This is a genomic window from Bdellovibrio sp. MYbb2 (assembly GCF_056175685.1).
In genome coordinates this window covers 1-52,612 of record NZ_JBJKJI010000007.1, presented here as the reverse complement: position 1 = coordinate 52,612, position 52,612 = coordinate 1, and the positions used below count along the sequence as shown (strand labels likewise).

Genomic DNA, 52,612 nt, shown 5'->3' with positions numbered 1-52,612 from the left:
TTGGCATGAAGAGCCCAGTCGAGTACAAGGAGTCCGTGAACTTTTAACTGTGTCCAAAAAATCGGGGTTCACTCCACAGTTAAACGACTTAAAACGTTAGGCTGCCTTTTACTTTCATTCTCTTTTCCTCCTCAGCTATCCGCCTCTTAATCTCATCTCTGGCTTTTCTCTCGGACTCTTGTAGGTCTCTTTCCAGCTTAGAAACATAAACACGAGATGTTGTTAGCAGCCACTGCTTAAAGTGATTTATAACTAGTTGGGCTTCATTTTCACTTGCTTGGACCACTGCTTTATTGCCACTAAATCGAAAGGTCTCTGGTCCTCGGCCATAAACAGCAGAATGCCCACCCATGTTGTTCATTGCCCAAATCCAAGTCTTGTTAGGAGCGTGATTTAACTCGATGGTGAGGGTCCCATTTTCCCAGTCAACTCCAATAATACGCATCGGGTCAGCGACAATGGGATCATCTACCTCTCCAACCGGAATAACCTGACCATTCAGCTTGCTAAGTTTTTGTCGAGAAATTTGCTCACCGCGCCGGGCACTAAGATCCAATTTTAATTCGTCGATGCTTGCGTATCTGGAAGATGGCGACTGCTCCAGCATCTTCAAAACAATAGGATCTAGATAGGCATAATCTGGATCAACAGAAGAAATATTTTTGAAGTTCACACCCAGTGCCAATTCTGAAGTAAAAAGCTCATTCAGAATCAACCCTAAAGAATAAATGTCAGCCCTTTTATCAATTTGCTTTCCGCGAGCACGCTGCTCAGGAGCAGCATACTGAAAATTGCCAATATGGGCGCCAACTTTAGTTTCTACCGTGGAGTAAAGGTCATCCTCCTCAAAGTCTGCGATACCAAAGTCGCTTATTACTAATTGCCCTTCTGATGGGCTTACCAAAATATTCTCGGGCTTTAGATCTCTATGGGTAACCCCCTGCTTATGGGCAGCATCAACTCCATCGAGAATTTTGATAAATGCCGCAAAGGCATCTTTCGAAGAAAAAGTTCCTATCAACTTACGGAGTGAGCAAGTATAAAGCGGCATTACAAAAAATGATGCCCCTTCCGGAGTCAGCCCATCATCATGCACGCTCACAATATTAGGATGTTTACTTTGCGCACAGAATCTAAATTCATTCTTGAATCGCTTCATTTTTTCACGAGTAGCTTTAACAGGATTAAGGATTTTGATTGCGACCGCTCGCCCATCTTCATCCTTTGCACTGTAAACCAGCCCTGCCCCACCCTCACCAATAACGTCATTCACCTGATACGTTGAGAATGTTGTTCTCAATTCTTTTGGCTTCTTGAGCGATCGAGTAACTAACTCCGGCTGTGGTGGCGACGGCGCTAATTCGCCTACCTGATCAGTCAATTGTTCTATATAGGCAGAAAGAAGGGCCTTACGCTGTCCTTGTTGCTTCCGGAAATGCTCTTGAAGCTCATGATCGTCCATATTGACGAACAAGCCACCCCCATCAGCATGCTCAAACGCCCACGTATTTTCATGAGGATTACCATTGGGCTTACCAAACACATCATTCAACAAATTGACCGTCGTATTTGTCCAGCCTGTGACCTGGGGGTCATTGAAGGACAACTGTGTCACTTCATCGAGACGTTGAAGCTGCCTGCCAAGCAGTGGAAGTGCCTGTTGTGGGGTTTTTGATGGAGGGATTGTCGCCTTGATAGGGGTTCTGCCTTTTGCCATGTGGGCATCCTACAACAGTCAGGATATTTTGTCCTGCTACAGTCATTTCTGTCGCCACAGCCCAAAACTAGTAACGCCACGCGATATTATACATTGTGGGTTTTTCGTATAAATCGCCAATTTCACTGGTAAAAGCCCCCAGGTGCGCAATAGTTCTCCCCGACCATTTTTCTCTCCAGCCTTTGGCTGGGAAAAATGGCTGTCTGCACTTCGGCTTCACCGAAGTAGGACCTAAAGTTTGAATTTTATTAAAGCCTTTTGATGAACTCAAAAGGCTTTTTTCGTTTCAGGAGTAATTATGCCTCAGTCTCAAGATCCAAAAAATCAAACTGCGCCAACAGAGGCTTCTGAACAGCTGACAGCAGAAGCCGAACTGCTTGAAGAAAACTTTGAATCCGCTGACACGCTTGAGGATTTCACGAAGACGCTGATGGAAAGCCTGACCTCAAAGCTTCACGCCAATATCGACGAGATCTTTAAGCAGAATAAATAGATTCAAAGAACTGGCGGCTTCAGTAAACCTTCCCCACAGCCAGCCCCTTGGCCACGTATTCCCTCTGCAAGAGCGTCAAAAGATCCTGGGGCCACCAGATATGCTTCCAGGTTTTTGTTGAAGAGTTATAAGAACTCCCTCTGGCTTTACCCCGAGCCCACATGTAAAGACCGTCGCCCTTTGCATATGAACTGCGATTGACGTTGATTGTGGGCAATCCATTCATGAAGCCTTTGATCGCCATAGTGACGCAATTGTTATTGATTGGATGAAAAGTCGTGCTGCTAATATGGTACCAATCCGCATCTACAGACCGATGGTAAAGCCTTGTTCCCGCGATACGTTCAAAATACTTCAGCACACCTTGAGCCTGGGTCGATGTTGCCGGGAAGCGAATCGCACGAATAACAGGTCCTCCCTCTTGTTGCGCCTCCAGGTGACTGCGTGCATTTTTCCAGACGCGCAAAATAGCCTCACCCTGCGAATTAAACAGCCCCCACATCCGGCCATAACGACCAAAATCAAAAACCAAGTCTGTTTCCGCATCTTTCACACGCAAGGAAACGTGGCCCCACTTGTGTTCAGGCCACACTTTGCCGACGACGATGAATTCCACGAAAGTTTCTGCATGGGCGAAGGTTGTCGCAAAGAAAATAACAACCGCAATGACAAAAGAACGCATGAGGCAGCTCCTACTATTTAATGCATGTGAAAGCGCAACGTGAACCACAATGCGCCTTCCGACAATACTAAACCTCATATGTTTCACGATCATAATGACTGATGGCTTGGGAATAGGAATTGTCAGGAATCCGTCTTTATCCTCTGCCGCGCCAAGGCATCGAACCTTTCAAGATTGAAACGTTTACACCCCTTTGATACTCGTCTCGTGTCTACAAGGGGGAACTGTGGGCCAATCATTCATTTTGCTATCTGCTGCACTAATTTTAACTTCTATTGCTGCCAAAGCCGACCTTCGCAGCGATCTAAAAAAAGACGTCATTTCCAAGCACGATCCAATTTCTTATGACAAAGCCCAAGTAGAGCTGCTTGGCAACGTAGCTCTGATCCGACTGACCGACGGCTCTTATGCCATCGACGAAGTCTACTGCTCCACACCATATGGTAAAACCCATCTGGGTAACGGCGTGGGCCCAAGAAAAGAACCTTCTTCCATGATCATCAACGTTGAACACACAGTTGCACAATCCTGGTTCAAGGGACGCCACTATTTCAACGTAGGCAAAGCAGACCTGCACCACCTTTACCCGTCTGATTCCAGAGCCAATTCCATGCGCGGCAATTTTGCGTTTGGTGACGTGGGCACCATCAAAAACACGCCAAAATGCTTTGATGAACAAAGACAGGACATTTCCACAGAATCCAAACTGGGCAGCGGCGGTGGCAGCGATCTGGTTTTTGAACCACCTGTAAAACACAAAGGCAATGTTGCCAGAGCGATCTTCTACTTCGCGGTTCGCTATGACTTCCCAATCCCTGCGGCACAGGAAGCGACTCTTCGCCGCTGGAACAAGCTGGATCCTGTCGACCAGTCAGAATTGGAACGCAACAATGCCATTGAAAGAATTCAAGGCAACCGCAATCCATTCATTGATCACCCGGAATACGTTGATCAAATCTCTAAGTTCTAATCCCTTTAGTTTGTGTTAAGCGTGATCTGATTCCGGGACTCTTTTGACCGCGGTGTCGACCTCACGATTTTCGTGTGAGGCGGCACCCGCAACAGCACCCCATTCGCGAACTCATAGCTTACCAGCAGAGTCAGCCCGCTGTAATAAACCCACGCCAGAAAGACCACAATCGACCCTGCCGCGCCGTACGATTTTTCAAGGCCTGCGGTGCCCAGATAAAGTCCAATCAGCGTCTTGCCAATATTAAAAAAGACCGCGCTGGTCACCCCGGCCACCGCACATCTTTTCCAGGACGCCTTGTCCGTCGGGACAAAACGATAGATCGCGGTAAAAAGCAGCGAAAACACCATCAAAGTAATTACGAAAACCAACGACTGCCAGAACCACCCGTCTTGTTCGGGCAGAACCAAGGTCAATGTTGTCGTTAAAATCATTGATGTGATCGTCAGAAAAACAAACCCCAGTAACAGCCCCATGGACAAGAAGCGGTCCTTCACAAACCCCATCATCCCCTGTTCTTTTTCGGTGGCTTTGTGTTCATTGATTTTATCCAGTGCATACCGCAACTGCGAAAAAATGGCAGAGGCCGACACCAACAACACGATGAAACCAATGGCCCCTGAAATACCTGTCCCTTGCGGATTCTTTTCTGCATTTTCAACGATCATCTTAATAGAGCCACTGGCCTGCTGACCCACAACGTCCGAAAAACCGGCAAAGATCTTATCGCGAGTCGCATCCCCAAACAAAGTCGCCAGGGACAACAGGATCAGAACAAAAGGAGCCAGTGCCAAACCTGTGGTGTAGGCTATGGATGATGAAAGAATAAAGACCTCATGCTTGCTGATCTGATCCAGAAAACTTGAAAAACGCTGCTTGAACTTCATGATGCATCCCCCACTCCCACGTTACGATTTACTTCGTATTTGCCAACTCAATATGGAAATCCCGGTGCAATTACAAAATTAAAAGTCCTGATTCTTTCTGCGCAGATATACAAAAACCGTTGGATTTCAACCGCTAGGCGTTAATTTTCCACTCTGGGAAAACACAAAATCGTTTCAACCCTTACAACAAACAGTGCTAGCTTCCTTGCAAGGAGACGATCATGAACTACATCGAAGCCACCGAAAGCCAGATGCTGCAAATGCTGAACACCCCGGATACGGAAATCTCGGGATTTGAGTTTATCAAGATGGACTTCACTGAGGTCAGTCTGAAAAGTGCCCTTTTCACTGACTGTAAATTCGTCGGGTGCCACTTTGCGAATTGTTCCCTGATGAATGTCACTTTCCGCGGGGTCGTGTTTGAAGACTGCAATCTGATGGGCACTAACTGGACAGAAGTGCGCAAGAACGGCAACTATTCATTTAAGGGATGCAAATTGGATTATGCAAGTTTCCAAGGGGTGGATCTGCGGGGCTCGGACTTCGTTAACTGCGTGGTTCGCGAGTCTGACTTTGCTGGCGCCAACCTTTCCAAAGTCAGCTTTAACGGAGCCTCTCTGGCTGGGACATCTTTCACCAATGCCAATATCGAAAAAGCCGACTTCCGCGGCGCCCGGGAATACTTTATTGATCCCAAGTTCACAAAAATCAAAGACGCACAGTTTTCTTTCCCGGAAGTTTTGGTTCTGATCGAAGCGCTGGGTGCGAAAGTGGATCTATAAAAAAAGGCCGGGTTTTCGCCCGGCCTTCTCCAATTCAAAATTTGAATTTAATATTAAAGCATTGAAGCAACAGCGTCGCGTTCTTCAGTCAGCTCTTTCAACGTGTTGTTCATTTTCTCGCGAGAGAAAGCGTCGATCTCAAGACCTTTTACGATCTCGTATTCGCCGTTTTTGCAAGTGACAGGGAAACCGTACATGATGCCTTCTGGGATGTCGTAAGAACCGTCAGAAGGAATACCCATTGTAACCCACTCACCGTTTGTGCCCAACCACCAGTCACGGATGTGATCAACTGCTGCAGAGGCTGCAGAAGCGGCAGAAGACAAACCACGAGCTTCGATGATCGCAGCGCCACGTTTACCCACTGTCGGGATGAACGTGTCTTTATTCCAGGCATCACCTTCAGTGGTACCAAGTTTAAGCAACTCAGGAACTTTTGCACCGTCAGCTGTTGCGAAACGAACATCCGGGTACATCGTTGGGCTGTGGTTACCCCAAACTGCAACCTTTTTGAAGGAAGCAACTGGTTTACCAGTTTTAGTCGCCAACTGAGACAATGCGCGGTTGTGATCCAAACGAAGCATTGCTGTGAAGTTTTTCGCCTGTACGCGACCGTGCTTCATCGCGGATTTCATTGCGATGTAAGCGTTCGTGTTTGCCGGGTTACCAACAACCAAAACTTTTACATTTGGATTTGCGTATTTACCAATCGCTTCACCTTGACCAGTGAAGATCTGGCCGTTTGCAGTCAAAAGGTCTTTACGTTCCATGCCCGGGCCACGGGGACGTGCACCAACAAGCAAAGCAACATCAGCGTCTTTGAAAGCAACTGCCGGATCACCTGTAGCGATCATGGAGTGCAACAAAGGGAACGCGCAGTCATCAAGCTCCATCATCACGCCTTTCAGCGCTTTTTGAGCTTTTTCATCTGGGATTTCTAGAAGTTGAAGGATCACCGGTTGATCTGCACCCAACATCGCACCACTAGCGATACGGAAAAGAAGTGCATAACCGATTTGGCCGGCAGCGCCGGTAACTGCAACACGAACAGGAGCTTTCATAAGCTGGTTCCTTTCAAGGGTTTGGCGAATTAGCTATCCCGAAGAATTTAAACCCGCTGAAAGCCTCTGTCATGGGAAAAGCTGGAAATTATGCCTGTTTTCCGGGCAACAGGACCACTTTTGTGTCCTGCCCCCGCAGCGTCAAACGTGAAACGCCCCAGCATCAGCCAGCTCTTGCAGCAAGCGCTGGTCCAGCTTGTCTCCTTTGGTTTTCAAGTACTGACTGGGAACACAGACTTTCCCGGCATTCAAATCTTTCACCAGCTTCAAAAGTCCGGCGGCAGAGCTCTGAACCAAAACTCCGCCGAAGCTCAAACTGAAACTTTTCTTATTCACCGCACTCTGCTGCCACAACACGGGCGACCGCACACTGCGAAGCTGTAAGCGCGATTTCGCAGTGACCTTCACGGTCGATACAGGCACGGTCTTAAACCCTTGAAGCGAAATGTGCTTCATCCAGGATTTCAAGAAAGCCTCTTCAAGTTCTGCGGCACTCAGGGACTTCAACGCTTTCAAAGAGTCCTGATACATCTTTGGCAGCTCCCCGACTTCACCGGACTTGTCATGCAACGTCTTAAACGGTGTTGTGACTTTCAACCCCGCTGAATCCAGCCTCGCATCAACCAGATTCTTCAATGCCGTCCCGAACATATCCCGATGAGTCTGATCGACCCACACACCCAGACTCCACGTCGCGCTGAAGGAACCGTCAGATTCAGCGATATGCCACTCTGAAGATGGCCAATACGTCATGTCCCCCGGGCCGACTTCGACAAGCTGGGAATGTTTTTTGTGTTTTTCATAATTGAACGTGCGATCCAGTTCGGGATGTTTATCTCCATACGCCGCAGGCCACAGACGGAATCTTTTCACCCCCGCCACCGGGAAGCTGAAGACCCCGCAGGAATCCACATGAACCCCGAACGGAGTCTTGCGATAATTCCCCAGATAAAGTCCGATTTCAGAAAAACGATTTGGAAAACCCACATGGCGGAAAAGATCGTCGGTAAAGTCCTGCAACAGATGCTGCTTTTTCAGATTCACCTGCAAAAGCTCGTCACAGACCAGGCAATAATCCGGGAACTGGGCATTCATACGTTTGTGATATCCCAACAAGGATTTGTCGGACTTTTCCGGAAGCAACTCTAAAACTTCTTCCGGGTCGGCTTTAGCGCCATCAATGAAGAACTTCAAACCTTCGGGGTCATTCATTTCACGGCAACGATCACTATAGCTGACCAAAAGCTCGAAGATCTCGGCATCCGTCATCTCCAGCAGACCGGACTTCACATTGCGGGCAACCAGGGGCTTTTTCTCCCAATGGTTCTTGGCGAAGTTCTGCCAGAACTTCTGATCAAGCACGGTGGATGCAGCCTTGGGGGTGCCGGTTTTTTGCGCCATGGAATACTCCGTTTTAAGAGCGAATTTGAAGGCGCCAGAGTCGTTGAGATTGATCTGGGAGTCAAACAGAAGGTCCGGCCTGTAAATTTGCCACCCCCTTAAGTACCCCCGGCCAAGCCCCTGCTAACACCTTGCGAACAGGGACGATTTAGCATAAAAAGAGCCCTCGCTTTGGAGACCCTGAACTATGACTTCTGCTGCCGTCACATTTGAAAACACCATTGAAACCATCGAGCTAAAACGTGACGTGACCAAGCACTTAAAACAAGGTCACCGCTGGCTTTTCGCCAACTGCTTTGATCCCAGCCGCAACCTGAAATCCGGGATCCACCTGCTGAACTATAAGGGTGAGGCTCTGGCTCTGGGTATCTGGCAGGGCGACACTCAATTACGTTTCAGAGTTCTGGTTTTGGCCGAAGAGCCTATCTTCCGCCGCAACAACATGAAGCGCACGCTTGAATTGTACTTCGACAGCCAGTGGCGCAAAGCCGTTCAGATTCGTAAAACTTTTGATCTATCTGTGACCAACTCGTTCCGCCTGATCAACGGTGAAGGCGACGGCCTGCCGGGCCTGATCGTGGACGTCTATAACGACACGGCCGTGATCAAACACGACCACCCGATCATGGAAAAAACCTGGAATGCCCCGGCCATTGCCGAAAAAATCCAGGAAGCCTTCCCTCAGGTGAAATGCGTCTATCTGAAGCGCCGTAACGACGCGGAAGAAAAAGGCGTAAACATCGTAGGGACCCTGGCCCCGGAAGTTCAGTTCCTGGAAAACGGCGTCCTGTTCGCATCCAATATCCGTGACGCTGCAAAGACAGGCTTCTTCCTGGATCAGCGTGACAACCGAAAGATGATTCAGCACTTTGCCAAAGACAAAACGGTGCTGAACCTGTTCAGCTATACCGGGGGCTTTTCGATCTTTGCCGCCAAAGGTGGCGCCACCGAAGTCACGAGCGTGGATATCGCGAAAGTCGCTATTCAGGCCGTGGCCCGCAATTTTGAAATCAATAACCTTAAGACGGTTCACCATGATGTGGCCACCGATGCCTTTGCCTATCTTGAGCAACTGAACACCGAAAAGAAAAAGTACGACATCGTGATCACCGACCCGCCAAGCTTTGCCCCGAATGAAAAATCGGTCGAACAAGCCAAGGCCGCTTACACCAAAGTATTCTCTAACTCCATCAAACTGGTGAATCCTGAAGGCCTGTTTGCAGCAAGTTCTTGTTCCAGCCATATCTCCACCAAAGAGTTTATGGATATCTGTCAGGAAGCCTTTTCCCGCGCTCGTAAGAAGGCCACGTTGGTTTACATTGGCGGCCAGCCCGTGGATCACCCCTATCCTTTGGCGATGGAAGAACTTCGCTATCTGAAATTTGCCCTTTTCCGCCTGGACTAATTGGAAGGTTATCGACATGGAAACAATCAACAGTCTCCGTCAGGAAATTGATCAGGTTCACAAAGAAATGCATGCTCTATTGCTGCGCCGTCGTGATTTGACGATGGCCGTCTGGAAGATCAAGCAGCAGGAAGGTCAGCCCTTCTTCAATGCTGCCCGTGAAGAACAAATTCTGAAAGACTTCGTCAATATGGACGGAAAACAGGGGCAGGATCCCGCGATGGATGAACTCCTGAAAGGGGTCATGAACTCGGTGTTACGGGAATACGAAAAGTATCTTCGCTCAAAATTTGAATAAAAAAAGGGAGTCTACGGACTCCCTTTTTTTATTACTTCTTACGGCTTTGGTATTCTTTTTCTCTCTGGAAGTGGCTTTCTGACAAACCATAACTTTCCACGTTCCCCAGATCCTTGATCAAAGATTCAAGATCCTTTTTGCCGCTGATGAAATCCAAGTGGCCCTGAATTTTTGTGATCAGCTCTGAGTGACGTTCTTTCAACGCTTCATAGCGGATATAACCCAGACCCAATGATTCCCATTCCTTCACATAGCGGGCCGCTGACTGCGAAGTCCCGTTGTACATGGTATTACGGCATTCCTGGTCCGGCTTAATCTGGTGCCAGTTGCCGAATTGGTCTTTCAGTTTCACCTGGTGCTTTTCACATGGTTTGCCACAATCCTTGAAGCTGGAACCTTTGCTTAGGAACGCGGCGAACACACAGTGCTCCATGTGGAAGCTTGGCATGTACTGATAAGCGGTCACTTCAAATTGTGCGGCTTTACCCGCCTGGATCAGCTCACTGACTTGCACGTTATTCAAATCATAACCCAGGCAAAGGCTGTGAAGGCCCTTATTCAGCAGGTATTGCGCTGTCAGGTGATTGGTCACGTTCAGGCTGAAGTCACCCAGGATCTCGCCCTGATAGTTATTGGCTTGAAGCCACTGAACCGCACCCAAGTTTCTTGCCAGGATCGCATCCGGATTCAAATTGAACAGATGCTTCACATTGCGGTGTTCATTCGGTTTCAAAATACGAGTGGTCGCAATCGCCACCTTGATGCCGTTTTCTTTCAGCAGCTTCAAGCTGGGCTCAAAATCCAAACCGAATTCGAAATCCAGAATAACCAGATTCAAACCAGCCGTCGTCAGCTCGCCGGATTTGATGGCATTAACGAAGTCTTCGACCTGCCCTTTTTCACGCAGCAGCAGATTCAGTTTTGCACCCGGAGCGGCTTTTTCAGCCGTCTTATTGCCTTCAATCCATTCGCCGACAGCCAATGCCGTCTGGATTTCTGGTGCTGCGCCATTTTGAATGCGCAGATCCGTCAATTCTTTGACCAACTGTTGACGCAGTTCCTTCACCTGACGAGCAGGCAGGAACAAAGGCGCAGCCGCGTCCAGTTCGCACGTGAACTCTTCACCGCGGAACGGGCTTCCCATCAAAGCAAAAAGCTCTTCACGCAAATCCAGGGAATTCAGCCCTTTGCTCTTCGCCGGCTCACAGATGTTAGCTGAAGTTGCGGAAACAGAGTAACGACCGTCCGTGTAGGTGACTTTCAAAGGCTGACCCAGCGAAGCCTCTGCACGGATAGACACCGGAAGACGTTTCTTTCTTTCCTTGTCTTCCACACTTAATGCCACGTCACGTTTCAGGTCTTTATCGTGATTATAGAACACACGAGCACCCATAAACATTTCGCTCATGTTAATATCGCGAGAGAATTCCAATTCAAACCGGCGGGTGTTCAGGGATTTTACCGCGAAAACGAATCCACCTTTTTCAGCACTTTGTCCGTTGCGGTCCTGATAAACCCACAACACACCGTCACCGGCCTGGATGAAGTCCGCTTTCAGCCCCTGCTGGATGTTTTCTTCGGTCAGTTCGACTTCCAAAGAGCTATCCTTCACGCGAACAACTTTACCGAACTCAAAACCACGGTGGGCACTGAACGTGCCTTCCACAAGCCTCTGGTGATCCACACCATGGAACCAGCCACTGAAGAAGCCACGGGAAAATGCAGTGGCCATTTGTTTTTTCAAAAGCACCGGATTCATCAGGGCCTGATGATTCTGCGCAGACTCAATCGCCTGATCAAAACTGCGGGCTGCGGTGGCAACATATTCAGGCGTTTTCAGGCGGCCTTCAACCTTGAAGCAGTCAACACCGGCCTCAAGCAGGCTTGGCACTTCGTTGATGCCGCACAGGTCCTGCGGGGACACCAGGAAGGACTTGCCACCCAGGTCACGCTTTTCTTCATCAACATACATTTCGTAATTGAAGCGACAGCTTTGTGCACACTGACCGCGGTTGGCAGAACGGCCACCAATACTTTCGGATGTAAAACACTGACCTGAATAGCTCACACAAAGAGCGCCATGCACAAAGACTTCGATTTCTTTGTCGGTGTTTTGTTTGATCGAGTGAATTTCTTTGATCGAGTTTTCACGCGCCAATACGAAGCGCTGAATGCCCAGATCATCAAGCCAGATGATGGCTTCGGCGTTGCTGATGCTCATTTGTGTGGAACCGTGCACACGCTGATTCGGCGCCATCTGGCGAATCAGACGCACCAAACCCAGATCCTGAACGATGAACGCATCAGGTTTTAGTGGAAGAATTTTTTCCAGCGTCTCGGCTGCCTTGTGCAGTTCGTTTTGGAAGATCAAAATATTGAAGGCCAGGTTCACCTTCACGCCGTACAGGTGGCACGTGTCGATGATTTCTTTAACTTCCTCGATTTGGAAATCATAGCTTCGTCCGCGGGCATTGAAACCCGGTACACCCATGAAAATGGCATCGGCACCGTTATGGATGGCGGCCATAGCCATCTCTTTGGTACCCACGGGAAGTAACAGTTCAGGACGTTTGAAGCTTTGTGTTTGCATGGACGGTAATAAGCCAGTACCCAGCGAATTCCGCAAGCAGAAACCCTGCCCCCTCGCAAAATACGAAATTTTTATTAATTACAGGGGCTTGGAGCCAACAGAAACGACCTCTTTTAAGGCCTGTTCACCCCTGATTAATGGAATATTTTCCAAGGGACAGGTTAATGAACAGCCTGCATCTCGGCGGCGGAAAGCATTTTCAGCAGGTTTTCCAGCATGTGCACTTCTGCCTCCAAGGGGCCGAAGCGCTTTTCCAGATCGATACGGGCTTGTTTTTTCAAAGTCTCATAACTGCGTCGACCGGAAAACTTCCAGGCCGGGTGCTTACGGCAGGTTTTCAGATTTTTCTTCAGCGACTCGTACTCTTCATTCAGCACCAGCGAGCTTTGATATATTTCATCGGTGGTCAGATCATTCAGCTGACCCAGCTCGGCCATGCACAAAAGCTCGATGCGTTTCAAGGCATCATGATCCTGGGACTTGTAAGCGGCCTGCACACGCTGCCACTTGATCGAAGCCCATTCCTGATGTTCTTTTGAAACCCCAATCTGCTTGTCGGGATGAAGCAGACGCGCGAGCTTTCGGTACGTGGTGCGCACCAGGCTTTCCGCCTCGGCCTGTTCTTTTTCCAAAGCTTCCTGGCTGGCGTTTTCAGCAATGATCTGCTGCAGGAAGTCTTTCAGATGCACCGGCATATTGCGCAGATATCTTTGCTGATATGCGGGATCGGCAGCCTTCCACAGACGGCCTAGCAGCTTCCAGTCCCCGCACTTCATCGCGATCTGGAAAGTCTCTTTGAATAACTGGTAGCCAGCCATTGGCACGGACAAGTGACGCGCCATCATGCCGTCATCAATATCATTCAGGTAATGATACACGGAACGCGCGCGACGTCTAAGGCCGCTTAAGGCGGAATCGTCTTTAAAGAAAATCTCGGCAAAGTTGATTGCCGGTTCGTCGTCATCGACAGGCGCCGGCTCTCCGGGAAGTGCTGATGATCTTGTCGCGGTGTCGAAGCGGTTCTTTCTCAGTTTATCGATGACAAACTTCCATACGTCATCACCGGCCTGATACTGGCTTTCCTCCTCTTTCAGCATGCAGTAAGCACGCTCCAAAGGAACGTCCGAGGTGTTGGCAACGTATTTCAAATGCACCTGGAAAGTGGTCAGAACCTTGTGACGTTTTTCAAGCAGCTCGCCCGCTTGCAGTTCATTTCTAAATGTCAGGTTGTACCAATCCTGATAAAGGATCTGATCCCAAAGCAGAAAGTCCGTATGGTCTTTTTCAAGCTGTCGAATTTTCTTCAGCAGATTCGACGACGCAAAGAAAAGATCTTTGCGTATATTTTTATCGTCCGTCACAGAAACATCATGATGCATAAGAGGCAATCCCTTACCATGCCTCCAGATTCCCTGCTAATAAAAACAAGGAACTGCCAAATCTATCGGCAGCACTGCTGAAAAACCAATCAGTCCAAGCGTGGACACAACCAATCTGGATACATCTTAGGAAGAACATCCGAGCTGACAATCTTTGCAGGCTCTTGCATTTCAGTGAATTGGACTGGAGCAATCCCCAGCTTTGCTGTCCACTCGCTGTAGTATTCTTTTTTGGTGGGATGAAACGGAGTAACAGCGTTGATGACTGACGGTGCCGCTTCTGCTTCAGCGACAGCAACGATGATCTGCACCAGATCGTCACGATGAATCAGATTCACGGGAGCATTGCCCGCGCAGGACCGCTGGCTTTGTGACAAACTTTTGGCAGGGTGCCGGTCCCCACCGATCAAACCTCCGGGGCGAATCACCGTCACGTGGTCTTTAAACTTCTTACTTAAAAGCATTTCCACCGCCACCAGCCAGCGCGCACTGTCTGTACTGGGCAGAGTCTTGGCTTGCTCGGTAATGCGACCCGCTTGATGGCCATAGACCGAAATAGAGCTGATAAAAATAATTCGGCGATAGTCGCCTGTCGGAATTTTGGCAACGAAGGCTTCGGGGGCGATTTGCACCAGCGGCGGTGTGTTCAGAAACAGCACATCACAGGATTTGGCCGGAAAATCATCACGTCCCCAGTCAAAGTCCTGACTGCGGGTGCCCCAGTTTTCAACACCTTTTTGACTTAAATTCTCGGACAACTTCTGTCCCAGCCATCCCATGCCGATGATGCCCCACGTTTGCGTCATCAGTTACCTTCCAACAAAATCAAGAATGGCATGACCCAGCAGTTTGGGCTGTTCCAAAGGCACATAGTGCCCGCAATGCTCAATCACGTGAAACTTGGATCGAGTTATCTGGGCATGGCGGTTTTTGAGGGAATCAAAAGGAACCACGCGGTCATTGGCAGCGGCGACAATCAACACCGGGAACGAAAGCTCCTGCAAAGCCGCACCTTGATCGACTCGGTCCACAGTGGCCAGGGTTTGGTTGATATACTGTTCAGAGGAAAAATCCGCACTCATCTGCATGACAGGTCCCACAACCTGGGGATCGTTCAGAAAATCCGGGTGAATATAACGATCCATCTCTTTTTCCGAGATGCCGTTGTATTTTCCGCGCTTTAACAGAACCACCATTTTCAGGCGCGCCGCCCGTGTTTTTTCAGACAGGGCACCCACACTTGCAGCTATAAGGGATAAAGACAGAATTCGTTCAGGAAAGCGGGTCGCAAATGTTTCAGCGATATACCCACCCATGGAAAAGCCGACCAGATGAAATGTCTTGTCGGCTGTCTTGCCAACTTCTTCGATCATGGCATCCAGATTCTGAGGATGCTTCAAATCCACCACTCGAACATTGTAGTGTTCAGAAAAAACCGGCACCAGAGGGGCCCAAAGCCTTTCATCACACAAAAATCCCGGCAGCAATACAATAGTTTCAAGTTGCTTCATGCCCCGATCCTATCACCGGGGCACCCACAAAAGCACTATTTTAACGTCTTGGATAATTCCACCAGTTTCTTTGCCACCGCGTGACCTGACTGGGGATTCTGACCTGTCACCAATCGCTCTGAAACCACAGCCTGTGAATTCCAGTTTTTTACCGGATGCATTGTTGCTCCGCGCTCGCGCAATGTGGACTCCAGCATAAATGGCACCACTTTGCTAAGGCCTACTTCATTTTCTTCCGCATCCGTGAAGGCACTGACATCTTTACCCTTTACCAGATAGTCCCCATTGGAAAGCTTCACATTCACCAACGCCGCCGGGCCGTGGCAGACCGCAGAGACAATGCCACCGTTTTCATAAATCGCCGCAGTCAGTTTGTCCATGTCAGCCGAGCTTGTAAAGTCCCACATGGCCCCGTGCCCACCGGCAAAGTGAATCAACTGGTAATCCTTGGAATTGATCTTGCCGATTGCCAAGGTGTTTTGCATTTGTGACATCAGCTTTTTATCTTCGACGAATTTCTGGTTGCCCGGGTCTTTCAAATCAAGACTGGATTCATCCATCGTTGTGACTCCACCCTTGGGACTGGCAAAGTCGACTTTATAGCCGGCCTTTACCAGAGGATAATAGATATGTGTCACTTCAGACAGATACCAGCCCGTCTGCTGACCTGTGCTGCCTTTGACGTTATGGTTTGTCACAACAATCAGTGCCTTTTTCATAGTTTTACCCGCTTCCTTGGCCTGGGCGCCTACAGACAGTCCCAATACAGCCAGAACAGTTGCCAGAGCTTTCATAGTGATCTCCTTTGTTACAGCCCCAGGATGCCTGCTTCCAGTCGATCTATCAATTTCATAGCTTTCATAATAGCTATCTGAAATAATCATAACGAATTAAGAGGAACCCATGAAGCCAGGCTTGGATTTAAACCTGTTATTTATCATTGAAAGTCTGTATCGGACGTCCAACATCTCAAAAACAGCCGATGAACTGAATATGAGTCAGTCCGCTGCAAGCCATGCCCTGGCCAAACTGCGCGATCATTTTAATGATCCTCTGTTTGTTCGCGTTCCCAAAGGCATGTCAGCCACCCAAACAGCAAAGAACATGCGGGCTGCAGTTGAAGCCTTCACCCAACAAGCACGCGCCCTCGCCCAACAGTCGGAAAAGTTCGATCCCAAGAAAGCCCAAGGGCGCATCAATATCGCGACCACGGACATGGTTGAAGTGATTTTAGCGCCAGCCCTGTTAAAAAGACTGAAAACTGAAGCCCCGGGGTTGCAAATATCTTTCCGCCCCACCGGCGGAGATCTGCCAAAGCCCGAGCTTGAAAGTGGCGTGTATGACCTGGCCATTGCCGGCTTCTATAAAAACATGCCCGAAGGCTTTTATCAGGTGAAGGTCTATGAAGACGGATTTTCCACCGCCTATCGCAGAAATCATCCCATTATCCAAGGGACACTAAAAGCTGCGCAGTTTTACGAGTGCGATCATGCCCTGATCACACTTCAGGGAGATTTTAAAGACGGTCTGCGCAGACGTGTGAACGGAAGGACCCTGGAACGCCATATTGCATTTGGATCCTACAGCTTCACCGGACTGGCGTGGACGGTCGCTTCGACGGACTTGGTACTTACTGCGCCTTCGCTGTTATTGAAAAAGTATGCCGAACATTTCCCGGTGCTGGTGCAAAAGTGCCCGGTCGATATTCCGAAGATCGAGATTCGTATGATCTGGCATTCTTTGACTCACAAAGATCCCCTTAAAGCCTGGTTTCGCGAGGTCTTAAAACAAGAATTCCAAAAGTTGGCGTAAACGACGGCAATTTACTCGAACAAAGGCATATTTAAAGCACGAATCCAGCGCAGCATATTCTCGGACACAGGCACAAAGAATGTCGCCGCTTCCCCGCACGGATGGTTTGAAATGGCGTTTTCCACTCCGACAAACTTCATCTTGCCATCAACGTCAGTCACATAAGCACTGCCCCCGGAATCCCCGTGGCAAGCGCCGGGACTTGGCTTAAACATCTCGCCCACTTCCAGACCGTTATATCCGTTCAAACCACGAATTGGCAGGCTGAACGCCGCCTTTTCACCTTTAGGGCCTTTGCTTTCGGTTTGACCAAATCCGACATGAGTCAGCTCCCGGCCGATCAAAGACTTACCCGCAATCATCAGAGGTGCCGGACGGATCTGATAGTTTTCAAGATTCACTTCCTGTTCCAGCACCAACACCGCAAGGTCGCTGTGACTGGCATCACTTGGGGGATAAATCACGGCCCGCTGAACTTTGAACTGCGGCGTTGCCATGGGTTTGGCTTCAACGGGGGAATCCCCGATATAGATCCACGTGCGCTGGGCGAATTCTTCTTTGGTGACTTTAAAGGCTTTGGCTCCCAAAGAAATACAATGGGCCGCCGTCAACACCAAGCGCGGACCAATCAAGGTGCCGCTGCAATAGACCTCACCCTGGGATTGATTGGGTAATGCTTTATAGGTCAAAGCCACCGTCTGACGGAAAGACCCATCCGTCAGGGTCTTTCCCCCGACGACCGCAGAACTTATCACGGGCATCAACAATAGCAAAACCAACATTGCTTTCATGAAAGCCGTTCTACAGCGGGCCTTCAGGGTTTGCCAATATGTATTTAAAGGGATCTTTAACAGCAAACCAGATGAAAATTTCACAGCGATCCTTAGCCGCTCCCTTCCCCTGTTTGCTGGGATAAGAAGAAGCCTTTAGGAGTCATTATGAAATTGCTTATCGCCGGTCTGATTGCAAGCACACCCATCTTATCCTGGGCGCAGGAAGATACTTGCGAAGCGCTGAAACCAAAGACCACCGTGTTCTTTGATGAAAGCAGCAACTTCGGTCCGGACTTTATGGACTATTGTTATGACGAACTCAGCGATACGCCCGCGCACATGAAGGCCTGCTATATGGAAGCCGAAGTCTGGCAAAAATGGGCCGAGTGCAAGGTCGAAAGTCAGCAGTAACAGAAATCATATCAGGAAAGCGCACAGAACCGTATTCATCGTGATCACCGTGAATCACTAAAACCGGGCAATGCACATTTGGTAAAACATCCTGCAAGACCAATTGGCAAACTCAGGGGACAACCACACCTCGGTCCACGCATCCACCACCCAACGGGCTTTATCGCCATGGTACTTTGCCAGTCGTTCAATTCTTTCCACGCTGGCAAAAGCCTTTTTGGAATCTTCAATCCCTTTGCGGGTACGATCTTCAACAAAGGCCTGCGCCGACATACTGATGACCGCCTTCACTTGCGGCAACAAGGACGCCGCCGTCAAAGCCATACCACCACCCACACTGTGACCCATCAAAACACACTCATCAATCGACAGAGCTTTTAAAAGCGCGGGCAAATAGGTTTCTGCTTCTTCACGTATAAAATGAATGGAGGGAAGCTCTTTCCTTGCGCTGGACTGACCAAAACCCAAACGATCATAAGCCACCACCGTGCGCCCCAGCTTGGCGGCAAGCTTTGCGGGAAAATCTCTCCACGTTGCCACCGTCCCCAAAGAGTCATGCAATAAAATCACCGGTGAAAGGTTTGTACCCTGCACATCCCACGAAGTGACAAATATCTCGCCGCCTGCAACATTCACATAGGATTCGTTCTTTTGGATGACCATCTTTGGATCCTTTCATTTCAGCACGCCGCCCTTAACTCAGGTTACGCAGGCTCTTGGCAATCTGCCGGTACAGTGTACTTTCGGCATTGTTCCTTCGTTGAATCAAAAACACGCTCTGCTTTCGCTCTTTTTGAGGAAGAGGGGACTCCAGCTCTATCAGGCGAAATTCTGGCAGAATTGCTTTATTATGAAGACTTACCACGAACTCGGGCAGATAAGCCACGCACGCCCCCTGGCGGCATAGTTCCAAAGCCGATTCCATCATGGTGACACGGTAAAGAATTTGCCTATTGTATTCATGATCCGGCCAGCCATCCAGGCCCTGCACCTTTGACGGCGTTCCCTGCGTCGGCAACAAGGGTACAACAAAGGGCAACTCACTCCAACTCTGGCTTTTAAATTTCTTCAGGCCAAAGATTCCCATTTTTATTTTAGTAACCTCAGCAAAATCCACACCCGCCTTTGGAATGGGCGCATAGGTAATACCGATATCCACCACGCCATCCGCAATCGCCTGCTCCAGTCGCCCCGGACGATACTCATGCAGTTCCAATGGCCCCAGATCGACTGACTTCATCAAATGGCCAAGGAAATAAGTGGTGAAAACCTCGAAAGAGCCCAGACGATAAGGACTTTTTTCCGCATCGGAACGCAGCAGATTTTCCGGGATTTTGAGCCATTGATCCAGCAGACCAGCCGTTTCATTTTTAAAGCGCTGCCCCGCTGGAGTCAGGCGCAATCCCCGTCCTTCAGGTTCCAGTAGCTTTGCGCCTACCTCCTGTTCCAACAAACGTAAAGCTTTGGACAGGGCCGGTTGCGACACGTGCAACACCTCTGACGCCTTTACCAGCGATCCAGTCTCTGCAAACACCTGAAAGTAACGAACACGTCCTATATCCATAAGTTATGTATATATAACTTTAATGAACTTTTATTCAATAATAAATATGACTATTTTAACGGCAGATCCCAACCACGAAAGGAATGAATAATGAAATACATCTTTGTACTTGGATTGTTATTAATGTCGGGACTGCCAGCCCAGGCGGCCACAGTATGCAACTACACAGAGACCCCTTGCGACGAACAGGGCAACCACTATTATTGCTCTATGGGTCGCGGCTGGGCCGGGGACCGCCATTTCTGCTCAGCGAACGATGTCAGCACACCTCGCCCCAGACAGTTTATAAAAGCCCGGGACTATCTGCGCGATTGCATTAAAGAGTGCGTTGATGCCGGTGGTGCCGCATCCACTTGCCACCACCAATGCTGGTAGGAAGTTACACCACGCCTTCTGACTTGAGGTGTTCTATAAACGCTCTTAGTTTCGGCAGAACCTGAGAGCGTTTTGAGTAGTACAAATAAAATCCCGTACTTGTGGTCGAAAACTGATTCAGCACCAGTTCCAGTTTTCCAGCGGCCAACTGATCACCCACGACTTCTTCTGCCGCATACATAATGCCCAAACCATCAACCGCCGCACGTAAAGCCTGCACAGAATCATTAAAGATCAAAGCGGGCTTCACCTGCACCTGAAACTCTGTGCCTTTTTGTTCAAACTCCCACCGGTCATAAATCCGATCGGTGTTCAAACGGGCCACAATGCAATCATGACTTAACAGATCCTTGGGGTGCTTCGGACGACCGGCTTTATTCAGATACTTCGGGGACGCCACCGGCACAAAACGCACTGGCCCGATCAGCTTCATCGCGACCATGTCCTTTGCCAACACATCCGACAGCCTGATGCCCGCATCAAAACCCTGGCCAATCACATCCGAGGTGGCGTCTTCAAAGAACAGCTCCACTGCGACTTCGGGATACTTTTTTCGGAAGCTCACAATAAGAGGCGCTAAAAACCACGGATATATCATGCGTGGCATATTCAGCCGCAAAAGTCCGGACGGCTTCTGAGCGTAAGTGCCGACATTGGAAAGAGCCGCCAGAATCTGATCCAACGCAGGCCCCGCCTGGGCCAGGAACTGATCCCCAGCCTCTGTCAGACTGGTGCTGCGGGTGGTGCGACTGAGCAGTGCAACCCCCAAGCGACTTTCCAGCTGCTTGATGGCCTGACTGACTGCCGAGGCCGAAATGCCCAACTCTGTGGCAGCGGCGGTGAAGTTTCTTTTCTCCGCCACCAGCTTCAGCGCAATAAGTCCATCCAGCTGATCACTTTGCATAAGGCTCCCTTTTTTTAGTCCGCCTTGGCGTTGCTGTTTTTCTTCCACCAAGTTTGAGTCACGTACTGATCGTTGATCGTCACGACCTCGCCGATCTGTGGCGCAACCAAAGAAATCCCATCACGAGTCGTCGCTGCCGAGATTTTTTCGATAGGCTCGGACCAAGAATGCAACGCCAACGAGAACATACCCCAGTGAATCGGGAAATATCTTTTCGCATTCAGATCCTTAAAGGCCTGAATGGATTCATCCGGCAACAGGTGGACTTCGCGCCACTTTTCGTTGTACTGACCATTTTCAATAAAGGCCAAATCAAAAGGCCCCATCTTTTCACCAATATCCTTGAAGTGAGTGTCATAACCAGAGTCCGCACAGAAATAAATGTTGTGCTTGGTGCTTTTAATCACCCATGAAGCCCACAGGGACTTGTTCTGATTCGTCAAACCCCGTCCAGAGAAATGCTGGGCCGGTGTTGCCGTGAACTTGATACCGGCAATCTCCACACCCTGCCACCAGTCCAATTCCTGGATCCGACTGGCTTCAATGCCCCAGCCCGTCAGGTGTGCGGCAACCCCCAGCGGAACCACGAAACGTGTGGCTTTGTTTTTAAAGAATTTGATTGAGTCCATGTCCAGATGATCCCAGTGATCATGGGACACAATGATCACATCAATTTCAGGCAATTCAGAAAGCTCAATCACCGGCTTTTGGAATCGTTTCATCATAAAACCAAAAGGTCCGGTCGATGTTGAAAGCACCGGATCGATCAGAACATTTTTTCCATCCAGCTTCATCAGTACGCTGGAATGCCCGAACCAAACCACCTTGAAGTCATCACCTGCCTGATTGAAATTGGCAAAATCCGTTTTGACCTCTGGCAAATGCTCTGTCGGAATTCTTTCCGCATCCCCGCCGAACAGGAATTCCTTGGTCGTTGAGAAATTCATCGTGCGCTTGCGCATTTCTTCCACCAGACGTGGACGACGATTCACAAAAACTTTTCTTTCTTTGTCATAGTTCGGAGAATTTTGATAAGCCTCTGCCTGTTCTTTTGAAGGCAAAGATCCAAATGAAGAACAACCCACCATCGCAATTCCTCCTACACCCAATAGACAACCCACCAGCAGTACAATCAGGACCGTTTTAAATAGACGCATAAATCTCCAGCTTGTCTTGAACTTACTAAATCATATGCCGATTTCACTATAAAGGAGAATGAACCCTTTCTTCATGCGTTATTAAGCAAATCTTAACAATACAAATGTCAGGAATTGTTAAGTAATTCTTAAAAGCACATAAAGCCGAAGATGGTTTTTCAATGATAGCCAGTACCGTAGTATTGGTTTTGATCCCGAAACATCCAACAAAGGAACTCTTATGATCCAAGCTAAAGGCATGGCGGCCCACACCTCCAAAGCACCTCTGAAACCCTACTCTTTTGAGCGCCGTGATCCTAAAGATCATGACGTTGTCATCGACATCAAGTACTGCGGCATTTGCCACTCTGACATTCACATGGTTCGCGACGAATGGGGCCCCGGCCAATTCCCCATGGTTCCCGGTCACGAAATCGCCGGCGTTGTTCGCGCCGTAGGTCCCAAAGTTACCAAATATAAAGTCGGCGATCATGTCGGCGTGGGCTGCCTGGTGGATTCTTGTGCCGAATGCGCCCACTGCAAACAGGATCTGGAACAATACTGCATGGAAGGCCAAACTTTGACTTACGGATCCATGGAACGCGACGGTTCCGGTATCACTCAAGGTGGATACTCCGACGTGATTGTCGTCAAAGAAAGCTTCGTCGTGCGCATCCCTGATTCATTGCCATTGGATAAAGCAGCTCCCCTGCTGTGTGCGGGAATCACGCTGTATTCGCCACTGGCACACTGGAAGGCCGGCCCGGGCAAAAAAGTGGCTATCATGGGACTTGGCGGCCTTGGACACATGGGTGTGAAACTGGCCAAAGCCATGGGTGCGGAAGTCACAGTTCTTAGTCACTCTGAAGGCAAACGCGAAGACGCTTTAAGACTGGGAGCCGATCGTTTTGTTCTGACCAAAAATGCCGATGCTTTCAAAGACAATGCTTTACACTTTGATCTGATCATCAATACGGTTTCCTCCGCAGACCTTGAAATGTCGAACTATTTCAGCTTGCTGAAGCTGGATGGCACGCTGGTGTCGGTCGGAGCGCCGGACAAACCGCTGTCTGTAAATGTCTTCCCGTTGATTCTGATGCGTCGAAGTTTTGCAGGATCTGCCATCGGTGGGATCAAAGAAACCCAAGAGATGCTCGATTTCTGCGGCAAACACAACATCACACCGGAAATTGAGCTGATTGCTCCGGAACAAGTGAATGTGGCTTATGAACGAGTGCTGAAAAGCGACGTGCGCTATCGATTCGTTCTGGATATGGGAAAAATCTAAGAAAGCTGAAAAAAAAGAGGCCGGGAAACCGGCCTCTTTACTTTAAACGCTTGCGTGAAACTTGATGTGACTTTCAACGAAAGTCGCAATGAAGTAATAGCTATGGTCGTACTGCTCCCGATAGTTCACTTCGTAAGGCTGCCCCGCAGTTTTGCAGGCACCTTCAAAGTTTTGAGTCAGCAACTGGCCTTTTTGCAGAAACTCATCTTGCGTCCCTTGATCAATCAGGATTTTGGCCGGATGACGGGCCCCACTATTTACCAATTCTGTGGCATCGTACTGCGACCACGTACTGCCGTCGTTCCCCAGATATCCTGCGAAGGCTTTTTGCCCCCACGGACACTGAATCGGATTCACAATCGGTGAAAACGCCGAGACAGAGCGATACTTGCCTGGATTGCGCAGACCCAAAACCAAAGCGCCATGCCCACCCATGGAATGCCCCATGATGGAAATGTGCTCGGCAGAAACTTCAAACTGTTTCTGAATCAGGGAATAAAGCTCTTCATTCACATAACTGTACATCTTGTAGTGGTCTTTATAACCATCCACTGTCGCATCCACGTAAAAGCCCGCGCCGGAACCGAAGTCATAGCTGTCATGTTCTCCGGGAAGCTGCAAGCCACGCGGCGAAGTGTCCGGACAAATCACCATCAACTGGTGCTCTGCCAGATATTTCTGCGCGCCCGCCTTGGTGATGAAATTTTCATCCGTGCAGGTCAGACCGGAAAGCCAGATCACGCAGCCTTTGACTTTACCCTCGGGGATGAAAGTTGAAAACTTCATCTTGGTTTTAGTCACAGCAGAGTCGTGCTCCCAGAACTGAGTCAGTCCCTGGAATGTTTTATGCGTTTTTAAAGGTGTCAGATTCATGGATCCCCCGCCCGTTCTACATTTTGATGACAGAACGGATGCTTTTTCCTTCATGCATATAATCAAAGGCTTTGTTGATATCTTCAAGTGGCATTGTGAACGTCACCATGTCGTCGATGTTGATTTCACCGGACATGTATTGCTCCACATAACCTGGAAGCTCCGTGCGGCCCTTAACCCCACCAAAAGCAGATCCCTTCCACACACGACCCGTCACCAATTGGAACGGACGAGTTGAAATCTCCTGACCAGCACCAGCAACACCAATCACGATGGACTGGCCCCAGCCACGGTGTGCACACTCCAACGCCGCACGCATCAATTGGGTGTTACCCACGCACTCGAAGGAATAGTCCACGCCCCATTCAGTCATTTCAACGATCACCTGCTGAATTGGCTTGTCATGTTTTTTCGGGTTTACAAAGTCCGTAGCACCGAACTTCTGCGCCATTTCCCATTTCGCATCGTTGATATCGATCGCGATGATACGGGAAGCTCCGGCCATTTTTGCACCTTGGATCACAGACAAACCAATGCCGCCCAAACCAAATACTGCCACCGTCGCACCTTTTTCAACTTTTGCCGTGTTCAAAACAGCGCCAATCCCGGTGGTCACACCACAACCCAGCAGGCAGACCTTGTCCAAAGGTGCCGCAGGATTGACTTTGGCCAAAGCGATTTCCGGAACCACAGTGTATTCCGAGAAAGTGGAACAACCCATGTAGTGATGAATCATTTTGCCATCTTTCGAGAATCGGGAGGTTCCATCCGGCATCAGGCCTTTGCCTTGAGTCGCACGGATGCGCACGCACAGATTGGTTTTACCAGACAGACAGAATTTGCACTCTTTGCACTCAGGAGTATAAAGCGGAATCACATGATCGCCTTTTTTCAAAGTCGTCACACCTTCGCCGACTTCTTCGACGATGCCGCCGCCTTCATGACCCAGAATCACCGGGAACAAACCCTCTGGATCCGCGCCGGACAACGTGAAAGCGTCTGTATGGCATACGCCCGTCGCTACAACCTTGATCAGAACTTCGCCCTTTTTAGGTCCTTCCAGATCAATTTCCTCGATGGACAAAGGGGCTCCGGCTTTCCAGGCAACTGCGGCTTTGATTTTCATGTAATTCTCCTTAGTTAATAAGAAGGAATTATAATTTCCCAACCCCCACTTGACTAGGCAACGAAAGGAACAATACTGTTTCTGCATGGAAACAATAAGATCGTTGCAGGGAATCATAGCTTTCGTCAAAATCGCCGACTCCGGAAGCTTTTCCGCCGCGGCTCAGGCTCTGGGTGTTTCCAAGTCCCATATCAGCAAAACCATCAGCCAGTTGGAATCAGACCTGGGGGTGGCCCTGTTTGTCCGCTCCACCCGTAAAGTCCAGCTGACCAGTGTCGGCGAACGTTTTCTGGAAACCTGCCGCCAATCACTGCAAAATCTGGATTCGGCAAAAAAAGAAATCCTGGATCTGTCAGACACTCCCCGCGGCGTTCTGCGCGTCACCCTTGCCGGAATCTTTGGCGAGGACTATATCGCCCCCGTGGTGATTGACATGGCCAAACGCTATCCCGATCTGAAAATCGAACTGGATTTTTCAAGCCGCGTGGTGGATCTGATTGAGGAAAAATTCGATGTGGCCATTCGTATCGGGCACCTGGAAAACTCCTCTTTGCTGGCCACTAAAATTGCTTCACGAGTTGAATACGTAGTCGCCTCCAAAGCTTACCTTAGCGCGTCCCCAGCATTGAAAGATCCTGAGGATCTGGCAAAACACAACTGCATCGGAGAAAGATCATCCTGGAGCTTCCGCAAACGGGGAAAATCTTTTCAAGTTCCGGTAAAAGGAAATTTCAAATGCAACAATCCGCGTGTGTTGCAAAAAGCCGTGCTGTCCGGCCTGGGGGTGGCAAGACTTCCGGGGTCCTACGCATTTGAAGACATCAAAAAAGGCCGTCTGGTTTCACTGTTGGAAAACTTCAGCGAAGGGCGCAAAGACATCTGGGCGGTCACCCCCATTCGTCACCGACAAAACATAAATGTGAAAACTTTTATTCAGGAAGTTAAAAAGCATTTGTCAGATGACTATGCGGACGTCCTTTTTTAGCCTGTTTTTTGAGCAAACCCAGACTTCAGGGTCAATAACACCAAGTTTATCTGTCAGCACCTGATGAGTCCTTGCCAAGTCTCACTTCGTTTTTCATAATTTTTAGGTCTTCGACAATAAAGTCGGGCGTTTTAAAAAGGGGATTACGTGAAATCATTCATCGTAGCACTGGCTGTTTTGGGTTCTGCTGTATCTGTACAAGCTGCTTCCGGTCTTAAAGGCAATGGCGTTTATGGCGTTGCAGGTTGCGGTCTGGGTTCCTTGGTTTTCGGTAACGAAGAAGGCGCGATGCAAGTTATCGCTGCAACTTTGAACGGTACTGGTGTTCAAACTTTCGGTATCACTTCCGGTACTTCCAACTGCGGTAAAGGTCTTTTTGCCAAAGCTGAAGTAAACTCTTTCATCGAATCCAACTCTGTTGCTTTGGAAAACGACATCGCTCGTGGCCAAGGTGAGACTCTGTCCACTTTGAATAACATGTTGGGCTGTGATTCCAAATTCAACGGCACTCTTCAACAGAACTACAAAGAGATCTACGCTCCAGGCGTGAACTCTTCTGAAAAAATCGTTACTTTGGCTCAATCTTGCCAAGGCTAATGACTTTGAGTTTCTGCAACAAAAGCCTCATGAAAATGGGGCTTTTGCTTTTTTCACTGACCATATCTTCACTGGCTCTGGCAACCGGTGATCTGTCCTCTCGCGCCTCCACTGAAAAATGGGGCGACAACATTCAATGGTTGCGACTTCTGCAATACGATAAGAACACTTTCGGCGGCTACACGAGTCCGGCTGAAAACCCCGCGTTTTTCCTGCATCCTGAAGGAAAAACCAACCCCGCTCTGGAATTGCAGGCCACCATCTCGGCCCTTCTGGATCCGGAAAAGAAAATCAAATCCAAAGATGGCCAGTTCAATGAATCCGCGGCCTGTGTATTCCCCGCCCGAAAGCTCTGGCTTGAAAAAATCAGCGGACAAAAACTGCCCTCCGTTCCCTGTGAACGCTATGAAAGATTCATCGAAATTCTTCAGCCGCAGTCTTTGACCTATGTCTTCTCGTCTTACTATCTGAACAATCCTGCCTCTGCATTCGGGCATACCTTCCTGCGCATCAATAAAAGTGCTTCGGCCCGTGATGGTGAACGCTACGAACTGTCTGACTATGGCGTGGGTTATGCGGCGGTAAAGGTTTCTGACAATCCATTTATCTATTCTTTCCTCGGCGTCTCTGGCCTGATGCCCGGAACCTTTGATATCAATCCGTACTATTACAAAGTCCGTGAATACAATGACTTTGAATCCCGCGATTTGTGGGAATACGACCTGAACTTCACCCCGGAAGAAGTCCAGCTGATCGTCGCCAACATCTGGGAACTGATCAGTGCAGAATTCAACTATCACTATTTCAAAGAAAACTGTTCTTACCGCATCCTGGCTTTGCTTGAAGCCGCCCGCCCGTCGCTGGAACTCACCAAAGACCTCAAATCCCAGGTGATGCCGGCAGACACGGTCGGAACGCTTTATCAGCAGAAGGATCTGGTTAAGAACATTCACTATCGCCCTTCGATCCGCGCGACTTTCGACACCCGCTACAAAAAGCTGGGCCCGGCTGAACAAGAACGCATCCGCCAGTTCGCAAGAACGGAATCCCTGTCTCAGTTGGTTGCAGGCCTTGAAACTCAGCAAAAGCGCGACACTCTGGATGCCGCCATGGACTATCTGGATTTCAGATATCCAAAAGAAATCCTGCGCAAACAAGGGGCTTACCTGTTTAAAAAAGACATTCTGCTGGCCCGTGCGGAACTGGGTGGAGCTTCAGAACCATTGACCGTGCCTGCTCCCTGGAATGAAGCTCCTCACGATGCTCAAGGATCCCGACGCTGGGGTTTGGGATACCGCGAATGGAATTCAGACCGCTTCTATCTGCTCGACACAAAACTATCCCTGCATGATTTGCTGGATCCGAAAAAAGGTTACCCACCAACTGCCGAGATCACGATGGGAGCTTTCAGCTTCAGCTTTAATCCGGACAATGAAGAAATCGCACTGGACAAAGCCACCGTGTACGAAGTGATCTCTCTGGCACCAGTAGATGCATTCAATCAGGGCTTTTCGTGGCGCCTGAAAGTGTCTGTGGAACGTGGCTATGAAAATGGCTGCACCACACTTTGCCGCTGGACCGAACTGAGCGGGGGCTCTGGTATCACAAAGTCCTATTGGAACGATCTGGATCTCAGCCTGTGGTTGCGTGCCACAGGTCAAACCAGCCCTGACTTTATCGGCGACACATGGAAGATCGGTGCCGGTCCTGCCGTCAGTGCCCGCTGGAATCGTGACTGGTTTGCTCTTTTCGCTGAAAGCTATTATCGCTACGATTATAAAGGTTTTGAACACGAGTATCGTCAAAACACACTGGGCGTGAACTTCAGTGTGAACAAGTCTTTAAGCCTGCGTCTGTCTGGCGAAGAAACCAACTCTGTTCAGCGTGGCGAAGCGCGCCTGCTTTACTACTACTAGCCCCTGCATTCTTACACGTTGAGCTCCCCCCTTCGTCACCTATGATGAAGAAAAGGAGCTCATATGAGCCTTACAAAAAAAATTATCACTGGTTTCGCCACAGGTTTTGTTTCAGCCCTGCTTCTTAGAAAAATCCGAACCCAGATAAGATCGCGATCATTCAAGGGTGCGGTGGTGCTGGTCTCGGGAGGCTCGCGCGGGCTGGGGCTTTTGATTGCCAAAGAATTCTGCCGTGCAGGGGCCAGCGTGGCTTTGACGGCAAGGGATGGCAACGAACTGCGCCGGGCGCAAAATATCCTTCAGCTGGACAGCCCTCAAGCGCTGGTTCACACCTTCGTTTGTGACTGCCGCATCCCCTTGGACGTGGAGCAAACCGTGGCTCAAGTCGTTCACACCTTCGGTAAAGTCGATGTGCTTGTGAACAATGCCGGGATCATATCCTCCTCACCACTGGAGCATGTCACCGAAGCCGACTATGAGGATTCGTTGGCGGTTCACTTCTGGGGTCCCTATCACTTCATCGAACACTGCCTGCCCGTCATGAACAAAGGCAGCCGCATTGTGAACATCGCCTCGATTGGCGGCCTGATTCCGATCCCCCACCGTGCCGCCTACTGCGTGGGGAAACACGCGTTGGTGGGATACTCCCGCGGCTTGCATTCAGAACTTGCTGCCAAGGGCATTTACGTGACGACAGTTTCACCCAATGTCATGCGCACAGGTTCCATCGATCACGCCACCTTCAAAGGTCAGGTTCAAAAGGAATACGCCTGGTTTTCGATTCTGGCTTCTATGCCATTGCTAAGCACCAGCGCAGATACAGCCGCTCAGCGCATCTTCCATGCATGTGTGCGTGGTGATGCTGAACTGATATTGTCACTACCCACAAAAATTGCCGCCACCATGCAGGCGCGATTCCCGAATATGTTTTCAGATTTGATGTATTTGGCAAATATGGTGATGCCAGGGCCAGGTCAGGCCAATGCGGTTGAAGGCAGGGATGCGCACTCTTCTGTTTCGCCGTCTTTTCTTACCTCGGCATCCCAGCGCGCGGCTGAAAGAAACAATGAAGGCCCCATTCACTAAATAGAAAAAGCCCCGGCCAGAAACCGGGGCGTGATATTAAAACTTACTATGGATGAGAACGCAGATCGCGCCCAGATGATTTATCCCCGCGAACTTCACCCGCTTTGGAGATATCTTCCCCACCGGATTCTTTAAGGATGCGTTCGGCTTTGTCCGCCCAGTCCCCGTCATCCACGTGAACTGAAATCAGGATTCCCCCTTCTTTCACATAACCTTCATAGCGTTTGGCTTCGTATTCAGGAATGCCGATACCAACCAGGGCCCCACCCAGCCCACCGACAGCGCCGCCGACACCAAGACCGGCCAATGCACTCATGATCGGACCTGCTGCCACCAAAGGCCCCAAGGCCGGAATGGTCGCAATCACTCCTGCGCCGACGAGCCAGCCCAGACTGCCGCCGATCACGGCTCCAGCCCCAGCACCGACGCTGGCACCTTCAGGTGCTTTAGTTCCTTTTTCGTGTGCGAATTCCCGGGTTTCGGATTTTTGCGGCATAAGAACAGAGATGTCACTGTTACGGAAGTCTTCCGCTTTAAGGCGGTTGACGCAATTTTCCAGTTGAGCACGATTTCTAAAAATACCAAATACTGAATTATGACCTTTTTCCATATGGTCCCCCTATTTCTTAACCGTCATCTGGTCAGAGACTTTGTTACCGGAAATTTCATTCGCGATTCTGCTGATTTTTTTCTTTTCATCCTGAGAGGCCACTGCTCCTTTTAGGGTCACCATACCATTCTGACTGACGATGGTGATGTTTTTTCCCATCATCGACATGGAGCCATCGCTGTTGATCTTTTCACGAATAGAACGGGTCAAAGTCGTATCCGACTCGTTCATACCCTGATCTGTGGCCTTGGTTGTCGTTGTCTCTTTTGTTGTGGTCGAATAGTGATCATCGCCCTTTGCGAACGTCGTGCACGCGGCCACAGTGACAATAAAACCAATAAACAAATGTCCGAAACTCATAAAGAACCTCCTTTGGTTAATCCCGCAACAGATAACTATGGATCCCTAATCGTGGGAACCATTGCATCGGTAATTTGCCAAGAAGCCAGAGAAAGATTCAAAGATCCTCAATTCACATAGAACTTTAACAAAATGGGCGGACCTTTATACGGGATCCGCCCCTGGACTTTACCTTGCAAGGAAGCGGCACCACAGTGGACGGCCGCGCACTTCACGAACAGAGGCACTGGCGGTATCTCCCGCCTCGACCACCTGATCAATACGTTCTTGTACATCATAGTCAGCACTGTCGCCCGACTGAGGAGCAAACGTAAAGACGACATACTTCATATCAAGTGTTCCACCCGTGCTGTTGTGGAAAGAACAGCTGTGCACATGCCCACTGGTTCTTAATTTCCCATAGTGGCTTTCCAGAAACTTCGCACCCGCCGTCAATGAGGATGCCGTGATCAAAAACATCAGAATCGTTTTCATACAGAACTCCTTTTTTTGTGAAGTCAGTCTGATGAAGTCCAGTGGCAACCGTCAACGTCGATACAATTAAGAAGCGTCCATCAAAATATCCAACTAAATTTGGTTAGCGGTTTTTGTATATTGAAGAAGCGAAGAACTTCCGAATGAAAAACAACTTTGTGCAAACTAAGATGAATGCATGGAATACAGAGTCGGCACCTCCGGTTGGGTCTATCCACCGTGGAGAAACACCTTTTATCCCCAGGATCTTCCCCAGAAGAAAGAACTTTTCTTTGCCAGCCGACATCTGTCTTCGATTGAAATCAATGGCTCGTTCTATTCTTATCAAAAGCCTTCAACCTATCTGCACTGGTTTTCTGAAACTCCGGATGATTTCGTTTTTTCCGTGAAGGGACCGCAGTACATCACTCATATCGCTCGTTTGAAGAATGTCGAAATTCCGCTGGCGAATTTCTTTGCGTCGGGAGTTTTACACTTGCGCGAAAAGCTGGGTGTCTTCTTATGGCAGCTGCCGCCCAACTTTGTTTTTAATCCGGAAAAGGAAGAACGTCTTGAAACTTTCTTCCGCCTGCTTCCCCGCACCGTTGCTGACGCTGTCAAACTGGCTGGCAAATCAGAACGCTTTCACGGTGAATATTCTGCGGATATAGCCCAGATCAAAAAGCCCCTTCGCCACGCCGTCGAAGTTCGCCACCACAGCTTTGAAAATCCAGATTTCATAGAACTGCTTCGCCGCAACAATGTGGCTTTGGTCTTTGCCGAAACCGCCGGCAAGTGGCCCTATATGGAAGACATCACCAGCGACTTTCTTTATCTTCGCCTGCACGGCGATGACACTTTCTACAGCAAAGGCTACGAACCCGAACAGCTGCGCTGGTGGTCGCAAAGACTTAAAGCCTGGGCACAGGGCAACAATCCAAAGGACAGCCTGACTTTACTGCCCCCCGTGACCGGTCCCGCCAAGGACATATTCGTTTTCTTTGATAACGATTTGAAAATCAAAGCCCCTCAGGATGCTGAAGGGCTGATGTTGCTTCTGAATGAAAGTTAGAATTCAGTGGGACATGGGGGCGAACTGATTCCCGGCCAAGGCATCAATTTTAGCCGCACAGATAAAATCATTTTCAGAGATTCCACCCAATCCCTCATTCACCGAGTGAGTGTAAAACTTCACCACACAGCGATTGTAACCCACTTCCAATTCTGGATGGTGATCTTCTGTGTGAACAATGAAGGCAATGGCATTTACGAAAGCGATGGTCTGATAGTAGTTTTTAAATTCAAAGGACTTGGCAATATGAAGACCCTGCAGGCTCCAGCCATCCAGCACAGTGAGATATTGCTGAATTTCCTCCGGGGTGAGCGCCTGATCCACCGGGTGACTTTTCTTTCGCAAAAGCTCCATCTGACTCATCATAAAACCCTCCGTACTTTTAAACCTCATTGTCCCCCAAGCACGGAAGGCTCTCAATCTGACAGTTCACATAAAAAAAGCCCCGCTGGAGCGGGGCTTTTGCCAGCTATTCTGCGTGTTCAACGGCGACTTCCCGCCGATCAAACCTTGCAAACAGACTGTATACGCAAGGAACCACGTACAAAGTCAGGAAGGTCGAAACAAACACCCCACCAATAACCGCGATGGCCATCGGCTGACGGGCTTCCGCCCCCGGGCCCAGACTCATGGCTGCTGGCACAGCCCCGGCAATGGTCGCAAAAGATGTCATCAGAATCGGACGAAGACGTGTCGGACACGCTTCCAATAGCGCCTGGTGCACGTGAATCTTTTCCGAATCCCGACGTTGATTGGTGAAATCCACCAGCAAGATCGAGTTCTTTTTCACGATACCCATCAACAAAATCAAACCGATCATACTGAAAATGTTCAAAGACTGCCCGCCAATCAAAAGCGCCAGGAAGGCCCCCGAGAAACTGAACGGCAAAGCCATGAACACCGTCACGGGATCAATGAAGCTGTTAAACTGGGAAGCCAGGATCATGTACGCCACGATAAATCCCAGAACCAGGGCAAAGATCAGGCTCATGAAACTTTGCTGGAATTCTTCTGCAGATCCGCTCAGCAAAACTTTGTATTCTGCCGGCAAAGTTTTACGAGCGACTTCCTGGGCCTTGTCCACCGACTGTTGCTGACTTAGTCCTGGGCCGATATTTCCATAGATGATGATCGAACGCTGACGATTCTTGCGTGAGATACTGGAAGCAACCGATGCTTCTTTGATGTCCACCACAGACGCAATCGGCACCAGCTCACCACGGTTGTTGCGCACTTTCAGATCCTTGATACGCTCTTGCGGATTGCGTCCGTTTTCAAGCATTTTCACGCGGATGTCATAACGGTGGCCGCCCTTTTCATAGCTTCCGACAACCACACCCCCCATCATCGCGTTCAAAACTTCACCGATGGCAATCACACTGACACCACGATCCGCCGCCTTTTGACGATTGGGGATGATCTGCACTTCCGGAGCCCCCGCCTGATAGTCCGAGCTGACGTCGGTCATAATCTTGCTGGTTTTAAGTTCTTCCACAATCTGTTCAGAGAATTTACCCAGCTCGTTCCAATCAGGTCCTTGAATACTGAACTCCACCGGGAAGCCTTTGCCGCCCCCGCCACCAAAACCTTGAGTCGAAGGATCCTGTACCTGAGGCTTTGAGTCCGGGATGGTTTTATTCAGATAGTCACGCACAACTTCGATGAATTCCTGCTGACTCAGCTCCTTGTTCTTTTCCGCAGACTTGCCGCGCTGACCTTTGGGTTTCATGTCCACAAAGATAATGGCATTGTTCGCCTCACCACCCGTGAAACCACCCGCCGCCACAAACGTCGAACTGACCTCAGACCTTTTAAGCAGGAAGTCCTCGATGATCTTCACCTTCTCGTCGGTGAAAGAAATTGCGGACTTGGGCGGATTGCTGATTTGAATCATCAGAGAGCTCTGATCCTGTGCCGGCTGGAATTCGCCTTTTAAGAAGGTCACCGAGCCAAAACTCAGGATAAAGAAGACCAAGGAAGCTAAGATCACCTTCCAGCGGTGATTCAAAGAAATCTCAAGAGTCCGGGTGTAGGCATTCTTAAGACGTTCAAACATACTTTCAAATCCGCGGCCGATACGAGTCGTGCGCTCTCCGGAGTCCACAAACTGGGAAGCGCGCATTGGCGTCAGGGTCAGGGCTTCCAAAAGGGAAATCATGACCGCCGCACTCATCGTCACACCGAACTGGAACAAGAAGCGTCCGATCAGACCTTCCATGAACGCAATCGGCAGGAAAATGGCCACCAGGGACACGGATGCCGCCATCGCTGCAAAGGTGATCTCGCGCGCACCGACCAGGGCGGCTTCGCGTTTGCTTTTGCCCATTTCCAGGTGCCGGATGATATTTTCCAGAACCATGATGGCATCATCGACGACGATACCAATCGCCAGACTTAACCCCATCAAGGTAAAGATATTCAGCGTGAAACCTGCAAAATAAAGAATAATAAAGCTTCCCAGCACCGAAGTTGGGATGGCCAGCAATACGTTGAAAGTCGATGACCACGATCCAAGGAACAGCCAGCACACCAACGAGGTCAGAATGGCTGCCAGAATCAGCGTCAATACCAGTTCGTGTACGGATTCTTCCACGAACTTGGTGCCGTCATAGTTTACAACGATCTGCATGCCTTCAGGCAGGGTCTTTTGAATTTCGGCAATACGATCTTTCACGGCGTGGGCCACGGTCACGGCATTGGATCCACGTTGCTTGACGACGCCCAAGCCCACCGCGGCTTTTCCATTGGCACGGGCAAATTGCACAACATCGACCATGCCTTCTTTGAACTCCACCACTTTTTCAAGCGGGATAGGCATGTAGTTCGGCCCCCCGCCGCGGCTGTTCACCAGGATCTTGTTGAACTGATCAATGGTTTTAGCTTCACCCAGGGTGCGCAGACTGTATTCCGTCTTGTCATATTCCGCACGACCGGCCGGAGGTTCGGCATGTTCGGTGCGCAAAGTGTTGGTCACATCAATCACGGACAGCGCATAACGGTTCAGGTCTTCATTGCGAACCCAGACACGCATGTTGGGTTCCAGATAACCGGGCATCCACAAGTTCCCCACGCCTGGTACCGTCGTTAAACGGTCCCGGACATAGTCCTTCACAAAGACCATCATTTCTTCCAGCGGCATCTTATTGCTGGAAAGGGACAGCCACATGATCGGGAAGTCCTCAGGATTGATCTTCATCACCGTCGGTGAATCCATATTCTGCGGCAAAGCATCCTGAATCTGGGACATCTTGGCCTGCACGTCCTGGAAGGCCACATCGATGTTACGTTCAAGATCAAATTCGACTGTGATGTCGGAAGTACTGTTCCGAGCCACCGACGAGATATTCTTCACACCCTGAATACTGATCAGGGCGTCTTCGATCGGGTCAATAACGTCGGCTTCCATAACTTCAGGCGCTGCGCCCTCGTAACGGACTGAAATGGAAATGACCGGGAAATCCACATCGGGAAGTTCACTGACCCCCATGCGCATAAAACTGATCGCACCGAAGACGATCAGACCAAACATCAACATCCAGGCAAAGACGGGTCTGCGAATTGATAAATCAGACAATGTCATCTTAGTCTTCCTTCACTTTCGGAGCTTCGATTTCTGCAGAAGCCACTTTCAGTTTCACCAGCTCCATCTGAGCCGCAAAGCGCGCCTGATCCAGGGCACGGGCTGCAATTCTGAAGTCTGTGAGCGCCACCTGCACGTCAATATTGCGTGCCAGTCCCCGGCGATAGTCTCTCTGCAAAACCTTATAGTTTCGTTCCGACAAATCCCCGGCCTTTTCCAAAGCCTCGACCTGCTTCAGGCGGGTTTGGAAGTTTTCGTAATAGGCGCGAATCTCCTGATCCGCCTGTCTGCGCAAACGAGACAGCAACAAATCCGCTTCAATGCGTTTGGACGCCGCTTCGCGCACGCGAGACTGGGTGGTGCCCCCTTCAAACAACGGCACCGTCAGCTTCAACTGCACGTCCCAGTTCAGACCTTCACTGTATCCGTCGGGTCTTTTAAGATAGTAATTTCCGGTCAGGTCCAATGAAGGCCAGTGCGCCCCTTTGGCGATGCTGACTTCCTCTTCCATGGCCTGGTGCTGACTGCGCGCCGCTTTGACGTCATAGCGGTTTTCAATTTTGTCCAGATAAGTCTGCAAAGATGCGACCTTCACCGACTTGGCCAGCTCCGGGTCAGTCAAAGGCTCGGCCGTTGGCAGGCCGGTCAAGAAAGCGAAAGCCTCGCGGGCCATTTTCAAATTACCGGTGATGATTTCATGTTCGGCATTCAAAGCGGCCTGACTGCTTTGCGCGGTCAGCGCATCTGAAGAACTGGATTCCCCACGACGCACGCGTGACGAAAGTTCTTTCACCCGCTCGTCATAAATTTTCAGCTGAACCGCGATATTATCCAGATCCTGTTCCAGAGTCAGGATGTTCAGATACGAACTTGTGACATCCTGATAAAGCTGAATCAGCGCCTGATTGCGGATTTCTTCCTGGGACTGCACCAGGTCTTTTTGCTGACGAACCGCTGCGAATTCTCGCAAACCCCGGAATAAAACCTGATTCGCCGTCAAAGCCACCGTGGTCTGCCGCTCAGGGAAGAACTGACGAGCCACCGGGTCTGACGGTGCCGGCTGCATGAAGTAAGTGGCGTTTGCAGAAATCTGCGGGAACATGCCCCCCCGCACCTGCTTCACTCGTTCACGAATTTGTTGAACTTGTTCATTCTGGATTCCGACTGTTTCGTTCTTCTGCAAAGCGGACTGATAAGCCTCTTGCAAAGTCGCGGAATAAGCACCAGAGGAAAGAACTGCGGAAAGACACACAATAGAAAGAGATGTTTTTCTTAGCATCCCATTATTCTTACTGAGGCAGTCCAATTTTCAAGACAGATTATTTCAAAGGCGCATTGGGCCAAATAAAAAAGGCCGAAGTTTCCTTCGGCCTTTTCCATTCAACCATGCCTGGTGAAATTTATTTGATAACAGCTGGTGGGTAGTAGTTGCCCGCGCCCGCTTGCAGGTAATCCGGAACAGAGTTCGTGAAGTCCGCCATACCACCTACACGAACCGCACCACCTGTTGCGTTGTAGTTCGGGTGGGAGTAGCTGACGAAACGACCCTCATCAACCAGGAAGTAACCACGGAAGTTTGTGCCTTGGCCCTTCTTCAACTTTTTGTCGATGTCGTAACGATCACCAGACAAACCGGAAGCCGCAGATTTGCTATAGTTCAATGGCATCACTGTCGGATAACGGTTCACCTGATAAATACCACGTTCAATCAGATTCACACCCGCAACCGCACTGATGCCCTGAGCTCTGATCGTAGCAGCATCTGCAGTCAAACCACCGGACTGAGCGGCACCGTTCGTCAACAGCATCCATTCCCAAGGAAGAGGGCGCTGAGAATCACGGTATCTGGAGAATGGAGCCGCCTCACGGGACGCTTCACGAGCATACACACGATAGATGTCAGTGCCTGGACCCAAAAGGTGTCTCATGTATGCCACCGCCTGATTTTCCAAGCGGGTGCAACCATGGGAACCCGGGTTGCTGAAGAAGTTGATCATCTTCATACGAGTGATTTCAATTGGCTTGGAACCATCTTTACCCCAGCCCATAGTGCCGTGGATCCACTGATAGTTCACGCCACCGTTTTCACCTGCCGGAGTCAACTTGGCTGCATACCAACCGAACGCGCCATAATTGGAAGTCTTGCCCTGTTCGTTTTTACGAAGCCACTTTCTTGCACCCATGTACAGGCTCATGCTGTCTGTAACCGGATCTGGAATATCCTTGATGCTCTGACCCGGAGTGTACCAGCGAGGATAGAAGGCTTTGCCATCCTGATAGAACTTCACCCATTCAGAAATACGGGCATGACCCACCCATGTTTTATAGGCATTGTCATCCTGACCATCACCCTCTTCGGGACGGCCCACAACCATGTCTGTTTCCATTACCATTTTATGGGCGCAATTCGGAGTCGCCGTGCAACGCTCATAGATACGGGTTTTCTCTGTCGCGATGTTCTGAACCACGAAATAACGTGACGTCGGCAATGTCAGCTCACGCTCGCTCAGATAATCTTTGGATACAAAGAAATCAGAAGAGATATAAGGAGATACCGTGGAAGATTTGATGATCTTGATCTGCACAAGCGGTGTCGCCTCATTCAAGACGTCATACACTTCGACCAGGTCATTTTTAGACAGCTTACCAACAACGTTATTGGCTGTGGTGGAGTTGCTGGAGCGCACGTTCAGCGTGTCAGCTGAAATATAGTAACGCTTGCCTACGATCAACTGGCTCTTGCTAACAACCTGGGCGGAAGCATCCGCAACCTGGGCAGAAACAGGGGAACCAGCCAAAACACTCATTAGAACCGCTGCTGCGACTCCGACTAAAGAAGCTTTCATATAATCTCCATTCATTGCACCCAGCCTTAAAGCAAGAAGCGTGAATGGGGTTTGGCACCCTCAATTCAAATAGAACCGGGTCTGAGATGAGGGCCTATGAAGAAAATACCTGACGAAGCTCAATGAGGGCCCTGTAATGCAGGCCCTGAAGGTGTCTAAAACTTTGACAGGGGATCTTTAAAAATGGATCCCATTTTCATAGTAGGACTCTTGAAGAAGCACCTGGAAGACAACGACAACATCATCGTATCGCCCGATCTTCTTAACCTGACGAGTGATGATAGAAGCACAGTCATCCTGCACTTCCTGAGAACGCGCAAACCAAAGAACTTCCACAAATGGATACGAAGCCGTTTCCTGCCCGGCAGAGAAAAACTGCGTCTGCACCAGCTCAAATGTGAAGTTATCAACAGAGGTTTTCATAGCCGGCGCCAGTTCTTTGGCAAGACTGTCACTGAGTTCCTGAACATGTTCTTTTCTTACGGCGCGCATTCTGATGTGTGGCATGCAGTGAAGCATACCACAGCGCTATTTGATACCCAAACGGCTTTTGATGATTTCAAGATCTGCGGCATGCTGCTGCAATTGCTTTTTCAAGTCTGCATTTTCCTGGCGCAGGTCCTTGTTTTCCTGCTCCACAGAAGCAATGCGACGATCATGATCCTGCAGACGCAGCTCCAAGGTCTGCAGTTGTTTTTCTGACAACTTACAAAGGCCGTGCAATTCCTGAACGGCATTGACCGTGGCCCAGTGGATCGGATCGACGTTCAATTCAAGATATCCGTCTTCACGAGTCTTCACCGCATCAGGAATCACCTGTTGAACTTCCTGGGCAATAAATCCTGTCATTGGCACATCGGAAGGCAGCTTCAGGGCATTGCCTTTTTTATAGTTATAGCGAACTGTGTGCAGCTTCAGGATTTCATTCAGACCGTATTCATAGTCGCCATGAATGTCCTTCAAACGGCGGTCCGATGCATTTGTCCAGGCGGTTCCGGTACTCAGTCCCGCGGTGCCCACAACATGCAGCTTATAGGACGGAGACGAGACACCAATCCCGATATTTCCGTTTTTATCAATCGTCATATGGTTTGCACTGCCGGTGACATTCGCATCAGCCGCCCCCGTAGCAGAGGAGGTTGCAAAATACATGCTGCCAGTGACAGGCGAAAAACCAATTGCGGCAGCATGAGCACTGCCACCACCATAGCCGGCGTACTTCTGAGATCCCGTGTGATAACTGTTAAAGAAGTAAACCAGATCACCGCCGGTATGAAAGATATGGCCTTTATTAATTTCCAGTGGCTGCCGCGGAGTTCCTGGTCCAATACCGACATAGCCGTTCGTGTTCACCTTCAAAGCTTCTGTGCTGCCGATCCACATCCCGATCTGTTGAGTAGCGTACAGATTCAGTCCTCCGGTATCGGTACCTGCTAACACGGTCGTGCGAGGTTTCGATGCTGCGCCAGATCCCATCCCCGTATAGCCAGCCCCCTGATGAGAGATATAGCCATAACGGGCCCCTGTCGCTGCCGTACCAACCAGGATAAGTGAACGAGAGTTGGCAGACGCATCATCCGTATTCAATAAATACTGAGTGACATCCCAATCCCCTGTCCCCTGGATATGCAAATTTGCAGCTGGATTGATAGTCCCAATTCCGACGGTTCCCTGAGGGCTCAGGGTCATTCGTGTCTGGCGTGCCGTGCCTCCGAGGGGTGTTGTTCCAAAATCAATGCTGGTACCATGAGCCGTCGCCGTGAAATCCTCCGCAGCCATGATCTGAATCGCTCCCGAATTGTTTGAAAAATTTGTGCCGTCATAGGCACCCAGTCCATAAAGGCCCATCAGGCGGTCGCCGGACTGAACAGCCAATCGCGAAGCATCAGTTCCCCGGGACTTATAGAAAGCGATCTCTGCACCATTGTTAGAATTGGCAATTCGTGACGCCAGAATGGTCCCACTGCCGTTTCCATGGACGTGCAACGCCGCCGAGGGGGACGTTGTATTAACCCCGACATTCCCGTCGCGATCTATCACCAGTCGATACTGATTATTGGTCTTCAGACCCAGGCCAAAATAGTCATTGGTTCCAATGACAGCATCCTGAGCAAAAGAGTTTCCGTCCTTAACAAAAACATCCGTCAGACCATATCCTGCCGCTGTGCTCGGATTGGTCGCCGCAGTCACACGGCCATAAGTGTCCACCGTCACAGACTTGTAGGTGCCCGCACCCACACCACTTGTCGGCAGATCTGAAGAAGCTATAGTCCGGAAAGACGGAGTTCCATTGCCACCATTTGGTGCGGCAAGGAAGGTTTTTGCAGTCTGGGATCCAAAGTTTGAAGCCGACACCACGATATTTGAACACGTCATTGTGTCGGACAACGAAGACCAGGTCAGAGTCTGTGACGAGGTACAGCTTGCCGCGGGGAACATGGTGTTGGTCGCAGTCACAGAGGAACGGATATCCGCCAACGACAAATATGCCGGTACATAGGACGAAGTTCCATCATAGCGAAGTACCTGACCTGCCGCTGTCGGCGCCGTAGCGCTGACAGCTTTTCCACGAAGGCCCACTACGGTGGCAGCACCGGTGTTGCTCAAAGAAATATCTCCGCTGATCGTCACACCCGTCGCAATATTGGAACCATTGCCAACAAAAACCTGGGCAGAATTCAAGGTTGTGCCCAGCTTGCTTCCGTCGCTCAACGTCTGACACAAAAATTTACCAAGCCCTGAAGACCAGTACATGGTTTGTCCAGTCGTACAGCCGGCATCCGCCACCGCGGTATTGAAAGAGCTCTGGGTTACGTACCCACTTAGGGTTGCTGCCAAACCAGTCACATCGCCAGTCGCGATTGCCGAAGACGTCCATTCAGCCCCATTGTACTTCAGAAAATTCCCACTGGTCGGAGCAGCCAAAGCCACCGGAACCCCCTGAAGTTTAGCCACCGTCGGGTTGGGATAGGTACCGCTTAAGTCTCCAGCAGCCGTGCCGGTTGGAACACGCGCATCAGACAAGCGCGAGTCATTTCCCGCAGCAACAGTGTTCGCTGTGGTTCCCACATTCAGGGTCAACGACGGTGTGGAGGTCCCGTTCACTATGGTCAAATAGGCATTCCCGGAAGTCACATCTGTGACTGTGCCGCCACTGGCCCCTGCCACTGCCGCACAGGAAAAATTTGTACCGTTGTAGCTTAAGAATGTTCCCGCACCGCAAGTAGGCAATACTGACTTCAAGACAAAGTCAGCTGCTGTGTTACTGCCCAGTTTTGCCGCGGAATAGGAGTATCCCGCGTAAGGGACGGAGCGTACTTCCGAATCCGGAGAAATCATCTTCCAGCCCGAGCCATCGTGGAACTGCACACGCAGACGGCGGATTTCATCAAACGCCGGTGAATAAGTCGCCCCACCGTCGCAAATGAATGACGTCCCCGAATTCTGGAAGGCATCCAAAAGTTTGAACGTCGGCGCCGTAGGGTAACCTTTAGTCCCTTGGCCGATTGGCACGTCAAAGACACCACCCGAGTTTGCCAGGTTGATACCGTTGACCTGCTCACGATAGATCACACACAAGCCATCAGGGCTCGTAACTTCAAAACTGAAGCTGACGTTGTTGTATTCCAGTGGAGTGCCATCCACCTTCAAGATACGCCCCTGATAAGTCAGGGAATTGGGAGCTGCTGTTGCAACTTGAGACAACAGAAAAGAGAAGAAGAAGAAGAAGAAGAAAAATGACGTTCCGTGGATCTTCATATCTTATATATCGGTATCTCTTTAACCCTTGTTTAACTGAATTAACGAAGATTCCCTCACCTCCTGTCTTCAGACCCCATATACGTGAACTTAACAATGTATGACACGTTCGTAAGCAAACGCAGGACCTTTAGTAGAATGGTTTTTATTTATCTCAACAAAGAACACCCTCTCAGACCTCCTAAAAATTGACCCATTTCCCATAAGGTCAATACTGAAGGCGTTCTACAAAAAAGGAGAAGACTATGAAAACAATCATTCTAACAGCTTTGCTAAGTGTCGGTCTGACGGCACAGGCCAACCAAGACTCAGCGACAACGAGTGCATTGGAATTCTCCAAAGAGGAGACTCAAATGGCACCCCGCGGAGTTCTTCCCTTCCTTGGATTGGGCGGTGGTTACACCGGGTATGAAACAAATGGTGCAACTGAAGGGACACCTTCAACGATCAAACTGCTGGGTTCGTGGTACCTGGAAAGCCCATGGGTCATGGATCTGGGTTATGGGGTAAATAATCAGCAATTCAGCCAGTCTTCAGGCACGGCCAATGAAACCGCCATCACCGATGGGGCATTGGAATTTGCTGCCCGCTGGGTCTCTGACAACCGCTGGCAGTTCGGGGTTGTGGGAAATCAATTATTCAACCAAGGTGTAAACTACACCGCGGATCAAGCTGATGCCCAGTTCGTGGGTTTACAGCTTTTGAAAGAGTTCAACATGAGCCCAAGCTGGCTGGCCCGTCTGGGTGTTCGTGCCCAGGCCTTGACGAACAACACTGAACAGCAAGTCGGCATGTACATGGTTGACCTGCAAATCGGTTGGAACCCTGGCGCCTACAAACCATCCGTCAGATCCACAGCCGCAGCTGAGCCTACTGTGATGGAAGAAGTCCAAGAGGACATCACCTATCAAGAGCGAGTGGAACCAGCTCGTCCAGTGGCCGCGGTTGAAGCCGGATCCGCTTTGAAAGACGTGAACATGAATATGATTGCCGGTGCTGGCAGCGCGATTCAGTTCCGTTCTTCCCAATATGCGATCTCCGGAGCTGACAACCGCAAACTTCAACAAGTCGCCAAAGTTCTGAATGAAAATCCGGACCTGGTTGAAAGAGTTGAAATTCACGGTTACGCCGACGCCACAGGCACTGAAGAGGTCAATCAAAGAATCTCTCAAGCCCGTGCGGACTCTGTGAAAAACATCCTGGAAAGAAATGGCTTCACGAATGTTGAAGCAATGGGTAAAGGAGCAACTGATTCTACAGGCATCCGAGCTCAAGACCGTCGTGCAGAGCTGGTCTTTGTCGGTGTGAAAGATGAAGAGGCTTTGAAACGCGCTCTTTCCACTATCCGCTAGAAAAAACTAAAAACCATTAGATCCTTAAACGCGAGCCCGATGGGTTCGCGTTTTTTATTCGCCATTGAACATGATAGCCATATCCTGATCAAAGTCAGAATCGACTTCTTTAGAGAACTCACTCCATTCCTGGAATAAATAGTCCTCTTCCGCCCCTGCCACCACTGCAGGCTTCTGGGTTTTCACTGTGATAACCAAAGCCAGAGTCGCCGCAATCGCAGGCACAAGAACCCACCACGCGCGTTGACGACGATGTTTACGATCTTCAATGTGACGCCAAATCCGGGAGGACTCTCCCAAAGGGGCTTCCGGCACCGGGGCCGCATTGTCTTTAAGGAAGTTTTTGAATGAATTATCACTCATAGACTCACTCCTTTCTTAGCCAGCAAATCGCTCATCTTCTGACGAGCCAAACTCAAACGGGATTTCACAGTACCTTCCGGGATCTCCAGGGCCAGAGCAATATCCTTCAGGGACTGATCCTCCAGATAAAAAAGAATCACTACCGCTCGCATATCCACATCCAGTGTGCCCAGAGCCAGATCCACCAGCTCGCGGTTGGAAAGATTCTTTTCCAGACTTTCTTCCACCTGCTCGGGACTGACTTCTTCCTTGCGCCCCGCTTTGCGCAGATGATCAACAGCGCTGTTGTAGGCAATCCGGTACAGCCAAGTCGACGCTTCACTTTCTGCCCGGAACTTTCCCCGGTGTTCCCAGGCTTTCATGAAGGACTCTTGAGTCAAATCACTCAAGGCAGATTCACCAACCAAACGAAACAGAAGGCCCCTCACTTTGTGTGCATGGGCCTCATAGAACTTCGCAAAGTCAGCGGCGTCAGAAAAACTCACAAAAGCGCCTACTCCTCAGATCCCTTGGACCCATGGCTGAATAATTTGGATCGCTGTTCTTCCGTCAAAACATCTCGGGCTGACAGCAATGTATCCAAGCGGGTCTTGGACAACTGCTGCTTTTTTTCCAGCATGCTTTGATATGCGGCAGTCACCGCTTCTTTGGAGGCGTTGCTACGCAGGGCCTCTTTGAAGGCTTTGCGGGCCGTTCTCATATCCTCGCGGCACTTTTGCTTTTCTGCCTTGGCGGCCTCACGAATGGCCTTGAGTTTGTCTTTTTGTTCCTCGGTCAGATTCAGCTCTTTCATTTTCTTGGGACTGAAGTGACTTTCCAAGGCGATCTCATCATTCTTATGATGTTCGCGGCCCTCTGAACGAGCCCAGGCATTTGTAGACATCATTGTCGCGACGAGGGCTCCTGCCAAAACCAGATTAAACTTCATGGTTTCCTCCTGTTTTGAATCTTTAGACGACGGCGTCTGCCACCAGGTTCAAAAATTATTATCTAGGATCCTAACGATCAGGATCTTTCTAAAATCGATCCTATAATCGTTTTAACGGCCTTTAACATGGTCTCCAGCTCCATACAGGCTGGACGTTCCGCTTTACCCTCAACCTGCTCCGGAAGATAAGGGACATGAATAAAACAGGCGACAATCTCGGGTGAAGAGCCCAGGACCTGCAAAGTTTTAAAGTAAACATTGTTGCAGACATACCCGCCCGCACTCAGCGAAATCTCCACCGGGATCTGATGCTCTTGCAAAAGCTGCATCCACTGCTCAATAGGGGCCGTAGTGAACAGTGCCGAGGGTGCTTCCGGGGAAATATTTCCCCGCACCGGCGTGCTGCCATCTTCATCGGGTTTTTCGGTTTCGTTCCAATTCAGCCCCACGCGCTCAAGACAGATATTCTTGCGCCCACCGGCTTGTCCCAGCATCAGAACAACGTCATAAGTTTGCATTGCCATTGCCGCCGCCACAAGCCGTGGGGCTTTTGCAAAAGACACCGGCAGCAGCAGCGTGTGCACCTGATCACCAAACGTCAAATCCCTCTTGATGTTTTCAAGAAGGATTTGGCTGGGATTGATGGGTTCGCCCAGAAATGGTTCAAACCCGGTAAGCAGAATCTTTTTCTTTTTCATTACTCGAAGTGGTTGCGTTTATTCAACGTGGCTACGCTTATTCAAAGTGGCTCCGCCATGTCATATAGAAATCACTGCTATATGTACCATTCAGTGGGTGACCTTTGATACGGAATTCCACTTTCGTGTTGAATTCGCGGGTCAGGGCTTGCGCTTCGGCATCGGTGCGAGGCACGCGAGCACCCAATTTGCTCAAAGATGAAATTGGCACCCAGAACTCACGAGTGCTCGTGCAAGTGCCACTGCCGGACCATGGGCCCTTGTCAGCACACTCGCTCCCCCCATTCCAATTGAATAAACGGAAGACCACTTTCGCCTGATTGGAGTTAGAATAGAAATGCCAACTCTGCCCGATATGTTCAAACTGCGAGCCCAGCTTCTTGAATCCAAAGGTCCAAGGCATCTCTTGCTTGGTGTTGTATGTGTCCACAAACTCCGGACTGTGAGTCAGAACAAACGTGCGCAAAACCGCTGCGGAAGCCTGGGCCCCATAGGAAGAAGAGAAGCCACAATGGTTGCCGTATTTCAGATTCAGCACCCCGACATTGGCGGACTTTTCATACAGATCATCATGCTCCATCACTTCCGCATTGATGCGGTTGTTCACAACAGAGTCATCTTTGGAAGCCCACACCATCAGAGGCGTTTTGACTTCCTCTTTCAAGTTCCAGAAGTTGTTACTTTTAAAGAATGCTGGTGTCGTACTGGCAATTCCACGACGCTGTAAAGATGTGGAAGCCAATGAACCAATATAATCTGCCATGTCCTTACGGTTGGAAGGAATGTGATTGTCAGTGATCAGATCCGGTACGTCGGCAACATAGTTACGAGCTTCTTTAAAATGCTCTTTGGTCATTTTCGCAAACGCACGGCCCACCACTTGCGTGCCGTACAAATGATCCAACGTCGGACGAAGACTGATTACCGGGCAAATTGCCGTCACAGAGTTATAAACCTTACGACCATTGGGCAAAAGATACTTGTCATTGAAAGCAGCCCCCATAACAGCGGCATTGCCTCCAAGACTGATACCCATCAAATGCAAGCTGGAGATACGGTCCTTGTGTTCCCACTTTTCCATCATCCATTTGCCGACTTCAATAGCTTCGTAACCTTCAGACCAACCGCCCAGGGTCACGCGCTTGTTATAATAGATGTAGTCCATGCCCGTCTGATTCGCCAAAAGCAAAACGTTGAACGGAGACTGATCAAACAAATGCATAAGATAGCTTTTCATCGAAGCCGACTGCGAAGCCGAGCAGAACACCCCGCACTTCACAATCACCAGGGGACGAGGACGTGCATCCTGCTTCAAGGCCAAAACCCCCGGGACACGAGTGCCATCAGGAAGTTTAACCATGAACTCTTTCACCTGAGGGTGGGAAAAGAATGGATACTGGAATTTGGAGAACTTCAAAAGTCCCAGCAGGCCTGTCCAGGACTTCTGCGTCAGTTCGCCTGAACATTTAGCGAAGTAAGCGCGTGCCACATTGTAGTACTGGGCCGTGCTGAGCTTCTTGCCAATAATGCTGTCTTCGAAACGACGCGGATCACAGGCAGGAGTGATTTCTTTGGTGCTCAGTCCATCGGGAACCTCTTCAAAGATTCCTTTTGTCTGCGGCACATCCGCACCGGCCTCTTTCGCCAATTCCTGATAAAATTGTGTTTCCAGATCGACCTTTGGCGCATCGGCCAAAGACTGGGCCTGAGCTGACAAAGTCAAAGATGATGCAATACCAATCCCAACAAACATGCTGAAAATCTGCAGCGACATTTTACTACCTCACGTACTTCGAAAGGCTTATCGGGGGCGGTTTTTAGCGAGTTTAGAGAAAACTCAGATTGTCTAAACCCTCGACAAAATAACGGGAAATCCAGACCAAGGACGACCACGAGTTTCCATGAAAACACCAACATGGTTTTCAAAATTCAAACGCAAACTGTTTCAAAATGAAATGATGAGAAGAAGAATAGGATTGATTGATTGATTGATTGATTGATTGATTGATTGAACAAATTAGAGGAAGAGATTGATCCAACCTTTTCGTCTATTCCCAAAAAGAAAAACCCCACCTAAAAAGATGGGGTTCGACGAGTTCGAATCTATGCAGTGACCTAGGCGATCTTTTTAATCTGCGACAACTTATCCTTAAGCACCGAGTTCTCATGCTTCAAAGCATTCACTTCGGAAGCCAGCTGATTCACCTTGCGCTTCAAGAACTCATTTTCCTGCTGGGATGCCGGATCCGAATCCCCCACGATATTGGGTTTGGAATCCTTCTTCGCCACCGGCTCAGAATCAAATGTCGGTGTCGCGAAGGCATTCACACTCAGCATCTCTTCGATGTTCTCTGGGATGTGCAGTTCAGGATCCACCTTTTCCAGACGGATAATACCCTGAGAAACAAACCCACGAACCTCTGAAAGCATCTTGGAAATACATGTCGACTTCTCTGCTGCCGTCGGCGCAGACTCGGCCATCATGTCAGTGATTTTTCTTTTGGAAATCGGCGGCAGGCAGGCCAGCAACTGATCCACCTGCTCTTGTGGATTGCCATGCAGAGCATTTGCCAGCGTCAACGGCTGCACGCGGGAGAAGATCTCCACCAGGTACTGCCCGTCCCAGCTGTACACGCGTGTGATGGTCAGGATGCGTTTACGAAGTGCTTCTTCCCAAGCCGGGCTTTCGCCACCGATCAAACCCAGGAACTGTTCACGCTTCGCTGCAGGTGATGTTTCCAACAGCTGAAGAAGTTGAAAGAAGCCGCCCTTTTTTTTGTATCTGTCTAACATGCCCATGGGTAAATTATCGGATGTGTAATGCAGGACTAAAGGACATCTGACGGCTATTTTTATTATCAAAAAAGTTTTATTCCGCGATGAAACATCCCCCATTCGTAGTGGCAAAAAGTTAGTCAAAAAACCAAACTTCCCGTCTCGCTTTGAGAAGAATGCTTTTGTAACTGAAGCCACCCGAACCAGCGAAAGGACACCCCTCGAAGGAAAGATCCATGATCCTGAAAATAAAAAAGGCAAAGCCGTGAAGCTTTGCCTTTACCAAAACGCTCTGCAATTTATTGTTAGTTCAAAGAATCACACTTGTAAGACAGGCTCACACTTGTGCCTGGGGACAGGTACTGGTTGAACTTCAAAGTCTTACCAACCAGGCTGTAACCCACTGGAGAACCCGACACAGTCACAATCAGATCCTGAGGGCTGGAACAATTCAACATGATGTCCTTGATACGGTCCGTGATCTTGGAACGGATCTGACCCAGCTGGGAGGTATAGTCGTTGGAGCAGATGTCTGCAGCCATACCCCAACCATTGTTCGTGAAGGACAGATACACATTCCCGATACTGCCTGTCACCAAACCCGTTGTCGGAGAATAGTTGTCCAAAGTCTGACCGTTTTGCTGGGCAAGACAGTTGTTATCTTTCACCACGATCGCATGCACACTTAAGGAATTGAACTTGTCAGCGCCCAAGCTGCTTTTTACGTTGTTGATCAGGTAGTTTGGCTGATCCATCTGATCCAGAACATAACCACCGTTACCATACAGACCGGATCTTTCATCCTCGTCCGCCAGGAAGATCACTGCCAAGTGAGCATCGCTGCGAATGAAGCTGGACGGATTGTTTTTAACAACCAGATTTGCAGCGTAAACACCACGCTCATCGCCGGATGGACAGTTCTGAGCATAAGCCTGGGAATAAGCCGAGGACTCAATAGAAGCCAGGTTCCCGCCGTTGTTGCGGATCCAGTTGGCAATGAACTTCTCACAAGCCAGGGTTTCAGGTCTTTGAATTGTACTGTTGAACAAACTCATGCGATTGCTGTGATTGCGGGTGATATAAGGATTGCCGCCGAAAGAAACCAGGCTGCCAGCATCGGATCTTGCCACATCGGTGGTTGTCATCGCGATACGATAGTCGATTTGTTGATTGTCCAGATCAGCAATAAAGTTTTGGAATCGCGGCGCCAGCCTTGCCTGTTCAAATGACATGGAGGCAGAGTTGTCATTTACTATAAGGATGTCGACCTTACCGCGGCCCGCAGTCTGGGAGTAATTGAATGCGTATTTGCCGTTCTCGACCACACAGCCTGAGTCTTTACATTTGCTGTCGTCCAAAGAGAACTTCACCGGGGAACATCCCACGTAAAGCCCTACAAAGAAGGAAATGGCAGCCATTCTGGTAAGTGTTTTCATAGACACACCTCTCTCAACCTCCATACATCCAAGGTCAGTGCCAAAACCGGGTGTTTTTTACAAATATCTGTAATTACAGACTTTTTACTGTTTCATTTTGACCCCTTGGCACCCTCGCCCCTGTCGATCTCTTGGACAGGAGCCCCCGAAAGACACTTTTTTGTCTGCAATTTCAGAGGCTTATAAACTTCCCACCACCTAGGCCGAAGGAGCGATTTTGGTCCTCGGGCCGAAAGCCTTTGAGGCTGGGTTCAATCTTTCCAATAATAGAAGGGCTGGCTCTTGCCGGCCAAAGCTGCACATCATTGGGAGCATCTGCATGATCACAAAATTATTGGGCACCTTCATCATCCTGGCCGCTTTTACGATTGGATATATTGTCCTGAAAGATGACCTGGGACTTAGCACCACAAAAAAGAGCAACGGCAAACAAACCGAAGCCTGCATTCAACTGACTCCGGCACAGCAACTATCCAAAATGATCAATGACGATTTCCAAAATCTGGCCGTCAACGGCGAGCTGCCTGCAGAATGGTCCAATATCGCCACCGTAGAACTGCGCATGAATTCAGTTTTGGCAAAAACAATCCTGGGCAAAGAACGTCCGAATATTCAAAGGGTCAAAGAGGGGGCCAATTATCTGGAACTTGAGATCATGGATCTTCCAGACGATGAAAATCCCGGCATCATCATTCAGGCAAGTCTGTTCGATATCAAATCCAAGAATAAAATCTTCGAAATCGGCCGTACTTACACAATGAATGATCTGAATCGTGTAACTCCACCACAAACCGAAGAGCCAGCAAAAGCGGATGCTTCGGCAAAACCCACAGCTCCACCTGCGCCAAATGCCCCGCCAGAGAGCAGTGCAACTCCTCAGCAGCAACCAGCGGTTCAGCAGTCAACTCCCGGCGCTCAGCCGGCGAATCCACCAAAACAATAGAAAATAGTTTTCCGACAAATGAACCGAAATACTGCCTGACCGTCTAAAGAACTCAGGCAGTATTAGATCCACTGCTCTGATTTTTTTAACTTCGGCCTCGAATAAAAAAGGCAACTCCCAGCTTGTCGTCGCAACTTCGAGACCAACAGCAAAGGAGATCAACATGAAAAACACCCTGCTAGTCGCAGCCCTGCTGATAACCACGGCCTGCGCAAGTACCAGCACAAAACCAACTGCCGAAACCAAAACAGCCAAAGGCTTCGATTCAGTACTGTCGACCTATCAATATCCTTTCCCGGTGCACTTCCATAATTTCAAATCCCAAGGCCAGGATCTGAAAATGGCGTACATGGATATCGCCCCCACCAAGGAAAGTAACAAAGGCGCCATCGTTCTGCTGCACGGAAAGAACTTTCCTGGTGCCTACTTTCAAACTTTGATTAACTCCCTGACGGCCGAAGGCTTCCGGGTGATTGTGCCGGATCAAATCGGATTCGGTAAGTCGACAAAACCCGCTTACTATCAATATAGCTTCCACGCTCTGGGACAAAACACCCAGAATCTTTTAAAGGCTTTGAATGTAGAAAAATACAAACTTTTGGGTCACTCAATGGGCGGAATGGTCGCCAGCCGTATGAGTTTGATGTTCCCAGATTCAGTGACTCAGCTATTCCTGGTGAATCCGATCGGTCTTGAAGACTGGAAAACAATGACTTCTTACCGTCCCGTCGAAGATGGTTTCCGCGGAGAACTGGCAAGCTCTCCGGAAAAGATTAAACAATACCAATTGGACAGTTACTACGATGGAAAATGGAAATCGGAATATGATAAGTGGCTGGAAATTCCAACCGGCTGGATCCTGGGCCCTGACTATTCAGTGATTGCCTGGAATGCCGCTCTGACTTCCGACATGGCATTCACCCAGCCTGTGATTTATGAATTCAAAAACATCAAAGCACCGACTGTACTGATTATCGGACAAAGAGACCGAACAGCCATCGGTAAAGCCTGGGCCCCTGAAGAGAATAAGAAGAAGATGGGTAACTATCCAGCACTAGGAAGACAAGCCGCCCGCCTGATTCCAAAATCAAAACTGGAAGAACTCAAAGGCCTGGGGCACATGCCCTTCATCGAAGACTACGAAACCTTCTGGCAAGCGATGAAAAAGCACCTTTAAAGAAACTCAGATCTACAGAACCAACAATTCATTTAAAAAAAGATCTATTAGAAACAGAGTCTACAAACGAAAAAAGCCCGGCATTGACCGGGCTTTTCTTATATCAAAATCCATTATCTACGCATCGCTTCGGAAAAAGTAAGCAGGTACCTTTTAGTCTCTCGTCAGATTTCGGGCATAAAAAAACCCGGATTACTTTCGTAACCCGGGTTCAAGTAAAATAGAGCTGGCGTCGTGC

50 protein-coding genes are annotated in these 52,612 nt (G+C 49.5%); 17 read left to right on the top strand and 33 right to left on the bottom strand.

Annotation, left to right across the window (positions count from 1 at the left end):
- Positions 1-88: 88 nt before the first annotated feature.
- Positions 89-1,717: a serine/threonine-protein kinase gene (locus tag AC04MQ_RS18915; protein ID WP_475392831.1), complete on the bottom strand. Its 1,629-nt coding sequence runs from the start codon at positions 1,715-1,717 to the stop codon at positions 89-91.
- Between the two features lie 298 nt (positions 1,718-2,015).
- On the opposite strand from AC04MQ_RS18915, the gene AC04MQ_RS18910 reads away from it, so the two are divergent.
- Positions 2,016-2,210 (top strand): hypothetical protein, encoded by a 195-nt coding sequence (locus tag AC04MQ_RS18910; RefSeq protein WP_015090060.1) that lies wholly within the window; start codon positions 2,016-2,018, stop codon positions 2,208-2,210.
- A 19-nt stretch (positions 2,211-2,229) separates the two neighbouring features.
- Here the strand turns inward: AC04MQ_RS18910 and AC04MQ_RS18905 are convergent, their stop codons facing one another.
- On the bottom strand, positions 2,230-2,892 hold the full coding sequence (locus AC04MQ_RS18905) for a hypothetical protein (RefSeq protein WP_041577021.1): 663 nt from the start codon (positions 2,890-2,892) through the stop codon (positions 2,230-2,232).
- A gap of 226 nt (positions 2,893-3,118) precedes the next feature.
- On the opposite strand from AC04MQ_RS18905, the gene AC04MQ_RS18900 reads away from it, so the two are divergent.
- Positions 3,119-3,862 (top strand): endonuclease I family protein, encoded by a 744-nt coding sequence (locus tag AC04MQ_RS18900; RefSeq protein ID WP_015090058.1) that lies wholly within the window; start codon positions 3,119-3,121, stop codon positions 3,860-3,862.
- A 5-nt stretch (positions 3,863-3,867) separates the two neighbouring features.
- On the opposite strand, the gene AC04MQ_RS18895 is transcribed toward AC04MQ_RS18900, so the two are convergent.
- Complete coding sequence (locus AC04MQ_RS18895) at positions 3,868-4,749, bottom strand: YihY/virulence factor BrkB family protein (protein ID WP_015090057.1); 882 nt, start codon at positions 4,747-4,749, stop codon at positions 3,868-3,870.
- 221 nt (positions 4,750-4,970) lie between these two features.
- Here AC04MQ_RS18895 and AC04MQ_RS18890 point away from each other — a divergent pair, with 221 nt between their 5' ends.
- Complete coding sequence (locus tag AC04MQ_RS18890) at positions 4,971-5,531, top strand: pentapeptide repeat-containing protein (protein WP_015090056.1); 561 nt, start codon at positions 4,971-4,973, stop codon at positions 5,529-5,531.
- Positions 5,532-5,584: 53 nt separating this feature from the next.
- Here the strand turns inward: AC04MQ_RS18890 and AC04MQ_RS18885 are convergent, their stop codons facing one another.
- Both AC04MQ_RS18885 and AC04MQ_RS18880 read right to left on the bottom strand, forming a co-directional pair.
- Positions 5,585-6,592, bottom strand: a complete 1,008-nt coding sequence (locus AC04MQ_RS18885; protein ID WP_015090055.1) for a malate dehydrogenase — start codon at positions 6,590-6,592, stop codon at positions 5,585-5,587.
- A gap of 141 nt (positions 6,593-6,733) precedes the next feature.
- Positions 6,734-7,993: a JmjC domain-containing protein gene (locus tag AC04MQ_RS18880; RefSeq protein WP_475392830.1), complete on the bottom strand. Its 1,260-nt coding sequence runs from the start codon at positions 7,991-7,993 to the stop codon at positions 6,734-6,736.
- Positions 7,994-8,180: 187 nt separating this feature from the next.
- Between AC04MQ_RS18880 and AC04MQ_RS18875 the strand changes: the two genes are divergently transcribed.
- Both AC04MQ_RS18875 and AC04MQ_RS18870 read left to right on the top strand, forming a co-directional pair.
- Complete coding sequence (locus AC04MQ_RS18875; protein WP_475392829.1) at positions 8,181-9,398, top strand: class I SAM-dependent rRNA methyltransferase; 1,218 nt, start codon at positions 8,181-8,183, stop codon at positions 9,396-9,398.
- A 16-nt stretch (positions 9,399-9,414) separates the two neighbouring features.
- A complete protein-coding gene (locus AC04MQ_RS18870) occupies positions 9,415-9,696 on the top strand; it encodes a chorismate mutase (protein WP_015090052.1) in 282 nt (93 codons plus the stop codon).
- Positions 9,697-9,727: 31 nt separating this feature from the next.
- On the opposite strand, the gene AC04MQ_RS18865 is transcribed toward AC04MQ_RS18870, so the two are convergent.
- From AC04MQ_RS18865 to AC04MQ_RS18845, 5 genes are all read right to left on the bottom strand, one after another.
- Positions 9,728-12,286 carry a peptidase U32 family protein gene (locus tag AC04MQ_RS18865; protein WP_475392828.1) on the bottom strand — a complete coding sequence of 853 codons (2,559 nt, stop codon included), beginning with the start codon at positions 12,284-12,286 and terminating at the stop codon, positions 9,728-9,730.
- A 161-nt stretch (positions 12,287-12,447) separates the two neighbouring features.
- Positions 12,448-13,665, bottom strand: coding sequence for a J domain-containing protein (locus AC04MQ_RS18860; RefSeq protein WP_015090050.1), 1,218 nt, complete (start codon positions 13,663-13,665; stop codon positions 12,448-12,450).
- Between the two features lie 89 nt (positions 13,666-13,754).
- Entirely contained in the window at positions 13,755-14,471 is a 717-nt protein-coding gene (locus tag AC04MQ_RS18855; RefSeq protein ID WP_015090049.1) for a Rossmann-fold NAD(P)-binding domain-containing protein, read from the bottom strand.
- Positions 14,472-14,474: 3 nt separating this feature from the next.
- Entirely contained in the window at positions 14,475-15,176 is a 702-nt protein-coding gene (locus tag AC04MQ_RS18850) for an alpha/beta fold hydrolase (protein WP_015090048.1), read from the bottom strand.
- A gap of 35 nt (positions 15,177-15,211) precedes the next feature.
- Entirely contained in the window at positions 15,212-15,970 is a 759-nt protein-coding gene (locus tag AC04MQ_RS18845; RefSeq protein ID WP_475392827.1) for a type 1 glutamine amidotransferase domain-containing protein, read from the bottom strand.
- 109 nt (positions 15,971-16,079) lie between these two features.
- Between AC04MQ_RS18845 and AC04MQ_RS18840 the strand changes: the two genes are divergently transcribed.
- Positions 16,080-16,988, top strand: coding sequence for a LysR family transcriptional regulator (locus AC04MQ_RS18840; protein ID WP_015090046.1), 909 nt, complete (start codon positions 16,080-16,082; stop codon positions 16,986-16,988).
- Between the two features lie 11 nt (positions 16,989-16,999).
- Here AC04MQ_RS18840 and AC04MQ_RS18835 read toward each other — a convergent pair whose 3' ends face one another.
- Positions 17,000-17,779: a S1 family peptidase gene (locus AC04MQ_RS18835; protein ID WP_148278707.1), complete on the bottom strand. Its 780-nt coding sequence runs from the start codon at positions 17,777-17,779 to the stop codon at positions 17,000-17,002.
- Positions 17,780-17,926: 147 nt separating this feature from the next.
- On the opposite strand from AC04MQ_RS18835, the gene AC04MQ_RS18830 reads away from it, so the two are divergent.
- Entirely contained in the window at positions 17,927-18,172 is a 246-nt protein-coding gene (locus tag AC04MQ_RS18830) for a hypothetical protein (RefSeq protein WP_475392826.1), read from the top strand.
- 57 nt (positions 18,173-18,229) lie between these two features.
- Here the strand turns inward: AC04MQ_RS18830 and AC04MQ_RS18825 are convergent, their stop codons facing one another.
- Positions 18,230-18,835, bottom strand: a complete 606-nt coding sequence (locus AC04MQ_RS18825; RefSeq protein WP_475392825.1) for an alpha/beta fold hydrolase — start codon at positions 18,833-18,835, stop codon at positions 18,230-18,232.
- 31 nt (positions 18,836-18,866) lie between these two features.
- Positions 18,867-19,736, bottom strand: coding sequence for a LysR family transcriptional regulator (locus AC04MQ_RS18820; protein WP_475392824.1), 870 nt, complete (start codon positions 19,734-19,736; stop codon positions 18,867-18,869).
- A 90-nt stretch (positions 19,737-19,826) separates the two neighbouring features.
- Here AC04MQ_RS18820 and AC04MQ_RS18815 point away from each other — a divergent pair, with 90 nt between their 5' ends.
- Positions 19,827-20,111, top strand: coding sequence for a hypothetical protein (locus AC04MQ_RS18815; RefSeq protein WP_148278706.1), 285 nt, complete (start codon positions 19,827-19,829; stop codon positions 20,109-20,111).
- Between the two features lie 4 nt (positions 20,112-20,115).
- Here the strand turns inward: AC04MQ_RS18815 and AC04MQ_RS18810 are convergent, their stop codons facing one another.
- Positions 20,116-21,015 (bottom strand): LysR family transcriptional regulator, encoded by a 900-nt coding sequence (locus AC04MQ_RS18810; protein WP_475392823.1) that lies wholly within the window; start codon positions 21,013-21,015, stop codon positions 20,116-20,118.
- Between the two features lie 14 nt (positions 21,016-21,029).
- Positions 21,030-22,172, bottom strand: a complete 1,143-nt coding sequence (locus tag AC04MQ_RS18805; protein ID WP_475392822.1) for an MBL fold metallo-hydrolase — start codon at positions 22,170-22,172, stop codon at positions 21,030-21,032.
- Between the two features lie 220 nt (positions 22,173-22,392).
- On the opposite strand from AC04MQ_RS18805, the gene AC04MQ_RS18800 reads away from it, so the two are divergent.
- A complete protein-coding gene (locus tag AC04MQ_RS18800) occupies positions 22,393-23,439 on the top strand; it encodes an NAD(P)-dependent alcohol dehydrogenase (protein WP_475392821.1) in 1,047 nt (348 codons plus the stop codon).
- A 42-nt stretch (positions 23,440-23,481) separates the two neighbouring features.
- Here AC04MQ_RS18800 and fghA read toward each other — a convergent pair whose 3' ends face one another.
- Together fghA and AC04MQ_RS18790 are read right to left on the bottom strand one after the other, a co-directional pair.
- Positions 23,482-24,312, bottom strand: a complete 831-nt coding sequence (gene fghA, locus AC04MQ_RS18795; RefSeq protein ID WP_015090037.1) for an S-formylglutathione hydrolase — start codon at positions 24,310-24,312, stop codon at positions 23,482-23,484.
- Positions 24,313-24,328: 16 nt separating this feature from the next.
- Positions 24,329-25,438 (bottom strand): S-(hydroxymethyl)glutathione dehydrogenase/class III alcohol dehydrogenase, encoded by a 1,110-nt coding sequence (locus AC04MQ_RS18790; protein ID WP_015090036.1) that lies wholly within the window; start codon positions 25,436-25,438, stop codon positions 24,329-24,331.
- Between the two features lie 85 nt (positions 25,439-25,523).
- Here AC04MQ_RS18790 and AC04MQ_RS18785 point away from each other — a divergent pair, with 85 nt between their 5' ends.
- From AC04MQ_RS18785 to AC04MQ_RS18770, 4 genes are all read left to right on the top strand, one after another.
- Positions 25,524-26,423 (top strand): LysR family transcriptional regulator, encoded by a 900-nt coding sequence (locus tag AC04MQ_RS18785; protein WP_015090035.1) that lies wholly within the window; start codon positions 25,524-25,526, stop codon positions 26,421-26,423.
- A gap of 147 nt (positions 26,424-26,570) precedes the next feature.
- A complete protein-coding gene (locus AC04MQ_RS18780; protein WP_015090034.1) occupies positions 26,571-27,020 on the top strand; it encodes a DUF3015 family protein in 450 nt (149 codons plus the stop codon).
- A gap of 35 nt (positions 27,021-27,055) precedes the next feature.
- The gene (locus tag AC04MQ_RS18775; RefSeq protein ID WP_475392832.1) at positions 27,056-28,936 is read left to right on the top strand and encodes an Lnb N-terminal periplasmic domain-containing protein; all 1,881 of its coding nucleotides are present in this window, start codon (positions 27,056-27,058) and stop codon (positions 28,934-28,936) included.
- Positions 28,937-28,999: 63 nt separating this feature from the next.
- Positions 29,000-30,022, top strand: a complete 1,023-nt coding sequence (locus AC04MQ_RS18770; protein ID WP_015090032.1) for an SDR family NAD(P)-dependent oxidoreductase — start codon at positions 29,000-29,002, stop codon at positions 30,020-30,022.
- 46 nt (positions 30,023-30,068) lie between these two features.
- On the opposite strand, the gene AC04MQ_RS18765 is transcribed toward AC04MQ_RS18770, so the two are convergent.
- The 3 genes from AC04MQ_RS18765 to AC04MQ_RS18755 all read right to left on the bottom strand — a co-directional run bounded on the left by AC04MQ_RS18765 (position 30,069) and on the right by AC04MQ_RS18755 (position 31,466).
- Complete coding sequence (locus AC04MQ_RS18765) at positions 30,069-30,632, bottom strand: hypothetical protein (protein ID WP_015090031.1); 564 nt, start codon at positions 30,630-30,632, stop codon at positions 30,069-30,071.
- A gap of 9 nt (positions 30,633-30,641) precedes the next feature.
- Positions 30,642-30,992 (bottom strand): BON domain-containing protein, encoded by a 351-nt coding sequence (locus AC04MQ_RS18760; RefSeq protein ID WP_015090030.1) that lies wholly within the window; start codon positions 30,990-30,992, stop codon positions 30,642-30,644.
- Positions 30,993-31,160: 168 nt separating this feature from the next.
- The gene (locus AC04MQ_RS18755; RefSeq protein ID WP_015090029.1) at positions 31,161-31,466 is read right to left on the bottom strand and encodes a hypothetical protein; all 306 of its coding nucleotides are present in this window, start codon (positions 31,464-31,466) and stop codon (positions 31,161-31,163) included.
- Between the two features lie 178 nt (positions 31,467-31,644).
- On the opposite strand from AC04MQ_RS18755, the gene AC04MQ_RS18750 reads away from it, so the two are divergent.
- On the top strand, positions 31,645-32,517 hold the full coding sequence (locus AC04MQ_RS18750; protein ID WP_475392820.1) for a DUF72 domain-containing protein: 873 nt from the start codon (positions 31,645-31,647) through the stop codon (positions 32,515-32,517).
- 3 nt (positions 32,518-32,520) lie between these two features.
- Here the strand turns inward: AC04MQ_RS18750 and AC04MQ_RS18745 are convergent, their stop codons facing one another.
- The 6 genes from AC04MQ_RS18745 to AC04MQ_RS18720 all read right to left on the bottom strand — a co-directional run bounded on the left by AC04MQ_RS18745 (position 32,521) and on the right by AC04MQ_RS18720 (position 42,702).
- Positions 32,521-32,883, bottom strand: a complete 363-nt coding sequence (locus AC04MQ_RS18745) for a 4a-hydroxytetrahydrobiopterin dehydratase (RefSeq protein WP_015090027.1) — start codon at positions 32,881-32,883, stop codon at positions 32,521-32,523.
- A gap of 103 nt (positions 32,884-32,986) precedes the next feature.
- Positions 32,987-36,097, bottom strand: coding sequence for an efflux RND transporter permease subunit (locus AC04MQ_RS18740; protein WP_475392819.1), 3,111 nt, complete (start codon positions 36,095-36,097; stop codon positions 32,987-32,989).
- Position 36,098: 1 nt separating this feature from the next.
- Positions 36,099-37,376 carry a TolC family protein gene (locus AC04MQ_RS18735; RefSeq protein ID WP_475392818.1) on the bottom strand — a complete coding sequence of 426 codons (1,278 nt, stop codon included), beginning with the start codon at positions 37,374-37,376 and terminating at the stop codon, positions 36,099-36,101.
- 121 nt (positions 37,377-37,497) lie between these two features.
- Positions 37,498-38,943, bottom strand: a complete 1,446-nt coding sequence (locus AC04MQ_RS18730) for a L,D-transpeptidase (protein WP_235046261.1) — start codon at positions 38,941-38,943, stop codon at positions 37,498-37,500.
- A gap of 177 nt (positions 38,944-39,120) precedes the next feature.
- Entirely contained in the window at positions 39,121-39,450 is a 330-nt protein-coding gene (locus AC04MQ_RS18725) for a DUF1904 domain-containing protein (protein ID WP_041578245.1), read from the bottom strand.
- 21 nt (positions 39,451-39,471) lie between these two features.
- On the bottom strand, positions 39,472-42,702 hold the full coding sequence (locus tag AC04MQ_RS18720; RefSeq protein ID WP_475392817.1) for a tail fiber domain-containing protein: 3,231 nt from the start codon (positions 42,700-42,702) through the stop codon (positions 39,472-39,474).
- A 245-nt stretch (positions 42,703-42,947) separates the two neighbouring features.
- On the opposite strand from AC04MQ_RS18720, the gene AC04MQ_RS18715 reads away from it, so the two are divergent.
- Positions 42,948-44,054, top strand: coding sequence for an OmpA family protein (locus AC04MQ_RS18715; protein WP_015090021.1), 1,107 nt, complete (start codon positions 42,948-42,950; stop codon positions 44,052-44,054).
- 54 nt (positions 44,055-44,108) lie between these two features.
- Here the strand turns inward: AC04MQ_RS18715 and AC04MQ_RS18710 are convergent, their stop codons facing one another.
- From AC04MQ_RS18710 to AC04MQ_RS18680, 7 genes are all read right to left on the bottom strand, one after another.
- Positions 44,109-44,417 carry a hypothetical protein gene (locus tag AC04MQ_RS18710; RefSeq protein ID WP_475392816.1) on the bottom strand — a complete coding sequence of 103 codons (309 nt, stop codon included), beginning with the start codon at positions 44,415-44,417 and terminating at the stop codon, positions 44,109-44,111.
- Entirely contained in the window at positions 44,414-44,902 is a 489-nt protein-coding gene (locus tag AC04MQ_RS18705) for an RNA polymerase sigma factor (RefSeq protein WP_015090019.1), read from the bottom strand. Before AC04MQ_RS18705 ends, AC04MQ_RS18710 begins: the two co-directional genes overlap by 4 nt.
- 8 nt (positions 44,903-44,910) lie before the next feature.
- Positions 44,911-45,345, bottom strand: a complete 435-nt coding sequence (locus AC04MQ_RS18700) for a Spy/CpxP family protein refolding chaperone (RefSeq protein WP_015090018.1) — start codon at positions 45,343-45,345, stop codon at positions 44,911-44,913.
- A 77-nt stretch (positions 45,346-45,422) separates the two neighbouring features.
- The gene (locus AC04MQ_RS18695; protein WP_475392815.1) at positions 45,423-46,043 is read right to left on the bottom strand and encodes a pyroglutamyl-peptidase I; all 621 of its coding nucleotides are present in this window, start codon (positions 46,041-46,043) and stop codon (positions 45,423-45,425) included.
- A gap of 37 nt (positions 46,044-46,080) precedes the next feature.
- Positions 46,081-47,817 (bottom strand): alpha/beta fold hydrolase family protein, encoded by a 1,737-nt coding sequence (locus AC04MQ_RS18690; protein ID WP_015090016.1) that lies wholly within the window; start codon positions 47,815-47,817, stop codon positions 46,081-46,083.
- A gap of 341 nt (positions 47,818-48,158) precedes the next feature.
- Positions 48,159-48,842, bottom strand: coding sequence for a FliG C-terminal domain-containing protein (locus AC04MQ_RS18685; protein WP_015090015.1), 684 nt, complete (start codon positions 48,840-48,842; stop codon positions 48,159-48,161).
- Between the two features lie 281 nt (positions 48,843-49,123).
- The gene (locus AC04MQ_RS18680) at positions 49,124-50,254 is read right to left on the bottom strand and encodes an MIDAS family adhesin (protein WP_235046260.1); all 1,131 of its coding nucleotides are present in this window, start codon (positions 50,252-50,254) and stop codon (positions 49,124-49,126) included.
- Positions 50,255-50,573: 319 nt separating this feature from the next.
- On the opposite strand from AC04MQ_RS18680, the gene AC04MQ_RS18675 reads away from it, so the two are divergent.
- A complete protein-coding gene (locus tag AC04MQ_RS18675) occupies positions 50,574-51,197 on the top strand; it encodes a hypothetical protein (protein ID WP_015090013.1) in 624 nt (207 codons plus the stop codon).
- A gap of 163 nt (positions 51,198-51,360) precedes the next feature.
- Positions 51,361-52,374 (top strand): alpha/beta fold hydrolase, encoded by a 1,014-nt coding sequence (locus tag AC04MQ_RS18670; RefSeq protein ID WP_015090012.1) that lies wholly within the window; start codon positions 51,361-51,363, stop codon positions 52,372-52,374.
- Positions 52,375-52,612: the final 238 nt, after the last annotated feature.

What these genes read in the sequence shown, in the direction of transcription:
- AC04MQ_RS18915 (WP_475392831.1), bottom strand. Translation starts at nt 1,717, where the DNA reads ATGGCAAAAGGCAGAACCCCTATCAAGGCGACAATCCCTCCATCAAAA.
- AC04MQ_RS18910 (WP_015090060.1), top strand. Translation starts at nt 2,016, where the DNA reads ATGCCTCAGTCTCAAGATCCAAAAAATCAAACTGCGCCAACAGAGGCT.
- AC04MQ_RS18905 (WP_041577021.1), bottom strand. Translation starts at nt 2,892, where the DNA reads ATGCGTTCTTTTGTCATTGCGGTTGTTATTTTCTTTGCGACAACCTTC.
- AC04MQ_RS18895 (WP_015090057.1), bottom strand. Translation starts at nt 4,749, where the DNA reads ATGAAGTTCAAGCAGCGTTTTTCAAGTTTTCTGGATCAGATCAGCAAG.
- AC04MQ_RS18890 (WP_015090056.1), top strand. Translation starts at nt 4,971, where the DNA reads ATGAACTACATCGAAGCCACCGAAAGCCAGATGCTGCAAATGCTGAAC.
- AC04MQ_RS18885 (WP_015090055.1), bottom strand. Translation starts at nt 6,592, where the DNA reads ATGAAAGCTCCTGTTCGTGTTGCAGTTACCGGCGCTGCCGGCCAAATC.
- AC04MQ_RS18880 (WP_475392830.1), bottom strand. Translation starts at nt 7,993, where the DNA reads ATGGCGCAAAAAACCGGCACCCCCAAGGCTGCATCCACCGTGCTTGAT.
- AC04MQ_RS18875 (WP_475392829.1), top strand. Translation starts at nt 8,181, where the DNA reads ATGACTTCTGCTGCCGTCACATTTGAAAACACCATTGAAACCATCGAG.
- AC04MQ_RS18870 (WP_015090052.1), top strand. Translation starts at nt 9,415, where the DNA reads ATGGAAACAATCAACAGTCTCCGTCAGGAAATTGATCAGGTTCACAAA.
- AC04MQ_RS18865 (WP_475392828.1), bottom strand. Translation starts at nt 12,286, where the DNA reads ATGCAAACACAAAGCTTCAAACGTCCTGAACTGTTACTTCCCGTGGGT.
- AC04MQ_RS18860 (WP_015090050.1), bottom strand. Translation starts at nt 13,665, where the DNA reads ATGCATCATGATGTTTCTGTGACGGACGATAAAAATATACGCAAAGAT.
- AC04MQ_RS18855 (WP_015090049.1), bottom strand. Translation starts at nt 14,471, where the DNA reads ATGACGCAAACGTGGGGCATCATCGGCATGGGATGGCTGGGACAGAAG.
- AC04MQ_RS18850 (WP_015090048.1), bottom strand. Translation starts at nt 15,176, where the DNA reads ATGAAGCAACTTGAAACTATTGTATTGCTGCCGGGATTTTTGTGTGAT.
- AC04MQ_RS18845 (WP_475392827.1), bottom strand. Translation starts at nt 15,970, where the DNA reads ATGAAAGCTCTGGCAACTGTTCTGGCTGTATTGGGACTGTCTGTAGGC.
- AC04MQ_RS18840 (WP_015090046.1), top strand. Translation starts at nt 16,080, where the DNA reads ATGAAGCCAGGCTTGGATTTAAACCTGTTATTTATCATTGAAAGTCTG.
- AC04MQ_RS18835 (WP_148278707.1), bottom strand. Translation starts at nt 17,779, where the DNA reads ATGAAAGCAATGTTGGTTTTGCTATTGTTGATGCCCGTGATAAGTTCT.
- AC04MQ_RS18830 (WP_475392826.1), top strand. Translation starts at nt 17,927, where the DNA reads ATGAAATTGCTTATCGCCGGTCTGATTGCAAGCACACCCATCTTATCC.
- AC04MQ_RS18825 (WP_475392825.1), bottom strand. Translation starts at nt 18,835, where the DNA reads ATGGTCATCCAAAAGAACGAATCCTATGTGAATGTTGCAGGCGGCGAG.
- AC04MQ_RS18820 (WP_475392824.1), bottom strand. Translation starts at nt 19,736, where the DNA reads ATGGATATAGGACGTGTTCGTTACTTTCAGGTGTTTGCAGAGACTGGA.
- AC04MQ_RS18815 (WP_148278706.1), top strand. Translation starts at nt 19,827, where the DNA reads ATGAAATACATCTTTGTACTTGGATTGTTATTAATGTCGGGACTGCCA.
- AC04MQ_RS18810 (WP_475392823.1), bottom strand. Translation starts at nt 21,015, where the DNA reads ATGCAAAGTGATCAGCTGGATGGACTTATTGCGCTGAAGCTGGTGGCG.
- AC04MQ_RS18805 (WP_475392822.1), bottom strand. Translation starts at nt 22,172, where the DNA reads ATGCGTCTATTTAAAACGGTCCTGATTGTACTGCTGGTGGGTTGTCTA.
- AC04MQ_RS18800 (WP_475392821.1), top strand. Translation starts at nt 22,393, where the DNA reads ATGATCCAAGCTAAAGGCATGGCGGCCCACACCTCCAAAGCACCTCTG.
- fghA (WP_015090037.1), bottom strand. Translation starts at nt 24,312, where the DNA reads ATGAATCTGACACCTTTAAAAACGCATAAAACATTCCAGGGACTGACT.
- AC04MQ_RS18790 (WP_015090036.1), bottom strand. Translation starts at nt 25,438, where the DNA reads ATGAAAATCAAAGCCGCAGTTGCCTGGAAAGCCGGAGCCCCTTTGTCC.
- AC04MQ_RS18785 (WP_015090035.1), top strand. Translation starts at nt 25,524, where the DNA reads ATGGAAACAATAAGATCGTTGCAGGGAATCATAGCTTTCGTCAAAATC.
- AC04MQ_RS18775 (WP_475392832.1), top strand. Translation starts at nt 27,056, where the DNA reads ATGGGGCTTTTGCTTTTTTCACTGACCATATCTTCACTGGCTCTGGCA.
- AC04MQ_RS18770 (WP_015090032.1), top strand. Translation starts at nt 29,000, where the DNA reads ATGAGCCTTACAAAAAAAATTATCACTGGTTTCGCCACAGGTTTTGTT.
- AC04MQ_RS18765 (WP_015090031.1), bottom strand. Translation starts at nt 30,632, where the DNA reads ATGGAAAAAGGTCATAATTCAGTATTTGGTATTTTTAGAAATCGTGCT.
- AC04MQ_RS18760 (WP_015090030.1), bottom strand. Translation starts at nt 30,992, where the DNA reads ATGAGTTTCGGACATTTGTTTATTGGTTTTATTGTCACTGTGGCCGCG.
- AC04MQ_RS18755 (WP_015090029.1), bottom strand. Translation starts at nt 31,466, where the DNA reads ATGAAAACGATTCTGATGTTTTTGATCACGGCATCCTCATTGACGGCG.
- AC04MQ_RS18750 (WP_475392820.1), top strand. Translation starts at nt 31,645, where the DNA reads ATGGAATACAGAGTCGGCACCTCCGGTTGGGTCTATCCACCGTGGAGA.
- AC04MQ_RS18745 (WP_015090027.1), bottom strand. Translation starts at nt 32,883, where the DNA reads ATGATGAGTCAGATGGAGCTTTTGCGAAAGAAAAGTCACCCGGTGGAT.
- AC04MQ_RS18740 (WP_475392819.1), bottom strand. Translation starts at nt 36,097, where the DNA reads ATGACATTGTCTGATTTATCAATTCGCAGACCCGTCTTTGCCTGGATG.
- AC04MQ_RS18735 (WP_475392818.1), bottom strand. Translation starts at nt 37,376, where the DNA reads ATGCTAAGAAAAACATCTCTTTCTATTGTGTGTCTTTCCGCAGTTCTT.
- AC04MQ_RS18730 (WP_235046261.1), bottom strand. Translation starts at nt 38,943, where the DNA reads ATGAAAGCTTCTTTAGTCGGAGTCGCAGCAGCGGTTCTAATGAGTGTT.
- AC04MQ_RS18725 (WP_041578245.1), bottom strand. Translation starts at nt 39,450, where the DNA reads ATGCCACACATCAGAATGCGCGCCGTAAGAAAAGAACATGTTCAGGAA.
- AC04MQ_RS18720 (WP_475392817.1), bottom strand. Translation starts at nt 42,702, where the DNA reads ATGAAGATCCACGGAACGTCATTTTTCTTCTTCTTCTTCTTCTTCTCT.
- AC04MQ_RS18715 (WP_015090021.1), top strand. Translation starts at nt 42,948, where the DNA reads ATGAAAACAATCATTCTAACAGCTTTGCTAAGTGTCGGTCTGACGGCA.
- AC04MQ_RS18710 (WP_475392816.1), bottom strand. Translation starts at nt 44,417, where the DNA reads ATGAGTGATAATTCATTCAAAAACTTCCTTAAAGACAATGCGGCCCCG.
- AC04MQ_RS18700 (WP_015090018.1), bottom strand. Translation starts at nt 45,345, where the DNA reads ATGAAGTTTAATCTGGTTTTGGCAGGAGCCCTCGTCGCGACAATGATG.
- AC04MQ_RS18695 (WP_475392815.1), bottom strand. Translation starts at nt 46,043, where the DNA reads ATGAAAAAGAAAAAGATTCTGCTTACCGGGTTTGAACCATTTCTGGGC.
- AC04MQ_RS18690 (WP_015090016.1), bottom strand. Translation starts at nt 47,817, where the DNA reads ATGTCGCTGCAGATTTTCAGCATGTTTGTTGGGATTGGTATTGCATCA.
- AC04MQ_RS18685 (WP_015090015.1), bottom strand. Translation starts at nt 48,842, where the DNA reads ATGGGCATGTTAGACAGATACAAAAAAAAGGGCGGCTTCTTTCAACTT.
- AC04MQ_RS18680 (WP_235046260.1), bottom strand. Translation starts at nt 50,254, where the DNA reads ATGAAAACACTTACCAGAATGGCTGCCATTTCCTTCTTTGTAGGGCTT.
- AC04MQ_RS18675 (WP_015090013.1), top strand. Translation starts at nt 50,574, where the DNA reads ATGATCACAAAATTATTGGGCACCTTCATCATCCTGGCCGCTTTTACG.
- AC04MQ_RS18670 (WP_015090012.1), top strand. Translation starts at nt 51,361, where the DNA reads ATGAAAAACACCCTGCTAGTCGCAGCCCTGCTGATAACCACGGCCTGC.